This is a genomic window from Streptomyces sp. NBC_00236 (assembly GCF_036195045.1).
In the GTDB taxonomy this organism is placed as follows: Bacteria; Actinomycetota; Actinomycetes; order Streptomycetales; family Streptomycetaceae; genus Streptomyces.
Genome location: NZ_CP108100.1, coordinates 2,058,425 through 2,116,095, shown reverse-complemented (window position 1 = coordinate 2,116,095; position 57,671 = coordinate 2,058,425). Strand labels below are relative to the sequence as shown.

Annotated in this window: 48 protein-coding genes (2 of these 48 running past the window's edge); 25 read left to right on the top strand and 23 right to left on the bottom strand. The window is 71.0% G+C overall.

The genetic code is table 11. The annotated features are described in order from the left end of the window. Positions 1-6 carry the beginning of a DUF3105 domain-containing protein gene (locus tag OG446_RS09330; protein ID WP_328893574.1) on the bottom strand. The gene continues 672 nt to the left of window position 1, outside the view, so only the first 6 of its 678 coding nucleotides appear in the window; the start codon lies at positions 4-6; its stop codon lies off the left edge, out of view. A 243-nt stretch (positions 7-249) separates the two neighbouring features. On the opposite strand from OG446_RS09330, the gene glnA reads away from it, so the two are divergent. Beyond that, positions 250-1,611: a type I glutamate--ammonia ligase gene (gene glnA, locus OG446_RS09325; protein WP_136324925.1), complete on the top strand. Its 1,362-nt coding sequence runs from the start codon at positions 250-252 to the stop codon at positions 1,609-1,611. Positions 1,612-1,893: 282 nt separating this feature from the next. Here glnA and OG446_RS09320 read toward each other — a convergent pair whose 3' ends face one another. Beyond that, complete coding sequence (locus OG446_RS09320; protein ID WP_328893573.1) at positions 1,894-2,478, bottom strand: SpoIIE family protein phosphatase; 585 nt, start codon at positions 2,476-2,478, stop codon at positions 1,894-1,896. Between the two features lie 287 nt (positions 2,479-2,765). Here OG446_RS09320 and OG446_RS09315 point away from each other — a divergent pair, with 287 nt between their 5' ends. The 3 genes from OG446_RS09315 to OG446_RS09305 all read left to right on the top strand — a co-directional run bounded on the left by OG446_RS09315 (position 2,766) and on the right by OG446_RS09305 (position 5,872). Continuing rightward, positions 2,766-3,488: a flavodoxin family protein gene (locus OG446_RS09315; protein WP_328898249.1), complete on the top strand. Its 723-nt coding sequence runs from the start codon at positions 2,766-2,768 to the stop codon at positions 3,486-3,488. 38 nt (positions 3,489-3,526) lie between these two features. Further along, positions 3,527-4,471: a DUF5996 family protein gene (locus OG446_RS09310; RefSeq protein WP_328893572.1), complete on the top strand. Its 945-nt coding sequence runs from the start codon at positions 3,527-3,529 to the stop codon at positions 4,469-4,471. Between the two features lie 198 nt (positions 4,472-4,669). Next, on the top strand, positions 4,670-5,872 hold the full coding sequence (locus OG446_RS09305; RefSeq protein WP_328893571.1) for an NADH:flavin oxidoreductase: 1,203 nt from the start codon (positions 4,670-4,672) through the stop codon (positions 5,870-5,872). A 15-nt stretch (positions 5,873-5,887) separates the two neighbouring features. Here the strand turns inward: OG446_RS09305 and OG446_RS09300 are convergent, their stop codons facing one another. Beyond that, positions 5,888-6,466: a TetR family transcriptional regulator gene (locus tag OG446_RS09300; protein ID WP_328893570.1), complete on the bottom strand. Its 579-nt coding sequence runs from the start codon at positions 6,464-6,466 to the stop codon at positions 5,888-5,890. Between the two features lie 215 nt (positions 6,467-6,681). Here OG446_RS09300 and OG446_RS09295 point away from each other — a divergent pair, with 215 nt between their 5' ends. Together OG446_RS09295 and OG446_RS09290 are read left to right on the top strand one after the other, a co-directional pair. Further along, the gene (locus OG446_RS09295; protein WP_328893569.1) at positions 6,682-7,476 is read left to right on the top strand and encodes a putative protein N(5)-glutamine methyltransferase; all 795 of its coding nucleotides are present in this window, start codon (positions 6,682-6,684) and stop codon (positions 7,474-7,476) included. Positions 7,477-8,019: 543 nt separating this feature from the next. After that, positions 8,020-11,013 carry a bifunctional [glutamine synthetase] adenylyltransferase/[glutamine synthetase]-adenylyl-L-tyrosine phosphorylase gene (locus OG446_RS09290; protein WP_328893568.1) on the top strand — a complete coding sequence of 998 codons (2,994 nt, stop codon included), beginning with the start codon at positions 8,020-8,022 and terminating at the stop codon, positions 11,011-11,013. 64 nt (positions 11,014-11,077) lie between these two features. Here the strand turns inward: OG446_RS09290 and OG446_RS09285 are convergent, their stop codons facing one another. Continuing rightward, entirely contained in the window at positions 11,078-11,989 is a 912-nt protein-coding gene (locus tag OG446_RS09285; RefSeq protein ID WP_443050267.1) for a phosphatase PAP2 family protein, read from the bottom strand. 135 nt (positions 11,990-12,124) lie between these two features. Then, the gene (locus OG446_RS09280) at positions 12,125-13,192 is read right to left on the bottom strand and encodes a LacI family DNA-binding transcriptional regulator (protein ID WP_328893566.1); all 1,068 of its coding nucleotides are present in this window, start codon (positions 13,190-13,192) and stop codon (positions 12,125-12,127) included. A 382-nt stretch (positions 13,193-13,574) separates the two neighbouring features. Between OG446_RS09280 and OG446_RS09275 the strand changes: the two genes are divergently transcribed. From OG446_RS09275 to OG446_RS09255, 5 genes are all read left to right on the top strand, one after another. Then, positions 13,575-14,852 (top strand): extracellular solute-binding protein, encoded by a 1,278-nt coding sequence (locus OG446_RS09275; protein WP_328893565.1) that lies wholly within the window; start codon positions 13,575-13,577, stop codon positions 14,850-14,852. A gap of 21 nt (positions 14,853-14,873) precedes the next feature. Continuing rightward, on the top strand, positions 14,874-15,890 hold the full coding sequence (locus OG446_RS09270; RefSeq protein ID WP_328893564.1) for a carbohydrate ABC transporter permease: 1,017 nt from the start codon (positions 14,874-14,876) through the stop codon (positions 15,888-15,890). Beyond that, positions 15,884-16,768, top strand: coding sequence for a sugar ABC transporter permease (locus OG446_RS09265; protein ID WP_389261175.1), 885 nt, complete (start codon positions 15,884-15,886; stop codon positions 16,766-16,768). Before OG446_RS09270 ends, OG446_RS09265 begins: the two co-directional genes overlap by 7 nt. 101 nt (positions 16,769-16,869) lie before the next feature. After that, positions 16,870-18,546: a glycoside hydrolase family 13 protein gene (locus tag OG446_RS09260; protein WP_328893562.1), complete on the top strand. Its 1,677-nt coding sequence runs from the start codon at positions 16,870-16,872 to the stop codon at positions 18,544-18,546. Beyond that, positions 18,531-19,589, top strand: a complete 1,059-nt coding sequence (locus tag OG446_RS09255; RefSeq protein WP_328893561.1) for a LacI family DNA-binding transcriptional regulator — start codon at positions 18,531-18,533, stop codon at positions 19,587-19,589. The genes OG446_RS09260 and OG446_RS09255 overlap by 16 nt, the downstream gene beginning before the upstream one ends. Positions 19,590-19,659: 70 nt before the next feature. On the opposite strand, the gene OG446_RS09250 is transcribed toward OG446_RS09255, so the two are convergent. From OG446_RS09250 to OG446_RS09240, 3 genes are all read right to left on the bottom strand, one after another. Further along, the gene (locus tag OG446_RS09250; RefSeq protein WP_328893560.1) at positions 19,660-19,839 is read right to left on the bottom strand and encodes a hypothetical protein; all 180 of its coding nucleotides are present in this window, start codon (positions 19,837-19,839) and stop codon (positions 19,660-19,662) included. A gap of 73 nt (positions 19,840-19,912) precedes the next feature. After that, complete coding sequence (locus OG446_RS09245) at positions 19,913-20,734, bottom strand: hypothetical protein (RefSeq protein ID WP_328898248.1); 822 nt, start codon at positions 20,732-20,734, stop codon at positions 19,913-19,915. Positions 20,735-20,923: 189 nt separating this feature from the next. Further along, entirely contained in the window at positions 20,924-21,520 is a 597-nt protein-coding gene (locus tag OG446_RS09240) for an NAD(P)H-dependent oxidoreductase (protein ID WP_328893559.1), read from the bottom strand. A gap of 530 nt (positions 21,521-22,050) precedes the next feature. Here OG446_RS09240 and OG446_RS09235 point away from each other — a divergent pair. The 4 genes from OG446_RS09235 (at position 22,051) to OG446_RS09220 (ending at position 30,351) form a co-directional block, all read left to right on the top strand. After that, positions 22,051-23,772 carry a carbohydrate-binding module family 20 domain-containing protein gene (locus tag OG446_RS09235; RefSeq protein WP_328893558.1) on the top strand — a complete coding sequence of 574 codons (1,722 nt, stop codon included), beginning with the start codon at positions 22,051-22,053 and terminating at the stop codon, positions 23,770-23,772. An 87-nt stretch (positions 23,773-23,859) separates the two neighbouring features. After that, positions 23,860-29,172: a pullulanase-type alpha-1,6-glucosidase gene (pulA, locus tag OG446_RS09230; protein WP_328893557.1), complete on the top strand. Its 5,313-nt coding sequence runs from the start codon at positions 23,860-23,862 to the stop codon at positions 29,170-29,172. Between the two features lie 191 nt (positions 29,173-29,363). Continuing rightward, entirely contained in the window at positions 29,364-29,909 is a 546-nt protein-coding gene (locus OG446_RS09225) for a hypothetical protein (protein ID WP_328893556.1), read from the top strand. Between the two features lie 91 nt (positions 29,910-30,000). Further along, on the top strand, positions 30,001-30,351 hold the full coding sequence (locus OG446_RS09220; protein ID WP_328893555.1) for a 5-carboxymethyl-2-hydroxymuconate Delta-isomerase: 351 nt from the start codon (positions 30,001-30,003) through the stop codon (positions 30,349-30,351). Between the two features lie 4 nt (positions 30,352-30,355). On the opposite strand, the gene OG446_RS09215 is transcribed toward OG446_RS09220, so the two are convergent. The 4 genes from OG446_RS09215 to OG446_RS09200 all read right to left on the bottom strand — a co-directional run bounded on the left by OG446_RS09215 (position 30,356) and on the right by OG446_RS09200 (position 35,164). Continuing rightward, positions 30,356-31,078: a TetR/AcrR family transcriptional regulator gene (locus OG446_RS09215; protein WP_328893554.1), complete on the bottom strand. Its 723-nt coding sequence runs from the start codon at positions 31,076-31,078 to the stop codon at positions 30,356-30,358. 59 nt (positions 31,079-31,137) lie between these two features. Then, on the bottom strand, positions 31,138-32,214 hold the full coding sequence (locus OG446_RS09210; RefSeq protein WP_328898247.1) for a PDR/VanB family oxidoreductase: 1,077 nt from the start codon (positions 32,212-32,214) through the stop codon (positions 31,138-31,140). A gap of 9 nt (positions 32,215-32,223) precedes the next feature. Then, a complete protein-coding gene (locus tag OG446_RS09205; protein WP_328893553.1) occupies positions 32,224-33,129 on the bottom strand; it encodes a metal-dependent hydrolase in 906 nt (301 codons plus the stop codon). Between the two features lie 85 nt (positions 33,130-33,214). Then, positions 33,215-35,164, bottom strand: a complete 1,950-nt coding sequence (locus OG446_RS09200) for a hypothetical protein (RefSeq protein ID WP_328893552.1) — start codon at positions 35,162-35,164, stop codon at positions 33,215-33,217. A gap of 130 nt (positions 35,165-35,294) precedes the next feature. On the opposite strand from OG446_RS09200, the gene OG446_RS09195 reads away from it, so the two are divergent. Further along, positions 35,295-35,768 (top strand): hypothetical protein, encoded by a 474-nt coding sequence (locus OG446_RS09195; protein ID WP_328893551.1) that lies wholly within the window; start codon positions 35,295-35,297, stop codon positions 35,766-35,768. A 27-nt stretch (positions 35,769-35,795) separates the two neighbouring features. Here the strand turns inward: OG446_RS09195 and OG446_RS09190 are convergent, their stop codons facing one another. Both OG446_RS09190 and OG446_RS09185 read right to left on the bottom strand, forming a co-directional pair. Continuing rightward, the gene (locus tag OG446_RS09190) at positions 35,796-37,334 is read right to left on the bottom strand and encodes a DUF1996 domain-containing protein (RefSeq protein ID WP_328893550.1); all 1,539 of its coding nucleotides are present in this window, start codon (positions 37,332-37,334) and stop codon (positions 35,796-35,798) included. Positions 37,335-37,450: 116 nt separating this feature from the next. Then, positions 37,451-37,996, bottom strand: a complete 546-nt coding sequence (locus tag OG446_RS09185; RefSeq protein WP_328893549.1) for a carboxymuconolactone decarboxylase family protein — start codon at positions 37,994-37,996, stop codon at positions 37,451-37,453. A gap of 69 nt (positions 37,997-38,065) precedes the next feature. Here OG446_RS09185 and OG446_RS09180 point away from each other — a divergent pair, with 69 nt between their 5' ends. Both OG446_RS09180 and OG446_RS09175 read left to right on the top strand, forming a co-directional pair. Beyond that, entirely contained in the window at positions 38,066-38,557 is a 492-nt protein-coding gene (locus tag OG446_RS09180; protein WP_328893548.1) for a MarR family winged helix-turn-helix transcriptional regulator, read from the top strand. Between the two features lie 145 nt (positions 38,558-38,702). Beyond that, the gene (locus OG446_RS09175) at positions 38,703-40,376 is read left to right on the top strand and encodes an alpha-L-fucosidase (protein ID WP_328893547.1); all 1,674 of its coding nucleotides are present in this window, start codon (positions 38,703-38,705) and stop codon (positions 40,374-40,376) included. An 82-nt stretch (positions 40,377-40,458) separates the two neighbouring features. Here OG446_RS09175 and OG446_RS09170 read toward each other — a convergent pair whose 3' ends face one another. Next, positions 40,459-41,106: a response regulator transcription factor gene (locus tag OG446_RS09170; protein ID WP_328893546.1), complete on the bottom strand. Its 648-nt coding sequence runs from the start codon at positions 41,104-41,106 to the stop codon at positions 40,459-40,461. Continuing rightward, a complete protein-coding gene (locus tag OG446_RS09165) occupies positions 41,091-42,359 on the bottom strand; it encodes a sensor histidine kinase (protein ID WP_328893545.1) in 1,269 nt (422 codons plus the stop codon). Before OG446_RS09165 ends, OG446_RS09170 begins: the two co-directional genes overlap by 16 nt. A 280-nt stretch (positions 42,360-42,639) precedes the next feature. Here OG446_RS09165 and OG446_RS09160 point away from each other — a divergent pair, with 280 nt between their 5' ends. Next, positions 42,640-44,769 (top strand): MMPL family transporter, encoded by a 2,130-nt coding sequence (locus OG446_RS09160; RefSeq protein WP_328893544.1) that lies wholly within the window; start codon positions 42,640-42,642, stop codon positions 44,767-44,769. Positions 44,770-44,833: 64 nt separating this feature from the next. On the opposite strand, the gene OG446_RS09155 is transcribed toward OG446_RS09160, so the two are convergent. The 5 genes from OG446_RS09155 to OG446_RS09135 form a co-directional block, all read right to left on the bottom strand. Further along, entirely contained in the window at positions 44,834-45,442 is a 609-nt protein-coding gene (locus OG446_RS09155) for a winged helix-turn-helix domain-containing protein (protein WP_328893543.1), read from the bottom strand. A 325-nt stretch (positions 45,443-45,767) separates the two neighbouring features. Continuing rightward, positions 45,768-46,679 carry a DUF6891 domain-containing protein gene (locus tag OG446_RS09150; RefSeq protein WP_328893542.1) on the bottom strand — a complete coding sequence of 304 codons (912 nt, stop codon included), beginning with the start codon at positions 46,677-46,679 and terminating at the stop codon, positions 45,768-45,770. Positions 46,680-46,784: 105 nt separating this feature from the next. Continuing rightward, positions 46,785-47,819, bottom strand: a complete 1,035-nt coding sequence (glnII, locus tag OG446_RS09145) for a glutamine synthetase (protein WP_328893541.1) — start codon at positions 47,817-47,819, stop codon at positions 46,785-46,787. Between the two features lie 135 nt (positions 47,820-47,954). After that, positions 47,955-49,100, bottom strand: coding sequence for an ARPP-2 domain-containing protein (locus OG446_RS09140; RefSeq protein ID WP_328893540.1), 1,146 nt, complete (start codon positions 49,098-49,100; stop codon positions 47,955-47,957). Then, entirely contained in the window at positions 49,097-50,584 is a 1,488-nt protein-coding gene (locus OG446_RS09135) for a hypothetical protein (RefSeq protein WP_328893539.1), read from the bottom strand. Before OG446_RS09135 ends, OG446_RS09140 begins: the two co-directional genes overlap by 4 nt. 316 nt (positions 50,585-50,900) lie before the next feature. Between OG446_RS09135 and OG446_RS09130 the strand changes: the two genes are divergently transcribed. Beyond that, positions 50,901-52,061, top strand: coding sequence for an RNA-guided endonuclease InsQ/TnpB family protein (locus tag OG446_RS09130; RefSeq protein WP_328893538.1), 1,161 nt, complete (start codon positions 50,901-50,903; stop codon positions 52,059-52,061). A 242-nt stretch (positions 52,062-52,303) separates the two neighbouring features. Further along, entirely contained in the window at positions 52,304-53,212 is a 909-nt protein-coding gene (locus tag OG446_RS09125) for a Gfo/Idh/MocA family protein (protein WP_328893537.1), read from the top strand. A 25-nt stretch (positions 53,213-53,237) separates the two neighbouring features. Here the strand turns inward: OG446_RS09125 and OG446_RS09120 are convergent, their stop codons facing one another. After that, a complete protein-coding gene (locus tag OG446_RS09120) occupies positions 53,238-53,597 on the bottom strand; it encodes an arsenate reductase family protein (RefSeq protein WP_328893536.1) in 360 nt (119 codons plus the stop codon). 119 nt (positions 53,598-53,716) lie between these two features. Here OG446_RS09120 and OG446_RS09115 point away from each other — a divergent pair, with 119 nt between their 5' ends. Then, positions 53,717-53,986 carry a hypothetical protein gene (locus OG446_RS09115; protein ID WP_328893535.1) on the top strand — a complete coding sequence of 90 codons (270 nt, stop codon included), beginning with the start codon at positions 53,717-53,719 and terminating at the stop codon, positions 53,984-53,986. Positions 53,987-54,044: 58 nt separating this feature from the next. Here OG446_RS09115 and OG446_RS09110 read toward each other — a convergent pair whose 3' ends face one another. Next, positions 54,045-54,485, bottom strand: coding sequence for a hypothetical protein (locus OG446_RS09110; protein WP_328893534.1), 441 nt, complete (start codon positions 54,483-54,485; stop codon positions 54,045-54,047). A 135-nt stretch (positions 54,486-54,620) separates the two neighbouring features. On the opposite strand from OG446_RS09110, the gene OG446_RS09105 reads away from it, so the two are divergent. The 3 genes from OG446_RS09105 to OG446_RS09095 all read left to right on the top strand — a co-directional run. After that, positions 54,621-55,118, top strand: a complete 498-nt coding sequence (locus OG446_RS09105) for a hypothetical protein (protein ID WP_328893533.1) — start codon at positions 54,621-54,623, stop codon at positions 55,116-55,118. Positions 55,119-55,182: 64 nt separating this feature from the next. After that, on the top strand, positions 55,183-56,382 hold the full coding sequence (locus OG446_RS09100) for an AAA family ATPase (RefSeq protein WP_328893532.1): 1,200 nt from the start codon (positions 55,183-55,185) through the stop codon (positions 56,380-56,382). A gap of 20 nt (positions 56,383-56,402) precedes the next feature. Further along, on the top strand, positions 56,403-57,671 hold the 5' portion of the coding sequence (locus OG446_RS09095; RefSeq protein ID WP_328893531.1) for a VWA domain-containing protein. The gene runs 354 nt beyond the window's last position; the window shows 1,269 of its 1,623 coding nt (coding positions 1-1,269); it begins with the start codon at positions 56,403-56,405; the stop codon falls past the right edge of the window.

Below are 57,671 nucleotides of genomic sequence, written 5' to 3'. Positions count from 1 at the left end.
GCTCATGTCGTGGGTCCTTCTGCGAAGGGGCGATGAGATGACGGAACGGGTCGGGAAACCGGTGCGCGCGGGGCGGTTGCGAGGCCGCCGCACCCCTTGCGCACCATGGCCGACGATCGTAGTGGGTGGCCGAGTGCTCCATCTCACGTCGGGTGCGTAATCTGGGTGAAATCCGGGGTCGTGATACTGGACTTTCCCCCTTACCCCGGGCGGTGGTGCACGGACCGTCTGAACTGCAAGGATGTGGCTATGGACAAGCAGCAGGAATTCGTCCTCAGGACGCTTGAGGAGCGCGACATCCGGTTCGTACGGCTGTGGTTCACCGACGTGCTCGGTTACCTCAAGTCCGTGGCCGTGGCCCCCGCCGAGCTGGAACAGGCGTTTGACGAGGGAATCGGCTTCGACGGCTCCGCCATCGAGGGCTTCGCCCGGGTGTACGAGTCGGACATGATCGCCAAGCCGGACCCGGGCACGTTCCAGATCCTGCCCTGGCGCGCGGAGGCACCCGGCACGGCCCGGATGTTCTGCGACATCCTGATGCCCGACGGCTCGCCGTCCTTCGCCGACCCGCGCTACGTGCTCAAGCGCATCCTGGCCAAGACCTCCGACCTGGGATTCACCTTCTACACCCACCCGGAGATCGAGTTCTTCCTGCTGAAGAACAAGCCGGTCGACGGCACCCGCCCCACCCCCGCGGACAGCTCCGGCTACTTCGACCACACCCCGCAGAACGTCGGCATGGACTTCCGCCGCCAGGCGATCACCATGCTCGAATCCATGGGTATCTCGGTCGAGTTCAGCCACCACGAGGGCGCCCCCGGCCAGCAGGAGATCGACCTGCGGTACGCGGACGCGCTCTCCACCGCCGACAACATCATGACCTTCCGCCTGGTCATGAAGCAGGTCGCGCTGGAGCAGGGCGTGCAGGCCACCTTCATGCCGAAGCCGTTCTCGGAGTACCCCGGCTCGGGCATGCACACCCACCTCTCCCTCTTCGAGGGCGACCGCAACGCGTTCTACGAGTCCGGCGCCGAGTACCAGCTCTCCAAGGTCGGCCGCTCCTTCATCGCGGGCCTGCTCAAGCACGCCGCGGAGATCTCCGCCGTCACCAACCAGTGGGTCAACTCCTACAAGCGCATCTGGGGCGGCTCCTCCCGCGCCGCGGGCGCCGGCGGCGAGGCCCCCTCGTACATCTGCTGGGGCCACAACAACCGCTCCGCGCTGATCCGCGTCCCGATGTACAAGCCCGGCAAGACCGGCTCGGCCCGCGTAGAGGTCCGCTCCATCGACTCCGGCGCCAACCCCTACCTGACGTACGCGGTGCTCCTGGCCGCGGGCCTCAAGGGCATCGAGGAGGGCTACGAGCTCCCGGCCGGCGCCGACGACGACGTCTGGGCCCTGTCCGACGCGGAGCGCCGCGCGATGGGCATCGAGCCGCTGCCGCAGAACCTGGGCGAGGCGATCGCGCTGATGGAGAAGAGCGAACTGGTCGCCGAGACGCTCGGCGAGCACGTCTTCGACTTCTTCCTGCGCAACAAGAAGCAGGAGTGGGAGGAGTACCGCAGCGAGGTCACCGCCTTCGAGCTGAAGGCGCTGCTGCCGGTGCTGTAGGGCGCAGGTCAGGCGCGCCGGGAAAACACTGCGGCGGGCTGCCCGGTTCAACCGAGGCGACCTCGTGCGGACATGACCCTGCCCACAGCCGTCGTTGTGCGGCTGTGGGCAGGGAGTTCATTTGGCCGGGTACGACCGCGGGCTCGTCCGGGGGATGGTGCACGCCAACCCGGTGAACCAGGATGGTGACGCCCGGCCCGGTTGCTCCGGGGATCGTGTCACGACCGGGGACTGCCCTCTACCTGCCAACGCCGGTGGGTGGGGCGGGTTCCGGGCCCGGGGTCAGTGGTGGGTGCGGCGGACGGCGAGGATGGCGGTGTCGTCCGTGAGGCCGCGCGCTGTGTGTCGTGAGGCCGCGTTTCTGATGTCGTGGACGAGATGGCGCGGCTCGGCGAGCTCGGGGTCGGTCCGCAGTGCTGTGTCGAGGTGTTCGAGAAGCGGGAAGAAGGCGCCGCTGCTGTCGCGGGCTTCGGTGACGCCGTCGGAGGCGGCTTCGCGGAAGCTTCCGGCCAGGACGGAAGCGGTGGATACGGCGCCGAGACCCTTGCCCTGTACGTCACCCAGGACGAGGCGTGTCCCGTGAGGGGAAGGCTGGATGTCGTAGAAGTCGCCGCCGACACGGGCGGCGACGTCCGCTGCGGTGTACGAGGCCGCCTGGTCCAGTCCCGCCCAGTGGGAGGGCAGAGGCCGAAGCACGGTGTGTCGAGTGGTACGGGCGACGCGCCGGATATGAGCGGCGCGCTGCTGCGCCCGAACGCGCCCGGCACAGACGACGACGGCGCCGATCCCGCTGACGGCGACGAGGATCAGTCCGGGCCAACCGGTGCTGTAACCGTTGTCGTAGGGCGCCTCGTCGGCGAGGTACACCGCCAGGGTCAGCAGAGCGTAGGCGGTGGTGACGCGGAGAGTGCACAGGAGCGCCGCCAGGCCGGGGACGAGAACGATCCACAGGATGGTGTGGAAGCAGGGTGCGGTCGTCCAGTCCAGGCTGAGGATGGTGAGGGATCGCCGGGTTGCCGGAGCTCAGGCCCTGGGTGACCCTGCTGGAGGTGGCGTCGACGCCACCCGAGCAGACCGGCGAGCCCTCGGGAGGGCTGGTGAAGGCAGAACGGACAACCGGTACGCCTGCACTCTCAGGGGAGCAGCCCGCAGCATTGCCGCCTGAAGGGCCGACGCCGCAGTTCGACGGCCTGCGTGCGGTGTACATCAATACCACGCTCAAGCGCTCGCCAGAGATCAGCAATACCGACGGCCTCATCGATCTGAGCTCTGGCATCATGCGGCGGCACGGTGTGCAGGTGGAGACAGTGCGTGCGGCCGATCATGACATTGCCACAGGAGTGTGGCCCGACATGACCGAGCACGGCTGGCAGACCGACGCCTGGCCCGCTCTCTTCGAGAGAATCATGGACGCGCACATCCTGGTTCTCTGCGGTCCGATCTGGCTGGGCGACAACAGCTCCGTCATGAAACGCGTCATCGAGCGCCTCTACGGCTGCTCGAGTCTCCTCAACGATGCTGGGCAGTACGCTTTCTACGGCCGTGCCGGCGGCTGCCTGATCACCGGCAACGAGGACGGCGTCAAACACTGCGCCATGAATGTCCTCTACAGCCTCCAGCATCTCGGATACGCCATTCCGCCGCAGGCTGACGCAGGGTGGATCGGTGAGGCGGGACCCGGACCCTCTTACCTGGACGCCGGTTCGGGTGGCCCGGAGAACGACTTCACCAACCGAAACACAGCGTTCATGACGTACAACCTCATGCACCTCGCGACGATGCTCAGGCGAGCCGGCGGCATGCCCACGTACGGGAACCAGCGCAGCAGGTGGGACGCCGGGTGTCGCCCGGACTTCCCGAACCCCGAGCACCGCTGAGCGGCCCCGCTCGGATCCGGACCACAAGGAGTCACGCCGTGAACCAGCAGAAACCGCACGCCGGGAACGCGTGGCCGACGCTCCGGGTGGCCGACTGGACCGACACGCGTGACACGCTGCACATGTGGATGCAGATCATCGGCAAGGTGCGGCTCGCTCACGCACCATTGGTCAACCACTGGTGGCAGGTCACCCTCTACGTCACCCCACGGGGTCTGAGCACGTCCGCTGTCCCGTACGGAACCGGCATCTTCGACATCGAATTCGACTTCTTCGAACACCGCCTGAACATCCGCACGAGTGACGGAGGGACACGGTGCGTAGACCTTGAGGCCAAGCCCGTGTCACGCTTCTACGAGGAAACGATGCGGGCACTTCATTCCCTCGGTGTCCCGGCGCGGATCCAGGCTCGCCCCAACGAGGTGGAGCCCGCGATCCCCTTCGCGGAGGACGACCACCACGCCGCCTACGACCCCCGAGCGGCCCACCTGTTCTGGCGCCAGCTCGTGCAGGCCGAACGTGTCATGACAGATTTCCGCTCCCACTTCGTCGGCAAGGTCAGCCCCGTCCACTTCTTCTGGGGCGCCATGGACCTCGCCTGCACCCGCTTCTCCGGCCGCTCTGCTCCTCCGCACCCCGGTGGTGCGCCCAATTGTGGTGACTGGGTCATGGTCGAGGGTTACTCCCGTGAGCTGAGCAGCTGCGGCTTCTGGCCGGGAGGGGGAGAGGAGGGAGCGTTCTATGCCTACGCGTATCCGGAGCCGGACGGCTTCGCCGACCACCCCGTCACTCCGGACGAAGCGTTCTACAGCACCGAGAACGGGCAGTACCTTCTGCCCTACGAGGCGGTACGCACCGCCGCCGACCCCGATCAGATGCTGAACGGATTCCTGCAGACCACCTATGAGGCGGCGGCCATCCACGGGGACTGGGACCGTGCCGCACTCGAGGACAACCCCCGGCGGTGGGACGGGCAGCGGTAGCGCGGGTGCGGCGCGCTCCTGCCGCGCACTTGGCCGGACCGGTCCTGGCGCGCCGGGCGCCGACCGGGCGCCTGACAAGGGCTCGTCCCCACGCACGGGCTGCGGCGTCGGAGACCTGCCCCGCCCTGCGCGGAGCCCTTGGCGCCGACGCGTGCACGCCTACTGACTATGCGTCAGATCTCTGTCATGCTGCGCGCCATGACGACCGGACCGGGCTCAGCAGGCGGGCAAGAACGCATCGTCCCGGACGTACTGGCGCCCGCACGGCTCGGGCCGCTCCGGCTGCGCAACCGGGTCATCAAGGCCGCCACCTTCGAGGGCGCCACGCCCGACGCGCTGGTCACCCAGGAGCTCATCGACTACCACCTGCGCCCCGCCGAGGGCGGGGTCGCCATGACCACCGTGGCCTACTGTGCCGTCGCGCCGGAGGGGCGAACCGAGCGGCGGCAGTTGTGGATGCGGCCCGAGGCGCTGCCGGGGCTGCGCAGGCTGACCGAGGCGGTGCACGGTACCGGCGCGGCCGTCTCCGCCCAGCTGGGCCACGCCGGGCCGGTGGCCGACGGGCGGTCCAACGGGGTGGCCTCCCTCGCCCCGACGGCGGGGTTCAACGCGCTGAGCATGCGCCGTAACAGGGCGGCCACCGCCGAGGACATCGACCGGGTCATCAAGGCCCATGCGGAGGCGGCCCTCCTCGCGGCCGAGGCCGGATTCGACGCCGTGGAGATCCATCTCGGCCACAACTACCTGGCCAGCGCCTTCCTCAGCCCCCGGCTGAACCGCCGCACCGATGCCTTCGGCGGCTCCCTGCGCGCCCGCGCCTCCGTCGCGCTGGGCATCACCCGGGCGGTGCGCGACGCGCTGGGCGACCGGCTCGCCATCACCGCCAAGCTGAACATGAAGGACGGGGCGCCCGGCGGACTCACCGTGGACGACAGCCTCCAGGTCGCCCGCTGGCTGGAGGAGGACGGCAGCGTCGACGCCCTCGAACTGACCGCGGGCAGCTCCCTGTTGAACCCGATGTACCTGTTCCGCGGCGGCGCCCCCGTCGCCGAGTTCGCGGCCAACTTCCCGCTTCCGCAGCGACTCGCGATCCGGGCGGTGGGGCGCGGTGTGTTCCGTACCTATCCCTACCGGCCCCTGTACCTGCTCGAATCCGCGCAGCGGTTCCGCGCCGCGCTCGGGCTGCCGCTCATCCTGCTCGGTGGGGTCACCGACCGGGAGGGCATGGACCGTGCCATGGCGGAGGGCTTCGAGTTCGTCGCGATGGCCCGCGCCCTGCTGCGCGAGCCCGACCTGCTGCACCGCATCGGGCGCGACGCCGCCACCCGCTCGCAGTGCATCCACTGCAACCGCTGCATGCCCACCATCTACACCCGGACCCACTGCCCCTTGATCGAGTAGCGCCGCCCACGCGGGTCAGACGAAACTCCGTCCCATCTCGTCCAGTACCTCGTCGATCACCTCGATCGGCTCCCGGGCCAGGTCCTCCTCGATCCACATCCGCATCGCGATCCGCAGCGCCGAGAGGAACGCCGCAGCGAGGACCATCGGACGGACCGGGGGCCGGCGGGCAGCCACGGCCTCGGCCAAGTCGTGTTCCAGCGCGGCGTGGTTGGCGAGATGACGGGCCAGCAGGGACGGGTGGTTCATGGCCAGACGGGTGCGCACGGCCCATTCGCGTTCCGGCGGTGCGACGCGCTCGGCGAACTGCGTCACGGCCGCCCGCAGCGCCGGCCAGGCATCCTCCTCGGCGGGGCGCCCGCGCACGGCTCCGACGAGCTCCCTGATCTGCTGCTCGTCGCCGTGCAGGAGGGCGTCCTCCTTGCCGGCGAAGTAGTTGGAGAACGTTCTGCGGGAGATCCCGGCCGCGTCCGCCACGGCCTCCACCGTGAGCTGGTCGAAGCCGTGTTCGACGGTCAGTCGCAAGGCCGCTTCGTGCACGGCCTGGCGGGTGGCTTCCTTCTTGCGTTCCCGAAGTCCCACAGCGCGCTCCATGACCGCCATTATCCGTGGCCGGAGCAGGCGGGCGGGACCGGGCCGGGGCCGGGCTGAGGTAGTGTTTCGCATCCCCGCACGGGGACGTACCGAAGGAGGTGGGACCCATTACCGCTGTATCAGGCTGGGTGCTCGCCCCACATGATCGCGTGGCCGACCGGACGTAACCGGCCGCGGAGCACCCATCGGCGTTTTCCCGAAAGGCTCTCCGCTCCATGCCGGTCCCGCTGTCACCGCTCGCCCTCTCCTCCCTCGTCACCACCCTCCGCTCCGCCGGCTGCGTCTTCGCCGAGGACGAGGCCGAACTGATCGCCGCCACCGCGGCCCGTCCCGCCGAACTCACCGCCATGGTGGAGCGGCGCGTCGCCGGACACCCCCTGGAACACGTCCTCGGCTGGGCCGAGTTCAGCGGGCTGCGCATCGCCGTGGACCCCGGTGTCTTCGTCCCGCGCCGCCGCACCGAGTTCCTGATCCGCCAGGCCGCGGAACTGGCCCCGAGCCCGGCGGTCGTGGTCGACCTCTGCTGCGGATCGGGCGCACTCGGCGCAGCCCTCGCCGCCGCGCTGGACGAGGTCGAGCTGCACGCCGCCGACGTCGAGCCCGCCGCCGTCCGCTGTGCCCGGCGCAACGTCGGCAGCCTCGGCCGGGTCTACGAGGGCGACCTCTTCACCCCCCTGCCCGGCTCCCTGCGCGGGCGCGTCGACGTACTCCTGGCCAACGTGCCGTACGTACCGACGGGGGATGTTGCCCTGCTGCCCGTCGAGGCGCGCGTCCACGAGCCGCTCGTCGCCCTCGACGGAGGCGGCGACGGCCTCGACGTGATGAGACGCGTGGCCGCCGAGGCGCCGCAGTGGCTCGCCCCGGGCGGCAGCCTGCTCGTCGAGACCAGCGAACGACAGGCGGCACGGGCCGAGGAGGCCGTCGCCGACAGCGGGCTCGTCCCGCGCGTGGTCACCTCCGACGAGCTGTACGCCACCGTGGTCATCGGGACGCGGCCGCTCCCTGGCTGAGGGTTCCGTCCTCAAGCGCCGGACAGGCTTGTGTGCGGCCCCGCCGCGGGGTGCGCCTCTGTGCGGTGGGTGGGGTGGGGTCCCTCCGGGGAGACTCCTCAAAAATGGCGTGTGCACCCCGGTACGTAAACGACCCGGGTCGTACGCCATTTTCTGCGGGGACTCCCCTGCACGCCCCCACCCGGCATCGCCTGCGTCTGCACGCCGGTGGGACTGCTGCCGCAGACGCAAGGCGGCCGGTCCGGGGCCGTGCAGGGGAGTCCCCGCAGGACGACGAACGGATACCGGGGTCCGCTGCGTGGGACTGGAAACGTTCGTCGTTTGAGGAGACGCCCCGGAGGGGCACCGGACCCCACGTGCCGGGTAGCGGCGCACCGGGGCGGGGGACCCGCACAAATCAAGCCCGTCCGGCGATTGAGGACGGAACCCCCCGCCCCGGACGCGGGGCCATGAAACGGGCCGGGCACTCCACGGGAACATGAGGGTCCGGCTAGGCTCGGAAGGCTGGAAGGTGTGATCGGGCGGCGAGCAGGAGAGCGCGGAATGACGACGTTGCCGGGGCGCAGGAGCAGCACGTTCACCCGACTGCTGCGGCACGGTTTCACCGATCCGTCCGCCGCGGAGCGTCTGCTGGACCTGCCGGAACTCTCCTCCGTACGCTCCGACCCGGTCCTTCTCGACGCCCTCGGGGCCACCGCCGACCCCGATCTGGCGCTGCGCGGGGTCGTCCGGCTCGTCGAGGCCGAGCAGGCCGACGAGCGGCAGATCCTGCTGGACACGCTGGTCACCGCCAAGCCCCTGCGGGACCGGCTCCTCGGGGTGCTCGGGGCGTCCGAGGCCCTCGGCGACCACCTGGCCCGGCATCCGCGCGACTGGCAGGCCCTCGTCACGTACGAGGCGGCCGATCTGCACCCCGGGGTGCCCGAATTCGAGGGTGAGTTGGCCGGGGCGGTCGACCCGGACTCGCTGCGCGTCGCCTACCGCCGGTGCCTGCTGTCGATAGCGGCACGCGATGTGTGCGGTACGACGGACGTCGCCGAGGCCGCCGCCGAGCTGGCCGACCTGGCCACCGCGACGCTGCGGGCCGCGCTGGCCATCGCCCGTACGGCCACACCCGCCGACGCCGCGCAGTGCAGGCTCGCCGTCATCGCGATGGGCAAGTGCGGCGGCCACGAGCTGAACTACGTCTCCGACGTCGACGTCATCTTCGTGGCGGAGCCCGCCGACGGAGCCGAGGAGAGCGCGGCGATGCAGGCCGCCACCCGGCTGGCCGCGCACATGATGCGGATCTGCTCCGACCAGACCGTCGAGGGCACCATCTGGCCCGTCGACGCCAACCTCCGGCCCGAAGGCCGCAACGGGCCCCTGGTGCGCACGCTCAGCTCGCACCTCGCCTACTACCAGCGCTGGGCCAAGACGTGGGAGTTCCAGGCGCTCCTCAAGGCCCGTCCGGTGGCCGGCGACCCCGAGCTGGGTGCCGAGTACGTCGAGGCCGTCTCGCCGCTCGTCTGGCAGGCCGCGGACCGGGAGAACTTCGTCCCCGACGTACAGAAGATGCGCCGCAGGGTCATCGACACCATCCCCGCCGACCGGGTCGACCGCGAGATCAAGCTCGGTCCCGGCGGGCTGCGGGACGTCGAGTTCGCCGTCCAGCTGCTCCAGCTCGTCCACGGCCGCAACGACCCCGCCCTGCGCAGCGGATCCACCCTGGAGGCCCTGGGCGCACTCGCCCGGGGCGGATACGTGGGGCGGGTGGACGCCGCCCAACTGGACGACGCCTACCGGTTCCTGCGCACCATGGAGCACCGCATCCAGCTCTACCGGCTGCGACGTACCCATCTCGTCCCGGTCGACGAGCCGGACCTGCGGCGGCTCGGGCGTTCCCTCGGCATGCGCACCGACCCCATCGCCGAGCTGAACCAGGCCTGGAGACGGCACGCCTCCGTGGTGCGACGGCTGCACGAGAAGCTGTTCTACCGGCCGCTGCTCGACGCCGTCGCCCAGCTCGCCCCCGGCGAGTCCCGGCTCAGCGCGAAGGCCGCCGCGCACCGACTGGAGGCCCTCGGGTACGAGGACCCGGCGGCCGCCCTGCGGCACCTGGAGGCGCTGTCCTCCGGGGTGTCGCGCAAGGCCGCCATCCAGCGCACGCTGTTGCCGGTGCTGCTCGGCTGGTTCGCCGACTCCGCCGACCCGGACGCCGGACTCCTGGGCTTTCGCAAGGTGTCCGACGCGCTCGGCAAGACCCCGTGGTACCTGCGCCTCCTGCGGGACGAGGGCGCGGCAGCCGAGAACCTCGCCCGGGTCCTGTCCGCCGGCCGGCTCGCCCCCGACCTGCTGCTGCGTGCCCCCGAGGCGGTGGCGATCCTCGGCGACCCGCAGGGGCTGAAGCCGCGCAGCCGGGAGCACCTGGAGCAGGAGGTGCTGGCCGCGGTGGGACGCTCGGAGGACGCGGAGTCCGCGGTGGCGGTCGTGCGCGGGGTGCGCCGGCGCGAACTGTTCCGTACGACGTCCGCGGACCTCATCGGCTCCTACGGCACCGAGGAGAGTCCGGCCGAACCCGACCCCGGGGCCCTCGTGGACCGGGTCGGCAGCGCCGTCACCGATCTGAACGCGGTCACGATCGCCGGGGCGCTCCGTGCCGCGGTCCGCGCGGAGTGGGGCGACACCCTGCCCACCCGGTTCGCGGTGATCGGTATGGGCCGCTTCGGCGGCCACGAGCTCTCGTACGGCTCCGACGCGGACGTGCTGTTCGTCCACGCGCCCCGCGAGGGCGTCGACGAGCAGGAGGCGAGCCGGGCCGCGAACCGGGTGGTCGCCGAGATGCGCCGGCTGCTCCAGCTGCCCACCGCCGACCCGCCGCTGCTCATCGACGCGGATCTGCGCCCCGAGGGCAAGAGCGGGCCGATGGTGCGCACCCTGAAGTCGTACGAGGCGTACTACCGGCGCTGGTCGCTGGTCTGGGAGAGCCAGGCGCTGCTGCGCGCCCAGCCGATGGCGGGCGACGCGGATCTGGGCCGCGACTTCATCGAGCTCATCGATCCGCTGCGGTATCCGATGGAAGGGCTGGGGGAGGACGCGGTCCGGGAGATCAGGCGGCTGAAGGCCCGGATGGAGTCCGAGCGGATGCCGCGCGGCGCGGACGCGACCCTCCACACGAAGCTGGGCAGGGGCGGGCTGAGCGACGTGGAGTGGACGGTCCAGCTGATGCAGATGCAGCACGGCTGGGCGGAGCCGGGGCTGCGGACCACCCGGACGAGGGAGGCGCTGGCCGCGGCGTGCGCGGCAGAACTGATCTCCGGTGAGGACGCGCAGACGCTGGACGAGGCGTGGGTCCTGGCGACGCGGGTCCGCAACGCGGTGATGCTGGTGCGGGGGAGGCCTGCGGACACGTTCCCGTCCGGGCCGCGGGAGCTGACCGCGGTGGGGCGGTATCTGGGGTACGAGCCCGGGCATGTCGGGGACATGTTGGACGACTACCGGCGCATCACGCGCAGGGCCCGGGCGGTGGTGGAGGAGCGGTTCTACGGGGCGGCGTGAGGGGGCCCCTGGCGGGGCCGGGGTGTGCGTGCGGGCGGGTGCCGGTGCGCAGGGGCCCCCGCTCTCAGTCGCCGGAGGAACTCGGGACGGCTGTCTTGGGGGCCCGTGGGCGCCGTGTCACCGCGGCCAGGCGGGGGCGGTGCGTGGGCTTCGGGGGGATCAGCTTCGGGAGGTGGTGCGGCAGCGCCCCGTACCAGGCGTACGACACCGCGTAACCGAAGGCCAGGCATGCCATGCCGCCCACCGCGTCCAGCCAGAAGTGGTTCGCGGTCGACACGATGACGATCAGGGTGACCGTCGGGTAGAGGAGGCCCAGGATGCGCGCCCACGGGGCGGAGGCCAGGGCGAAGACGGTCAGGCCGCACCACAGCGACCAGCCGATGTGCATCGACGGCATCGCCGCGTACTGGTTCGACATCTGCTTGAAGTTGCCCGAAGCCATCGAACCCCAGGTCTGGTGGACCATGACGGTGTCGATGAAGTGGCCGCCGTTCATCAGCCGGGGCGGGGCCAACGGGTACAGGTAGTAACCGAGCAGCGCCACGGCCGTGGTCGCGAACAGGGCCAGGCGGGCCGGCGCGTAGCGGCCCGGATGACGGCGGAACAGCCAGACGAGCACACCGATGGTGACGACGAAGTGCAGGGTCGCGTAGTAGTAGTTCATCGACACGATCAGCCATGTCACCGAGTTGACCGCGTGGTTGACGGACTGCTCCACGGCGATGCCCAGGAACCGTTCGACCGACCAGAGCCAGTCGGCGTTGGACAGGGCCGCGGCCTTCTGTTCGGGGACGGCGTTGCGCACCAGCGAGTACAGCCAGTAACTGACCGCGATCAGCAGGATTTCGAACCAGATGCGTGGCCGCCGGGGCGACCGTGGGGAGCGGAGACCTGCCAGACCGCGGTCGAGCAGTCTGCCGATCCGGCTCGCGTCGCCGTTCTGCTTCGCATTCGCCTCGGGAGCCGCCTCGTTCACGATGGGTGACGGGGTGGCCTCCGTGCGGCCTTCCTGTGGTTTCACGCTCAATTCACCCATAGGCACAGAGTCTGCCAGATTTGCCCCCTCCGCTTGATGATCCTCCGGTCGGGAGCGGGTTGCACGTCCTGCGGGCTACGGACGCGCGTGGGATCCTGGAACAGCCGGAGCGGCCGAGGCCGCGTCGGGTCCGGGGCCTGCGGCTGTCGACCCGCGCACGACCAGTTCCGGCATGAAGACGAACTCGCTGTGCGGGGCGGGTGTGCCGCCGATCTCCTCCAGGAGCGTGCGCACCGCGGCTTGGCCCATCGCCGTCACCGGCTGCCGGATCGTGGTCAGCGGCGGATCGGTGAACGCTATGAGCGGGGAGTCGTCGTAGCCGACCACCGAGAGGTCGCGCGGGACGTCCCGGGAGAGCCGGCGCGCGGCGCGGATCGCACCGAGCGCCATCATGTCGCTCGCGCACACGACCGCCGTGCAGCCGCGCTCCATGAGCGCCGAGGCGGCGGCCTGACCGCCCTCCAGTGTGTACAGGGAGTGCTGGATCAGCGCCTCGACCTGGTCCGCCGTGAGGTTCAACTGCTCCTGCATCGTGGCGTGGAAGCCCTCGATCTTGCGGAGCACGGGAACGAAGCGCTTAGGGCCGACCGCCAGGCCGATCCGGGTGTGGCCGAGCGACACCAGGTGCGTCACCGCGAGGCGCATGGCGGCGCGGTCGTCCGGTGAGATGAACGGGGCCTGCACCTTGGGGGAGAAGCCGTTGACCAGGACGAACGGGACACCCTGGGCGCGGAGTTGTTCGTAGCGCTGCATATCGGCCGAGGTGTCGGCGTGCAGTCCGGAGACGAAGATGATGCCGGAGACGCCCCGGTCGACCAGCATCTCCGTGAGCTCGTCCTCGGTGGAGCCGCCGGGCGTCTGGGTCGCCAGCACCGGGGTGTAGCCCTGCCGCGTCAGCGCCTGGCCGATGACCTGGGCGAGCGCCGGGAAGATGGGGTTCTCCAGCTCGGGCGTGATCAGGCCGACCAGGCCCGCGCTGCGCCGGCGCAGCCGGACGGGGCGTTCGTAGCCGAGGACGTCGAGCGCCGCGAGGACGGATTCACGGGTGGTCGCGGCAACACCGGGCTTGCCGTTCAGTACGCGGCTGACCGTCGCTTCGCTGACCCCCGCCTGAGTTGCGATATCGGCAAGCCGTGCGGTCATGTGACTGGACTGTACCGGGCGTGGGTCGGATTGCCCACCATGCACGGGAATCGGACGACAGGGCCTGCGCGGACCGTTGCGCGTCCGGCCGGAAGTGAGTGGCCCTCCCTGTCGGCAGCAACGTCTTGCAAGGTCTTGCGGGACGGGATTGCTGGGTGCGAACAGATCGTCGCACTGAGGAATCAGGCGCGATCACCCGCTACTGCCAGGGGGAGGGCGCTTCCGTCAAGAGGCTTGACGGCAACCGTGAGGACACGCGAATGTAACGATCGCCGGAGCTTGCAGAAATATTCCGCAAACTCTTTCGGCCGTCTTTCATCCTTGTTACGTTCACGTCGACCCGGCGCCGCGACGGAGCGGTACGGCAGTTGAAGGAGTTCAGATGCGACGTGGCATAACGGCCACCGCCCTGGTCGCGGCCCTGGCGCTCGCGGCGACCGCCTGCGGCAGTGACGACGACAGTTCCGACGGCACCTCCAAGAGCTCGGGTGAGCTCTCCGGCACCGTGACGTGGTGGGACACCTCCACCGCGGGCAGCGAGGACAAGGTCTTCAAGAAGATCGCCGAGGGCTTCGAGAAGGAGCACCCGAAGGTCGACGTCAAGTACGTCAACGTCCCCTTCGGCGATGCGCAGAACAAGTTCAAGAACGCTGCGCAGTCCGGCTCCGGCGCGCCCGACGTGATCCGCTCCGAGGTCGCCTGGACCCCCGAGTTCGCCGACCTCGGCTACCTCGCCCCGCTGGACGGCACCGCCGCCCTGGTGAAGCAGGACGACTTCCTGAAGCAGGCCGCCGCGTCCACCAAGTACGACGGCAAGACGTACGCGGTGCCGCAGGTCATCGACTCCATGGGCATCTTCTACAACAAGAAGATCTTCAAGGAGGCCGGCGTCGAGGTTCCCGAGTCGATCGCGGACCTGAAGACCGTCTCCAAGAAGATCAAGGAGAAGACCGGCAAGACCGGCCTCTACCTGCGCGGCGACGACGCGTACTGGTTCCTCTCCTTCCTGTACGGCGAGGGCGGCGACATGGTCGACGCCGCCAACAAGTCCGTCACCATCGACAACGCCGCCGGCGTCAAGGCCATGACGGTGGTCAAGGACCTGGTCGACTCCGGTGCCGCGAAGACCGACGCGACGGACGGCTGGGAGAACATGCAGTCGTCCTTCAAGGACGGCGACGTCGCGATGATGATCAACGGCCCGTGGGCCGTCGCCGACACGTACGCCGGCAAGGAGTTCAAGGACAAGGCGAACCTGGGCGTCGCCCCGGTCCCGGCCGGCTCCGCCGCGCAGGGTGCCCCGCAGGGTGGTCACAACCTGGCCGTCTACGCCGGATCCAAGAACCTCGACGCCTCCTACGCCTTCGTCGACTACATGACCTCCGTCAAGACGCAGGCCCAGGTCACCAAGGAGCTCAACCTCCTGCCGACCCGCACCTCGGCCTACGCCGAAGAGGCCGTCGTCGACAACGAGATCGTCGGCTTCTTCAAGCCGGTCGTCGAGAGCGCCGTCGAGCGCCCCTGGATCCCGGAGACCGGCAGCCTCTTCGCGCCGCTCGTCACCGAGTACACCAAGGTCCTCACCGGCCAGACCTCCCCGGAGAAGGCCGTCAAGACGACCGGCGACTCCTACCGCAAGCTCCTCAAGGGCTGGAAGTAACTCAGGAAGGCAGGCCGACTGATGGCTGTCCACACCAGCCAGTCGGTGGCGAAGGCCGCGGGCGACGACGTCGCCCGCGGCCGGAGCCGCGGTACTGGTAACCCTCCGCCGCCGAGCAGGCTCCGGCGGGCTCTGTCGACGCACTGGTACGCCTGGACGATGGTGGCCCCGGTCGTCGTCGTGATCGGCGTGATCATCGGGTATCCCCTGGTCCGCGGCATCTACCTGTCGCTGACCGACGCCAACGAGCGCAACGTCGCGCGGTCCATCGGTGTCAACCACATGCCCGCCACGTACGAGTTCGTGGGCCTGGACAACTACGCCGACGCGCTCACCGGTGACCAGTTCCTCGGCACGCTCGGGTGGACCCTGGTGTGGACGGTCTCCTGCGTGGCCATCACCTTCGCCCTCGGCATGGGGCTCGCCAACATCCTCAACCGCAGGATCGCCGGCCGCTCCGCCTACCGGATGGCACTCATCCTGCCCTGGGCCATCCCCGGCTTCGTCTCCGTCTTCGCCTGGCGCTTCCTCTACAACGAGGACCGCGGCCTGCTCAACAAGATCCTCTCCGGCGGCGGCTTCGACGGCATCGCCTGGCTCGACGACCCCACCTGGGCGAAGGTCTCCGTCATCGCCGTCAACGTGTGGCTCGGCGTGCCGTTCATGATGGTCGCCCTCCTCGGCGGACTGCAGTCCATCCCCAGCGAGCACTACGAGGCCGCCGAGATGGACGGCGCCTCCGCCTGGCAGCGCTTCCGCCACATCACGCTGCCCGGACTGCGGCCGGTCTCCACGACCGTGATCCTGCTGTCCACCATCTGGACCTTCAACATGTTCCCGGTGATCTTCCTGCTGACCCGGGGCGGACCCGGTGACGCCACCCAGATCCTGGTGACGCAGGCGTACAAGTTCTCCTTCGAGATCAGCCCGCGCGACTTCGCGCAGTCCTCCACGTGGGGCGTGCTGATCCTCGTACTCCTGCTGCTCTTCGCCGCCGTGTACCGGCGAGTCCTCCGCACCCAGGGAGACGACTGGTGACCACCACCGCACCCACCACCGCCGCGCGGCACTCCGCGCCCAAGGTCCGGCTGCGCGGGGAACGTTCACCGCTGGCGTCCACCGCACTGCACCTGACGCTGATCGTCGCCTCCGTGATCGCCGTCTTCCCGGTGCTCTGGGTCCTGCTCACCTCGCTGAAGCCGGCCGCGTTCGCGACGACCACGGACTTCTTCAAAGAGACGACGTTCGAGAACTACACGAACCTGCTCCAGAACACGAAGTTCCTGACCTGGTTCGGCAACTCGGTGGTCGTCGCGGGACTCACCACGCTCCTCGGCGTCATCGTCTCCGCCTCCACCGGCTACGCCGTCAGCCGCTTCCGCTTCCCCGGCAAGCGCGGACTGATGTGGACGCTGCTGATCACCCAGATGTTCCCGGTCGCCGTCCTCATCGTGCCGATCTACAACATCATGGCCGGCATGGGGCTGCTCAATCAGCCGGCCGGTCTGGTCATCACCTACCTCACCATCTCGGTGCCGTTCTGCGCCTGGATGATGAAGGGTTTCTTCGACACCATCCCGCGCGAGATCGACGAGTCGGGCCAGGTCGACGGCCTCACCCCGTTCGGCACGTTCTGGCGGCTCATCCTGCCGCTGGCCAAGCCGGGCCTCGCCGTCACCGCGTTCTACTCCTTCATCACCGCCTGGGGCGAGGTGGCGTACGCCTCCGCGTTCATGGTCGGCGAGGAGAACCTCACGCTGGCGGGCGGACTGCAGCTGTTCGTGAACCAGTACGGGGCCCAGTGGGGTCCGATGACCGCCGCGTCCGTGCTCATCGCGATACCCGCGGCCCTGGTCTTCCTGTTCGCGCAGAAGCACCTCGTCACCGGCATGTCCGCCGGGGCCGTCAAGGGCTGAGCGACAGCACGGCCGTACGACTCGCACGCACCAGTCACGGTGGCGCCGGCATCCCGACCCGGTCCCGGCGCCACCCCCCACCCAGACACCCCAGGGACGACATGACCCAGCACCTCGCTGCCCCCTCCACCGGCACGTCCGACGACGCCCCGGGCCACCGCACCGGCTGGTGGCAGGACGCGGTGATCTACCAGGTCTATCCGCGCAGCTTCGCCGACGGCAACGGCGACGGCATGGGCGATCTCGCAGGCGTCACCGCGCGGCTCCCGTACCTCAGGGACCTCGGTGTCGACGCGGTGTGGCTCAGCCCCTTCTACGCCTCCCCGCAGGCCGACGCGGGCTACGACGTCGCCGACTACCGGGCCATCGACCCCATGTTCGGTACCCTGCTGGACGCCGACGCCCTGATCCGGGACGCCCACGACCTGGGCCTGCGGATCATCGTCGACCTGGTGCCCAACCACTCCTCCGACCAGCACGAGTGGTTCAAGCGCGCGCTCGCCGAGGGCCCCGGCTCCGCACTGCGCGAGCGCTACCACTTCCGCCCCGGAAAGGGCGCGAACGGCGAACTCCCGCCCAACGACTGGGAGTCCATCTTCGGCGGCCCGGCCTGGACCCGGACGACCGACGCGGACGGCACGCCCGGCGAGTGGTACCTCCACCTCTTCGCGCCCGAGCAGCCCGACTTCAACTGGGAACACCCGGCCGTCGCCGACGAGTTCCGCTCGATCCTGCGCTTCTGGCTCGACATGGGCGTCGACGGCTTCCGGGTCGACGTCGCGCACGGCCTCGTCAAGGCCGAGGGCCTGCCCGACCTGGGCACGCACGACCAGCTGAAGCTGCTCGGAAACGATGTCATGCCGTTCTTCGACCAGGACGGTGTGCACGAGATCTACCGCACCTGGCGCACCGTCCTCGACGAGTACTCCGGCGACCGCGTCCTCGTCGCCGAGGCCTGGACCCCCACCGTCGAGCGCACCGCCAACTACGTGCGCCCCGACGAGATGCACCAGGCCTTCAACTTCCAGTACCTGGCGACCGCCTGGGACGCCGCCGAACTGCGCGCCGTCATCGACACCTCGCTGAACGCCATGCGTCCGGTCGGTGCCCCCACCACCTGGGTGCTCTCCAACCACGACGTCACCCGGCACGCCACCCGGTTCGCCAACCCGGCCGGCCTCGGCACCCAGATCCGTACCCCCGGCGACCGCGAGCTGGGCCTGCGCCGGGCGCGTGCGGCCAGCCTGCTGATGCTGGCGCTGCCCGGCTCCGCGTACGTCTACCAGGGCGAGGAGCTCGGCCTGCCCGACGTCACCGACCTGCCCGACGAGGCCCGCCAGGACCCGTCGTTCTTCCGGGCCGAGGGCCAGGACGGCTTCCGCGACGGCTGCCGCGTCCCGATCCCGTGGACGCGTGAGGGCAGCTCGTACGGCTTCGGTGACGGCGGCAGCTGGCTGCCGCAGCCGGCCGGCTGGGGCGAGCTGAGCATCGAGGCCCAGACCGGCGCGACGGGCTCCACGCTGGAGCTCTACCGGGCCGCGATCGCCGCCCGCCGGGTGCACCCGGGGCTCGGCGCCGGGACCGCGGTGGAGTGGCTGGACGGCCCCGAGGGCGTGCTGGTCTTCGCCCGTCCCGGCTTCGTCTGCACCGTCAACACCACGGGCGCCCCGGTCCGCATCCCCGTACGCGGCACCGTCCTGCTCTCCAGCACCCCGGTCGCCGCCGACGGCGCCGAGATCGAGCTGCCGGCGGACACCACGGTGTGGTGGACGGTGTGACCGTCCCCCCGCCCAGGGCCGGCAGCGCGCTGAGGCTCTCGGACATCGCCGGCCAGGCGTCCGTCAGCGAGGCGACCGTCAGCCGGGTGCTCAACGGCAAGCCGGGCGTCGCGGACACCACGCGTCAGCGGGTGCTCGCGGCGCTCGACATCCTGGGCTACGAGCGCCCCGTGAGGCTGCGGCAGCGCAGCGCCGGGCTGATCGGACTGGTGACGCCCGAGCTCACCAACCCGATCTTCCCGGCGTTCGCGCAGTCCGTGGAACAGGTCCTGGCGGGCCACGGCTACACCCCGGTGCTCTGCACCCAGCTGCCCGGCGGCGCCACCGAGGACGAGCTCGTCGAGCAGCTCGTCGAACGTGGCGTGGGCGGCATCGTGTTCCTCTCCGGACTGCACGCCGACACCTCGGCCGACCCGGCGCGCTACGCCGCGCTGACCGACCGCGGCGTGCCGTTCGTGCTGATCAACGGCTACAACGAGCGGATCAGTGCCCCGTTCGTCTCGCCCGATGACAACGCTGCCGTGCGGATGGCCGTGGGGCACCTCGCCGAACTCGGCCACCGCCGGGTCGGCCTGGCGATCGGACCGCAGCGCTACGTTCCCTCCCGCCGCAAGCGGGACGGCTTCGTGGACGCCGCCGTCTCGCTGCTCGGCCTGGACCGCGCCGACGCCGAAAACCTGGTCTGCTCCACGCTGTTCAGCGTCGAGGGCGGTCAGGTGGCGGCCGGCGCGCTGCTGGACCAGGGCTGCACGGGCATCGTCTGCGGCAGTGACCTGATGGCGCTGGGCGTGGTGCGCGCCGCCCGCGACCGCGGCCTCGACGTGCCGCGCGACGTGTCGGTGGTGGGCTTCGACGACTCGCAGCTCATCGCGTTCACCGACCCGCCGCTCACCACGGTGCGCCAGCCGGTGCAGGCGATGGCGGCGGCCGCGGTGGGCGCGCTGCTGGAGGAGATCGGCGGAAGTCCCGTACAGCGCACGGAGTACGTGTTCCAGCCGGAGCTGGTCGTACGGGGGTCGACGGCGGCGCTCCGCAGCGCCTGACGGTGTGTGTGATCGGGGCCGGGTCCGGAGGGGGGACCCGGCCCCGACGCATGTATCCGGAACCCCGGGCTCAGAGCGGCGCGGCGGTGGCCCGGTGGCGCAGCATCAGGGCCGGGCCGGTCGCGACCGCCAGGCCCGCGAGGGCGAGAGCGGCGGCCCTGACGACCGGTGTGCGCCGGCCGTAGCCGGTGGTGCAGGCGGTCTCGGGGTCCTCGCGAGCCGCACGCCGTCGATCGCGTCCAGGGCCCATGGGACGGGGACCCTGGCCGGACGACGGACGGCGCGGCCCGGGGATGCGGCGGTGATGTCCCGCAACGGCCCCCTCAGCCCTGCCCGTCGCCCGCCTTGAAGAGCCGCACGGTGCTGAGGATCTGACGGATGGTGGCGTCGGACACCTCGTCGGGCACCCCGTGCGCACCGATGTAGGTCCACGACACGAACTTGCCCTCCGCGTTCTTGAAGGCGAACGTCACCGCCTTGCCGTCGGTGTCGCACTTGCCCTTCTTCGGGGTCCCGGACGAGGTGACGGTCACGAGGCTGCCCTCGACGCCCGACTTCGTACGGTACGACTCGGGTTCACCGATGGTGAGACGGGTGGTGTCGGGCTGGGTGTAGGCGCCGAAGACCCAGGTCCTGGCGGTGTCCTCGGCGGCCTCGGCGGCGCTCCGCGCGCCCTTTTCCCCGGTGGTGCCGGTCGAGGCGAGCGCGGTGTTCTCCTCGGAGCCGTTCTTGTTGTCGTCGGACGTGCACCACTTCTCCTTGAGGACGGCCGGGGCCATCATCGCGACCAGTGGTTTCTCTTCGGGGTCGTCGTCCTTCGCGACGTAACTGACCCAGCTCGGGGACTGCCGTGCCCACGAGGCGGGCACGTCGAAGGTGATGCCGCGTTTGGCGTTGACCACCGTGTTCCAGCCGGCGACGAGCGGGCCGGAGCCGCCCTTCGCCGCGGACCGGTCCGTGCCGTCGGGGCTGGCCGAGCCCGTCGCCGTGGGCTTCGCGTCAGCCTTGTCGGTCCCGTTGCCCCCGTCGTCGCGGAGGACCAGGAAGCCGGTCACCCCGCATGCCACGACGACTGCCGCGGAGGCGGCCACGACGGCGACCACGGTCCGGTTCCAGGAGCGGCGGGGCGGCTCGGGGGCGCCCATGCCGACGGTGGGCGCGGCGTGCCAGTCGGGGTTGGGCCGGCCGGGCTGCTGCCCGGCCCCCGAACCGGCGTACTCGGCCCGGGGGTCCGGCTGATCGGGGGGCGACTGCTGTCCTGGCCACATGGGAGCCGAGTCTAGGTGTTGCCCCGCACAGGAGGAGTCCCGAGTGCGCGACGCCCGCCGCGCACGTCAGACCAGCAGCGCGCGGGCGTGCTCACGCGCTTCGTGCAGCCAGGACGCACGGGTCTCGTCGGAGGAGTCGGTGACCGTGCGGAAGACGACCCGGCGCACGTCGGTGACTCCCACATAGGGCAGGACGCATGACGACCAGACCCTGTCCAGGGGATCCCCGAACTCGCTCGTCTCACGCTCGGCGGGAGTGTCGGAGGTGTTCAGGACGAGGGCCCGGCCGGCCTTCAGCAGCCCCTGCGGCTCCCCGTCCGAGGTGCCCAGCTTGTAGGCGACTCCGGGCACCATCACGCGCTGCACCCACCCCGTGAGGACGGCGGGCGGCATGCCCCACCAGTTGGGGTGGATGAACACCATCGCGTCGAGGGTGGCCACCTCGGCCCGGTGCGACGCCAGTTGCGCGTCCGGGGTGTCCGCGGCCGACCGGACCGTCTCCGTCTCGTCGGCGGTCAGCCCGGGTGCGAATCCCTCCGCGCAGAGGTCGTGCGCCAGCACGTCGCAACCCCGGTCGCGGAGCTCCTGCACCACGGCGTCGAACACCGCGTGGTTGAAGCTTCCGGGCCGTGGATGTGCGAGGTAGACCCCGGTACGTGACATGCGATTTCCCCCCAGGACGTCATGTGCGGTCGTCGGCCGTGGGGTTGTGGAGCTGCCCCCGCCCGGCGCCCATCATGACCGGTGAGGCACCGCTGGGAGAAGTCGGCGACCCACCCCGTCACACGCACACGAGGGGCACCGGGAGTCGACCCGGACGGGTCGGCGGGGAGTGTGACCCCCGGGTGCCCCTCTTGTACGTGACCGGTCCGGCCGGCCGGGCGCGTGGGGCCCGGGGTAACGGGACCCCCGGCCGGCCGGACCGGAGTCGGGAGAAACGTAACAGCGTTGCAATGTCTTGCGTAAGGCCTTGCAGGAAGAAATCTGCAGTGTTTCGCGGATGTGAGCAGCTCATGTCCAAAGGGTTGACCGGAACCTGGTCGGCTCGTACGGTCTCCCCGCAGCAAGGTTTGCATTCTTGCAGCAAGAACATTCAGGGGCCTTGAGGGCAGGGCGCGTTGCCGCATGAGGCTCAGAGGTATCCGCACGCCTCCGAACCATCACCCGTGTTTCCCCCACCGCAGGAGGAAAATATGGCCAGCAGACCGCTGTCTGCCGCGCTCGCACTGATAGCGGCCGCCGCCGCCCTCGTGGTCCCCGCCACGAGCGCGCAGGCCTCCGCCCCGGGCACCAAGGACGTCACGGCCGTCCTCTTCGAGTGGAAGTTCGACTCCGTCGCCAAGGCCTGCACGGACTCCCTCGGCCCGGCCGGCTACGGCTTCGTACAGGTCTCGCCGCCCCAGGAGCACATCCAGGGCGGGCAGTGGTGGACCTCGTACCAGCCGGTCAGCTACAGGATCGCCGGACGGCTCGGCGACCGCGCCTCTTTCGCCAACATGGTCAGCACCTGCCACGGCGCGGGCGTCAAGGTCATCGCCGACTCGGTCATCAACCACATGTCCGCGGGTTCCGGCACGGGCACGGGAGGGTCCTCCTACAGCAAGTACGACTACCCCGGCCTGTACTCGGTCAACGACATGAACGACTGCCAGTCGCAGATCAACAACTACGGCGACCGCGGCAACGTCCAGAACTGCGAACTCGTGGGCCTCGCCGACCTGGACACCGGCGAGGACTACGTCCGCGGCAAGATCGCCGGGTACCTCAACGACCTGCTGTCGCTCGGCGTCGACGGCTTCCGCATCGACGCGGCCAAGCACATGCCCGCCGGCGACCTCGCCAACATCAAGTCGCGGCTGAGCAACCCCGGCGTCTACTGGAAGCACGAGGCCATCTACGGCGCCGGCGAGGCCGTCTCTCCCGACGAGTACGCAGGCTCCGGCGACGTCCAGGAGTTCCGCTACGCCCGCAGCCTCAAGCAGGTCTTCAACAACGAGAACCTCGCGAACCTGAAGAACTTCGGCGAGGGCTGGGGCTTCATGTCCTCCTCGAAGGCCGCGGTCTTCGTCGACAACCACGACACCGAGCGCAACGGCGAGACGCTGAACTACAAGAGCGGCGCCAACTACACGCTCGCCAACGTGTTCATGCTGGCCTGGCCCTACGGCTCGCCCGATGTGCACTCCGGCTACGAGTGGTCCGACAAGGACGCCGGTCCGCCCAGCGGCGGCACCGTGAACGCCTGCTACAGCGACGGCTGGAAGTGCCAGCACGCCTGGCGCGAGATCTCCTCCATGGTCGGCTTCCGCAACACCGCCCGCGGTGAGGCCGTCACCAACTGGTGGGACAACGGCGGCGACCAGATCGCCTTCGGCCGCGGTTCCAAGGCGTACGTCGCGATCAACCACGAGGGCTCCTCGCTGACCCGTACGTTCCAGACCTCGCTGCCCGCCGGCGACTACTGCGACATCCAGTCCGGCAACGGCGTCACGGTCAACGGGTCCGGCCAGTTCACCGCCACGCTCGGCGCCCACACGGCCCTCGCCCTCCAGACGGGCGCCCGCACCTGCACCGGCGGCGGCACCGGCCCGACGGACCCGACCGACCCCGGCACGGGCACGTCCGGCGCCTCCTTCGGCGTCAACGCCACCACCCAGCTCGGCCAGAACATCTACGTCACCGGCAACCAGGCCGCCCTCGGCAACTGGAACCCGGCCTCCGCGCCGAAGCTGGACCCGGCCACGTACCCCGTCTGGAAGCTCGACGTGAGCCTGCCCGCGGGTACGTCGTTCGAGTACAAGTACGTCCGCAAGGACGCATCCGGCAACGTCACCTGGGAGAGCGGTGCCAACCGCACGGCCACGGTGCCGGCCTCCGGCAAGGTCGCCCTGACGGCCGACGTCTGGCGCAGCTGACTCACCCCTCCTGTCCGGGTGCCGCGCCGGGGTCTCCCGGCGCGGCACCCGGCGCACCCTCGTCCCTCATACAAGGAGACCCCGCCCGTGTCCCGTTCCACCCTGAGACGGGGAGCCGTCGCCGCGTTGTGCACGGCGCTGCTCCCGCTCGTTCCGGCGGCCTCCGCGTCCGCCGCACCCCGGCCTCCGAGGCCGCCCTCGGACGCCAAACTGGCGGCTCAGCCCGACCGCCACGACCTGACCCGTGAGCAGTTCTACTTCGTCATGCCCGACCGCTTCGCCAACGGCGACACCGGCAACGACAAGGGCGGGCTGACCGGCTCGCGGCTGGAGACCGGGTACGACCCCACCGACAAGGGGTTCTACCAGGGCGGCGACCTCAAGGGGATGACCAGCCGCCTCGACTACATCAAGGGGCTCGGCACCACCGCCATCTGGCTCGCCCCGATCTTCAAGAACCGGCCCGTCCAGGGCACCGGCAAGGACGCCTCGGCCGGCTACCACGGCTACTGGATCACCGATTTCACCCAGGTCGACCCGCACTTCGGCACCAACGCCGACCTGACGAAGCTGATCGAACAGGCCCACCGCAAGGGCATGAAGGTCTTCTTCGACGTCATCACCAACCACACCGCCGACACCGTCGACTACGCCGAGAAGACCTACGGCTACAGGCCCAAGGGCGCCTACCCGTACCTCGACCGCAACGGCCGGCCCTTCGACGACGCCTCCGGCATGGCGAGGACGGACGCGGACTCGTTCCCGTACAAGCCGGTCACCACCGGCGGCAAGACGCCGTCCTGGCTCAACGACCCGACGATGTACCACAACCGCGGTGACTCGACCTACGCCGGCGAGTCCACCACGTACGGCGACTTCTCCGGGCTCGACGACCTGTGGACCGAGCGGCCCGAGGTCGTCTCCGGCATGGAGAAGATCTACCAGAAGTGGGTCCGCGACTTCCGTATAGACGGCTTCAGGATCGACACCGTCAAGCACGTCGACATGGACTTCTGGACCCAGTGGGCGACCGCGCTCGACACGTACGCGGCCAAGCACGGCCGCAAGGACTTCTTCATGTTCGGCGAGGTCTACTCCGCCGACACCGCGATCACCTCGCCCTACGTCACGCAGGGCCGGCTGGACGCGACGCTCGACTTCCCCTTCCAGGAAGCGGCCCGCCAGTACGCCTCGCAGGGCGCCCCGGCCTCGAAGCTCGCCGCCGTCTTCGGCGACGACTACCGGTACACCACCGACAAGGCCAACGCCTACGAGCAGGTGAAGTTCCTCGGCAACCACGACATGGGCCGCATCGGGACCTTCCTGAAGCAGGACAACCCGAAGGCCGATGACGCGGAGCTGGTCGAGCGGGCCCGCCTCGCCAACGAGCTGATGTTCCTCAGCCGCGGCAACCCCGTCGTCTACTACGGCGACGAGCAGGGCTTCACGGGCGCCGGCGGCGACAAGGACGCCCGGCAGACGATGTTCGCCTCGCAGACCGCGGACTACCTCGACGACGACGAGCTGGGCACGGACCGCACGCACGCCTCCGACGCGTACGACACGAGCCACCCGATCTACCGGTCCATCGCCGCGCTCTCCGAGCTGACCGCGAAGAACCCGGCGCTGCGCGACGGCGCCCAGACCGAGCGCTACGCCGAGGGCTCCGTCTACGCCTTCTCCCGTACGGACCCCGAGCGCGGCAACGAGTACGTCGTCGCCACGAACAACGGCACCGCGGCGAAGACCGTGGAGCTGTCCACCGAGTCCGCCGGCATGGACTTCCGCACGCTGTACGGCGGTTCCGGCACCGTCCGCAGCGGAGCCGACAAGAAGATCACCGTCACCGTCCCGGCGCTGTCCAGCATCGTGCTCCGCGCCGCGAAGACGCTGACCGCCCACGCGGCCGAGCCCTCCATCACGCTGAAGGCACCGGCCGCCGGTGCCACCGGCACCGTCGAGCTCACCGCCGACGTCGAGGGCGGCTCCCTCAACCGGGTCGTCTTCGCCGCCCAGACCGGCAACGGCAAGTGGACCACCCTCGGCACCGCCGACCACGCCCCGTACAAGGTCACCCAGACCATCAGCGGCAAGACCGCCGCCGGAACACCGCTGCGCTACAAGGCCGTCGTCGTCGACCGGACCGGACGCACCGCGAGCGCGCTCGCCGCGTCCACCGCCGGCCAGGCACCCGCCCCGGCGAAGCCCGTCGCCGTCGAACGCGACTACGCCGTCGTCCACTACAGGCGCGCGGACGGCGACTACGACGGGTGGCAGGCCAGGTCCGGCGAGACCACCGCCGCCTTCACCGGGCGGGACGCCTACGGCGCCTTCGCCTGGATCAAGGTGCCGGAGGGCGCCTCCGCGGTCCCGTACACCGTCGAGAAGTCCGGTACCGCCGACGGGCCCGAGCGCACCGTCGACCTCGCGAAGACCGGACAGGTCTGGATCGAGCAGGGCAAGGACGGCCAGGCCGACACCGCCCCCGACGGCGCCCACCCCCCGCAGGACACCACCAAGGCCGTCCTGCACTACTACCGGGCCGACGGCGACTACGACGGCTGGGGCCTGCACACCTGGACGGGCGCCAAGGAGCCGACCGACTGGTCCAAGCCGCTCCAGCCGGTGAAGAAGGACGCCTCGGGTCTCACCTTCGAGGTCCCGCTCGCCGACGGGGCCACCTCGCTCAGCTACATCCTGCACCGCGGCGACGAGAAGGACCTGCCCAGCGACCAGTCGCTCGACATCGCGAGCTACGGCCACGAGGTCTGGATGCTCGGCGGTACGGCCGGCTATCTGCTTCCGCAGACCGGTGGCGTACCCGCCCCCGACCTCACCAAGGCCGAGGCGCAGTGGATCGACTCCGACACCGTCGTCTGGAAGGTGAAGGCCACCGAGGCCACCAGCCAGCAGCTCGTCTACGCATCGAGCGGCGGCATCTCCGTCGTCGACGGCGCGCTCTCCGACGAGGGCCAGTGGCTGCGACTCAGCCCGTCCGCGCTGACCGACGCACAGAAGGCGAAGTACCCGCACCTCAAGGACTACCCGGCCTTCACCGTCGACACCCGTGACCGGGACAGGGTCCGGGAGGCCCTGCGCGGCCAGCTCATCGCCACCCAGCGCGCCGCCAACGGCGCCCTGCTCGCCGCCACCGGCGTCCAGAGCGCCGGCGTGCTCGACGACCTCTACGGGACGAAGGCGAGCAGCGCCTCACTCGGCCCGGTCTTCCGCAACGGCACGCCCACCCTGTCCGTCTGGGCGCCCACCGCCCGTACCGTCTCGCTCGAACTCGACGGGAAGACCGTCCCGATGCGCCGCGACGACCGCACCGGCGTCTGGTCCGTCACCGGGAACAGGAGCTGGAACGGCAAGCCCTACCGGTACGCCGTGAACGTCTGGGCGCCCACCGTCCAGAAGCTCGTCACCAACAAGGTCACCGACCCCTACTCCACCGCCCTGACCACCGACTCCGCGCGGAGCCTCGTGGTCGACCTCGACGACCGCAAGCTCGCACCGAAGGGCTGGAGCGCGCTGGCCAAGCCCGCCGCCGTACCGCTGCGCGACGCGCAGATCCAGGAGCTCCACATCCGCGACTTCTCGATCGCGGACCCCACGTCCGAGCACCCCGGTGAGTACCTTGCCTTCACCGACACCCGCTCGGACGGGATGAAGCACCTCAAGGAGCTCGCCGGCTCCGGCACCAACTACGTCCACCTGCTGCCCGCCTTCGACATCGGCACCATCCCGGAGAAGAAGAAGGACCAGCAGAAGCCGGCCTGCGACCTGTCCGTCTACGCCCCCGACTCCGAGGAGCAGCAGGCCTGCGTGGCGAAGGCCGCCGCGAAGGACGCCTTCAACTGGGGCTACGACCCGCTGCACTACACCGTCCCCGAGGGCTCCTACGCCTCCGACCCCGACGGCACCAAGCGCACGGTCGAGTTCCGGCAGATGGTGCAGGGCCTCAACGGCGCCGGTCTGCGGACCGTCATGGACGTCGTCTACAACCACACCGTCGCCTCGGGCCAGGACGACAAGTCCGTCCTCGACAGGATCGTGCCCGGCTACTACCAGCGCCTCCTGGAGGACGGCACCGTCGCCACCTCCACCTGCTGCGCCAACACCGCGCCCGAGAACACCATGATGGGCAAGCTCGTCGTGGACTCCGTCGTCACCTGGGCCAAGGAGTACAAGGTCGACGGCTTCCGCTTCGACCTCATGGGCCACCACCCCAAGGCCAACATCCTGGCTGTCCGCAAGGCGCTCGACGCCCTGACGGTCGCCGAGGACGGCGTCGACGGGAAGAAGATCATCCTGTACGGGGAGGGCTGGAACTTCGGCGAGATCGCCGACGACGCCCGCTTCGTCCAGGCCACCCAGAAGAACATGGCCGGCACCGGCATCGCCACCTTCTCCGACCGGGCCCGCGACGCCGTGCGCGGCGGCTCCCCGTTCGACGAGGACCCCGGTGTGCAGGGCTTCGCCTCCGGCCTCTACACCGACCCCAACACCTCCACCCACAACGGCACCGAGGCCGAGCAGAAGGCCCGGCTGCTCCACTACCAGGACCTGATCAAGGTCGGACTCACCGGCAACCTCGCCGACTACACGTTCACCGACACCAACGGCAACACGGTCAAGGGCTCGGGCGTCGACTACAACGGAGCCCCGGCCGGATACGCCGCCGCTCCCGGTGACGCCCTCGCCTACGCCGACGCCCACGACAACGAGACGCTGTACGACGCCCTCGCCTTCAAGCTCCCGGCGGGCACCTCGGCAGCCGACCGGGCCCGCATGCAGGTCCTGGCCATGGCGACGGCCACCCTCTCCCAGGGCCCCTCGCTCTCCCAGGCCGGCACCGACCTGCTGCGCTCCAAGTCGCTGGATCGCAACTCCTACGACAGCGGCGACTGGTTCAACGCCCTGCACTGGGACTGCCGCGCGGGCAACGGCTTCGGCCGCGGACTGCCGCCCGCCGCGGACAACCAGGCCAAGTGGTCCTACGCGAAGCCGCTGTTGGCCAACCCGGCCGTCAACCCCGGCTGCGCCCGGATCGACGGCGCCTCGGCCGCGTACCAGGACCTGCTCACCATCCGCTCCACGGAGAAGGACTTCGACCTCTCCACCGCCGGACAGGTGCAGTCCACGCTCTCCTTCCCGCTCTCCGGCAAGGACGAGACGCCCGGCGTGATCACCATGCGGCTCGGCAAGCTGGTCGTCGTCCTCAACGCGGCACCCGGCGCCACCACCCAGAAGGTCGACTCCCTGGCCGGAAAGAACTACGCCCTGCACCCCGTCCAGGCGGCGGGCGCGGATCTTACCGTCAAGAGGGCCACGTACGAGAGGAGTTCGGGAAGCTTCACCGTTCCGGGACGCACGGTGGCGGTGTTCTCGCTGAGCTGACCCACATCGGGTCTACCGTGTGGGCAGCCGCCGGGCAGAGCCGCAGCATCCCAGTCCCGGTGCACCCTCCCACTCCACCCGGCCGGTCCCGGTCCCCTCTCCCGTACGGCACCCCCGTCGATCGTCCGACGGTGCCGCACGGGGGCGCAGGGGCCGGGACCGGCCGCTCCACCCGGTCAGCGACGGTGACGATGGCGAGCAACATTCCCGAGGGGACCACGAGCCCCGCCGGACTCGAGAGGGAACTCGACCGGATCGGACACGCCCTCGTCACGGGCCGGCTGACCACCCTCACCGGCACCTGCGGAGCCGGCCGGACCCGGCTGGCGATCCGTGCGGCCGGGCGCGTGCGGTCCCTGTACCGCGACGGCGTCCGATGGGCCGACCTCGCCCCCGTCCACGACGCCGACATGCTCCTCGCCACCGTCTCCGAGGCGGTGGGGCTGCGCGGCCACACACGGCGGACGCCCGTCGAGGAGCTGGTGCGGATGCCCGTCGAGTCGCTGGTCGAGATGGTGTGCGAACGGCTCGCCGGCATGCACCTCCTGCTGGTCCTGGACTCCTGCGAGCACGTGGGCCCCGCCTGCGCGCACCTCCTCGGCGAGATCCTCACGACCTCTCCCGGACTGACCGTCCTCGCCACGAGCGAGCAGCCCCTGGGTGTCAGGGGTGAGCAGTGTGTCGGCGTCCTCGAAGCCGGCGCGGACCTCGGATCAGCGCCTCGCCCTCCACGGTGAACCGCCCACATAGTGATTCCGGCTTGTGCGCCCTCCCGGCGAGCGGAAGGGTGGGGGCGACCACCGTCCCACGCCCGCTCAGGAGGCCGTCATGCCCCAGATCACCGTCGACTACTCCGCCGAACTCGACGGCTCCTTCGACCGTTCAGGCTTCGCGGGCGCGCTGCACCCGCTGATCGCCGAGACGGTCACCACGAAGATCGCCGCCTGCAAGACCCGCTTCCGCCGGGTCGAGGAGACGGTGGTCGCGGACGCACCCGACGGCGACGCGCTCGTGCACGTCGACATCGCGCTGCTGCCCGGCCGCACCCCGGAGATCAGGGCGCAGCTCACCGAGTCCGTGCTGGAGCTGCTGGCCGCCCACATCCGGCCGGCCGGGGAACTGACCCTCCACCTCTCGGCCGAGACGCGCGACCTCGACCCGTCCTACCGCAAGCGCTGAGGGTCTACCGCAGCCGCTGCGGAGGCACGGCCGGCACGGCGGGCGCCAGCGAGGAGAGCCGCACCAGCAGATCTCCGAACGGTCCGTCCGCCGGCTCCTGCGCGAGGACCCGCAGCACGACGCCGGCCATCTCCTCGTTGTACGCGGCGCTCACGGCGGCCAGCGCTGCGAAGTCGTGGACCAGCTGCAACTCCAGCTCGGCACGCGGGATGCGCCGCCCGTCCAGCCACATCAGGGCCGTCGATTCGGCGAGCGAGACCCAGGACCTGACGACCAGCTCCAGCCGGGCCGGGGGTTCCTCGACGCCCAAATGGGCCAGGATCTGCTCGCAGGCCGCCTGGCGCACCCCGTCGACCATCGCGTCAGCCGTCGAGGAACCCACCGCGGGACCGCCCCGCATGAGGGCCGCGAACCCCGGCCCGTGGTCGTCGACGAAGTCGAAGAACCGCCCCATGACCCGCAACAGCCTGGCCCCGAGAGGTCCTTCGCGCGGCTCCAGGAACCGGGCCGCCAACTCGTCCGCCGCCCGCCGCAGCGCCGCCTCGTAGAGGCTCTGCTTGCCCGGGAAGTAGTGGTAGACCAGCGGCCGGGAGATCCCGGCGGCAGCGGCGATCTCGTCGATCGACACCTCGTCCGGGGACCGGTGACTGAACAACTCCAGCGCGACGCCGATCAACTGCTGCCTGCGCTCCTCGACGCCCATCCTGCGCCGTACCCCGGTCGTCATGAGGAACAGGGTACCGACCGGCTCCGCCGGCTCTGTGCAGTGCGGTGGAAGCCGCCACGTCAGAGGTCCAGCACCAGCCGCCCGCCCCGGCACCGCGACACGCAGATCAGCATCGAATCGCCCCGCTCCGCGTCCGTCAGCAGGTCGTCCCGGTGCTCGATCTCGCCCTCCAGGACCCGCTGTTGGCACGTCCCGCAGAAGCCCTGCTCGCAGGAGTACGCGACGTGCGGCAGCTCGGCACGTACGGCGGCGAGCACCGACTGGCCGGCCGGGACCGGTACGGTGCGGCCCGAGCGGCGCAGTTCCACCTCGAAGGGGGCCGATCCCGCGGCGTCCCTCCCCGGCGCGGAGAACCGTTCCAGGTGCAGGGTGCGGCCGGGCGGCAGCGCGGCCGCGACCGCGTCCATCAGGGGTTCGGGGCCGCAGCAGTGGACTGCCGTGCCCTCGGCCGTGTCCGCGAGGACCGCCGCGATGTCCGGGTGGCCGGCCTCGTCCTGCGGGACGACCGTGACCCGGTCACCGTCGGCGCCCAGTTTCTCGATCTCCGCCAGGAAAGGCATCGTGGTCCGGCTGCGTCCCCCGTACAACAGCCGCCAGTCGGCCCCCGAGGCGGCCAGCGCGCGCACCATCGGCAGGACCGGTGTGATGCCGATGCCGCCGGCGACGAAGAGGTAGGAGGGGGCGTTGGCCAGCGGGAAGCGGTTGCGCGGGCCCCGGACCTCGACCTCCCGGCCCTCGTGGAGCAGGGCGTGCACCTCGCGCGAGCCACCCCGGCCGTCCTCGGCCAGCCGGGTCGCCACGGTGTACGCGGTGCGGTCGGCCGGGTCGCCGCACAGGGAGTACTGGCGGACCAGCCCGGACGGCAGCACCAGGTCCAGATGGGCGCCGGGCTGCCAGGGCGGCAGGTCCGGGCCCTCCAGCCGGAGCTGCACGACCCCGTCCGCCGGAGTGGTCCGCCCGGTGACCAGCAGCCGCCGCCCGGTGGTGGAACGGCGCTCGGCCCGGCCCGATACGGGTTCGTCCAGTGCGGGCAGCGGCCACAGCGGGGACGTCTCGATGCGGCGGCGCATCGCCCGTTTGGCGAGCAGCGCGGCGCCGGCCAGCACGGCGACGGTACGCAGACGGGGCAGGGGCAGGGGCATGGATCAGCCGGCTTCCGTCGTACGGGCCTCGGCCGCGACCGCGGCGGGCGAATGGGCGAGGTAGTCGACGGCCTGCGCCGTGCTGCCCTCCTGGGAGGGGTGGTACGTACGGCTCAGATAGCGCGGGATGGACCGCAGCATCGCGGGGGTGCTCGGCAGGGTGCCGTGCCGGCCGCTGCGGTAGAACCGGCCGAAGGACGCCTTGCCGTCCAGCAGGCTCGGGTCGTTCTCCATGAAGAACCGGGTGCCGCGCTGCCAGAGGAAGAGCAGCGCGGAGAAGGCAGTCGCCCAGGTCCGCACCCGCCGCCGGTAGCCGCCGTCGACATGCATGAACACATCGAAGGCGACCGAGCGGTGCTCGACCTCCTCGGCGCCGTGCCAACGCAGCAGATCCAGCATCGTGGGATCGGCGCCGCGCCGGTCCAGCGCGTCGGCGTTCAGGATCCAGTCGCCGAGGAACGCGGTGTAGTGCTCGATCGCCGCGATCGTCGCGACCCGCTCCATCAGCCACCACCTGCGCGCCCGGCCCGGCGGCAGCGTCCGGTCGCCGAGCAGCTTCTCGAAGAGCCAGTCGACCTGCGCGGTGTACGGGGTCGGGTCGAGGCCGAGGCCCTTCAGATGCGGGAGCACGTCGTCGTGGGCCTGGGAGTGCATCGCCTCCTGGCCGATGAACCCGATGACGTCCTGGCGCAGCCGCTCGTCGTGGATGTACGGGAGCACCTGGCGGTAGACGTGGATGAACCAGCGTTCCCCGGCGGGGAGCAGCAGATGGAGCACGTTGATGGTGTGCGTGGTGAACGGATCGCCCGGCACCCAGTGCAGGGGCGTCCTGTCCCAGGCGAAGGAGACCCGACGGGCCTTGAGCGCGGTTCGCTCCGACGCGACCGCCGCTGGCTGCGTGTTAGACATGCTGTCAATGTACTGATGGGTAGGGGCGGGCGACAGGGGCGTGCACGCGATAGTTCCCGGCCGCCAGGCCTTCGCGCGGTGGTGCTCAGCGCAGCGCCCCCGCCCGGCTGCCGTCCGCCAGCCGCCCGTTCAGCTGTGCCCGGTCGCCCGCCCCGGCCCGCACCGCGAGCAGCCGCCCCCGCACCCGGGCCGTCACCCCGCCGGACGTGGTCAGCGACGCGAACTGCTCACTGCCCGCCGCGAGTACGTACCACCGGCCGCCGTGCGACTTCCACAGCACGCCCGCCAGCACCTGGGGAGCGCGCGCCCCGCACTCCGGCGTGTTCTCGGCGCGCGCCGCGACCACCCCCGGCGGCCCGCTCGACGAGGGCCGCCCGGACGGGGCCTGGAACTGGGCGAGGGTCCTGCTCCCGGTGCCCCGCCAGGTCTCCGCCCGGGTGCACAGCCACTGGGCGGTGCCGTTTCCCTCGGGCAGCGGCTGCTTCGCGTACAGCCATGAGTTCACCTCGCGCACCCCGTGCGCGCGTACGGCAGGCAGCAGGCAGGCGGTCCGTGCCAAGCTCGCGTACTCCGTGCGCCCCGAGACGTCGTGCGGACGCTCCGGCGGGCCCGAGGTCAGCCGGGCCGGCGCGAGTTCACCGAGATCCGTCACCAGTCGCACGGCCCCGGCGTCGGCCAGCTCGACCGCGTACCAGGACCGGCAGCCGGGTGCGGCCGCCGGGCCGGGCAGCGGGCCGGTCACCCCGTCGGGGGAGCGGTGCAGCGCCCGCGGCTCCCGGCCGGGGGCGAGCAGATCCCGTACCCGCACCTGCCGCACCCAGGGCGCCGTCAGATAGCGGACCGAGCCCCCCGCCCGCTCCACGACCAGGGCGCCCGCCGACGCCACGTCCGCCCCGTCGACCCGGGCGAAGTCAAGTGCCGCGCCCTCGGACGGATCGGCGTCACGGGGCTCCGCGTACCGCACGACACGCAGCCCGTCGTGGAACAGCACCACCGCGGACGGGCCCACCTCGCCCGCGTACAAGAGCTGCGGCGCCCCCATCGGCGGACCCACCGGCGTCCCCGGCGTCGCCGACGTCCGCACTCCGTCGCCGGGCCGCGCCCACACCCGTAGCGCCCGCCGCAGCAGCCGGGTGTCCTCGGTACGGTCGCCCCGGGTGGGCCAGGCGGTGAAGTCGGTACGCGGCGAGCGCTGCCAGAACGTCGCCGGAACCCTTCGTAACGCCCCCGGATCCAGGGCCTCTTCGGCGGCCGGGTTGCGTGCGTACAAGGGCGCGGACAGGGAGCCCCGGCTCCAGCCCTCACCCGGCAGGCCCAGCAGCGCCCCGCACACGAGCAGGGCGGCGAAGCCGGCCAGCGCCGCCCGGAGGTATCTGCGGCGGCGCGCCAGATCAGGCGGACGGGCCTGGAGCGAGCAGGGGTCGAACTCGGGCGATGCCAGCAGCGCATAGGCGGCGGGCACCCCGTCCGCCTCCATCAACGCCGCGTGCGGGTCGGCCACTCCGGCATCGGACAGCACCCGCCGGACCTCGCCGTCCGCCAGCCCCTCCAGACCGCGCAGGACGAACGCGGCCCGGGCCGCCCCGCTCACCGCCGACAGCCGTTGGTCCAGGGCGAGTTCTTCGGCGCCCCCGGAGTGCGGGAACAGCCGGATCCCCCAGGTCAGCGGGAGGAGCGGCGGGAACCGGTCGCGGCGCGGCAGGTACCGCGGACGCACCGGCCGCCCCGCCGTCAGCGCGCTCCGCAGCACCTGCCGCCGGACGTAGGCGTAACCCGGGTCGGCCGCCTCCGCGCGGCCCGGACGGCGGGGCAGCGGCACGGCGCCGCCGTCCACGGGCCCGGCTCGGTGCGCCGCCTGGAGGGACCGCTGGGCCAGCGCGTGAGCCGTGAGGACGCGCCGGTCGCGGCTCAGCGAGTGCGGCAGGACGAGATAGCCGAGCCGGGCCAGCCGGGGGTAGTGCTCGACGAGCGCGGCCTCGGGCTGCCCCGCATCGGCCCGGGCGGCGGCTGGCGGTACCTCTGACAGTGGACGCACGTTCAGCAGAACGAGCGAATCGTGCGATGGTCACTCCGGGGGTTGCGCGGGCCCGTCACCGGCCCCCCAGGTGTATCGCCCTTCTGGCGTTCGGCTGCCAGGACCCGGCCCGGAACGGCACGATGGCCGGATGACGAAGCGGAACGGTACGCGAAGGGCGGCGCGGCACGCGTGGTGCGCGGCCGTCGTCGTGGGCCCGGTCCTGCTCGCGGGATGCGCCGGCGGCGGTGACGGGGACGGGAACGACATCCCGCCGACCGCCACCGGCACACTGGAGGAACTCGCCGCACAGGCGCACTGCGAGCCGAAGCTGCAGACCGACGCGCAGGAGCTGCGGCAGGCCAACTGCACCACGGACGACGGGCGTTATGTGCTGGCCACGTTCGCGACCGACCGCGGCCAGCGGGAGTGGATCAACGAGGCCAACGACTACGGCGGCTCGTACCTGGTCGGCCGCAGGTGGGTCGCCGTCTCGGATGCCGCGGTGATCGCGGCACTGCGCGGCCGGCTCGGGGGGACGGTGGAGACCGCCTCGCCGCACCACTCGGGAAGCGGTGGCGTCGGGGGGAGCGAGGCAGGGGACTCCGGTCACCACGGGAGCTGACCGCGCAGGGTGTGCGGGGGTCGGCCGTCAGCGGCACGTGCGCCCGCCGTTGACGCAGCTCACCACCTTCCGCATCAGCCTGTCGTCGAAGACGTTGATGAAGTCGCCGTGGTCGGTGACGGGTTTGTGCAGCTGCTCCGGGAAGGAGTCGACGGCGAACCCGGGCCCCGGAGGCACGTCGTAGACGATGCGCTGGACCAGCTGCGGAATGGCCCGGAAGCCGTCCGGGCACCTCCCGTCGTCCTGCGCGAACGCCACATGGGTGCGGTGGTTCGCGCTGTCGGTGTTCTGCCCGTCCCAGCAGCTCTGGAAGGCGAAGGAACGGACGACCTGGCTGTCCTCGGGACAGATCGGGTACTTGTCCTTGAGCTGCCGGTCCTCGAACCCGGTGCAGCTCCAGGAGGCGTTGGCGTTCGCGTCGCCGTTGGTGAACGCCTTGGCGTCGCCGGTGATGATGCGCAGGAAGCGCGGCATGGCCGTGACCTTCCCGGTGGGGTTCCCGACGAACTTCAGCGTCACCTGGGACGGCGTCCGGATCTCCCCGACGTTCTGGTCCTTGCCCCCGCCGTCGGCTTCGGCGTCGTTCTCCGCCGCCCCGTTCTGCAGGCGGAGCACGGGCCAGTAGTACGTGGACCGGTCGCCCTGGTTGCGGCAGGTGGTGTCACCGGCCGCCAGGTCGTCGTCGCCGGAGAAGGCGTCCGTGGCCTGGTTGCCGACGTAGTCGTGCATGTGGTGGGCGCCGTTGGCGACTCCGGGGGCGGCGATGACGTTGTCCGGATTGAACTTCCCGTTCTGGTTGCGTCCGCACTCGGTGGTGAAGGTGCCGCGTGAGGCGCCCCGGAGCCGGGCCGGCCTGTCGACGTTCGGCTGGACGGACCGGATGTCGACGAAGTCGGATTCCTCGGGACCGTTGCCGCCCTGACCGGCGTCCTGGCCCTCGTCGTCGCCTCCGCCTCCGTCGTTTCCGCCGTCTTCGCCGCCGCCTCCGCCGTTTCCACCGTCTTCGCCGCCGCCTCCGTCGTTACCTCCGTCGTCGCCGGAACCGTCTTCGCCGGAACCGTCGTCCGTGGGCCGGTCCGTCGGCTCGGCCGCCTCGTCGTCCGCGCGCAGACTGCACGGGGCCAGCGAGCCGAGTCCCTCCGGACGCTCCGCTCTGCGGCCGATCGCGGTCGCGATGCGGTCGATGCTGGCGGTGCGCCTGGCCTTCAGCGGGTCCAGCACGGCGTTCTGCGCGAGCTGCGGGTCGCGGGCCATCCGGTCCCGTCGGTCGGCGAACTCCCGGTAGGCATCGGTGATCTGGGTGTCCATGGCGGCCAGTTCGCGGTCGACCTCCGCCCGGGCCTCGCCGGGAACCTCGGGGATCTCGTTGACCACTTCGGGGCAGTCGATGGTGGAGGCCTGGCGGACCGGCTGCCAGCTCCGTTGGGAGGAGCCGGGCGAGCCCTCGCCCGCAGAGGCGTAGACGTTGACCGCGGCCAGCCCACCCCCGCCCAGGATCAGTGCGGCCGAGGCGATGATCGCCCGGTTGGCCAGGGTGGAGCGTTTCTTGCGCGATGTGCGTCCCATGGAACTCCTCGGACTCCTCAGGCTTCGCGGGGGAGAAGCGTGACGTTCCATACGGCGCCGGCGCGCGGGCCGTTCAACGAGAGGCGGAATCCCTGATCGGGGACGGCTGTCAAGTGTCAGGCGAACGGCGCCAGTTGGGGATCGATCGGCGAGTCCGTCAGGCGGTTGGCCAGGGTCGACATGGTGTAGGTGCCGATGCCCAGGACCACCTCCAGTGCGTTGCGGTGGGTGTACCCGTGTGCCAGGAACGACTGCAGCGTGGGCTCGTCGACGGCCCCGCTCGCCGCCAGGACGGCCAGGGTGAACTGCCGTACCGCTTCCAGCCGTTCGTCCGGCAGCGGGGTCCCGTCGCGCAGGGCGGCGATGATGTCCGCGCCGGCGTCGAGGGCGGTGAGCCGCGCGGTGTGCATGGCCACGCAGAGGTGACAGCCGTTGCGGCCGGCCACCGTCATGATCAGGGTCTCCCGGGAGAGCGGGTCCAGGGTCGTCGACTCGAAGAGCGCGCTCATCTTCAGGAAGCCGCTGAGCAGCTCCGGGGAGGAGGCGAGGCGGCTGACGGCGACAGGCAGGTAGCCCTGCTTCTGTGCCACGGCCGCCATGGTGGAGCGGGCGGCGGCGGGGGCGGACTCAAGGGTGTGGTCGGGGAAAGCGGTGGCGGACATGGAAGGCCTCTCGCGATAAACTCGACAACGTGGTTGACGAAAAGGTAAACCGAGTTGTCGAGTTTCGCAATGGCTGAGCGCCCGGACGGCGCCCCTGTCGAGGCGGGAGCGGGCTTCGAGCTGCCCGTTCTGCTCTTCGGCGGCTTCCGTTCGATCATCGACGCCCTGCATCACGAACTGGCCGAGCAGGGCCACCCCGACATGAGTCCCGCATACGGGTACGCGCTCCAGGCGGTGGGCCGGGGCGGGTCGACCGCCAGTGAGATCGGCCGGCGGCTGGGGGTGTCCAAGCAGGCCGCCGGGAAGACCGTCGAGAAGCTCGAAGGCCTCGGGTACGTGGAGCGCGTCGACGATCCGCAGGACGGCCGCCGCAAGCTGGTCCGGCTGTCCCCGCGCGGGATCGACATGCTGGTGCGGTCGGCCGAGGGCTTCGACCGGCTGCGCGCCGAGTGGGTGCGGGTGCTCGGCGCCGAGCGGGTCCGCGCCATGGAGGCCGATCTGCGCACCATGGCTGCCGCGGACGCGTTCCGGCTGGATATGGCCGCCTGGTTCAACGGCTGAACGAGCGGATGAGGGCTTGGACTTTGCGAACGAGAGATAGGACGTATCGAGTGCGCACCCTTCCTGTGGGCCGCGCCATGCGGCAACATGCACGCGTCGGCACCCGAAAGACCCGACCACTTGTGGTCGTGAATGGGAGGGAACCATGGCACGACGCACCCATGTGCGCAGCGCGCTCGCACTGGCGGCGGCCGCCGCGCTCATCCCCGTACAGGCCACGGCGCAGCAGTCCGCACCCCAGCGGTCCGCATCGTCCGCCGCCCCGTGCGACGCGCCCGTGAGACCCGCGTCGCAGATGACGGTCGAGTCCTGCGACAGCCCCGACCGGATCATCGAGAAGGCCGCGAACATCGTTCCCACACCGGGCCAACTGGCCTGGCAGCAGCGCGAGGTCACCGCCTTCACGCACTTCGGGATGAACACCTTCACCGACCGTGAGTGGGGTTCCGGCACGGAGGACGAGAAGCTCTTCGCACCGAAGACCATCGACGCCGACCAGTGGATGCGCGCGTACAAGGCGGCCGGCGTCGAACAGGTCATGCTGACCGTCAAGCACCACGACGGCTTCGTCCTCTATCCGAGCCGCTACACCGACCACTCGGTCGCCCTCAGCCCCGGCAGCCCCGATGTCGTCGCCGCCTATGTGAAGGCCGCCCGCAAGGCGGGCCTGAAGGTCGGCCTCTACCTCTCGCCCTCCGACGGCGCCGAACTCCCGCACGCCTGGCACGCCGAGTGGGTCGAGAAGATCCGGGCCAAGCAGGCCGAGGGCAAGCCGCTGAGCCTGCCCGAGCGGATGGCACTGGAGGACGGTGACCGCGCCCCCGCCGGTCAGGGCCGGTTCGGCAACGGCAGCGCCGTCACCGAGCGCACCATCCCCACCCTCGTCCCCGGCGACGACCGGGCCGCCCGGGTGAGGAGCGGCGAGCTGCCCACCTTCAAGGTGCGGGCCGACGACTACGACGCGTACTACCTCAACCAGTTGTACGAGATCTTCACCCAGTACGGCCCCGTCGAGGAGCTCTGGCTCGACGGCGCCAACCCGTGGTCGGGCTCCGGCATCACTCAGAAGTACGACGTCAAGCAGTGGTTCGACATGGTCAAGGCGCTCTCGCCGAACACCGTCGTCTTCCAGGGCCCCCAGGGCGTCCGCTGGGTCGGCAACGAGTCGGGCGTCGCCCGGGAGACCGAGTGGAGCGTCACCCCGCACACCACCGACCCATGGACGGGGCTCGGCGGCCTCCCCAACGACTCGACCGACGCCGACATCGGCTCGCGCGCCAAGCTCCTCGGCCCGGACGTCAACTACCTCCAGTGGTACCCGGCCGAAGCCGACGTCTCCAACCGGCCCGGCTGGTTCTACCACGAGGATGAACAGCCCAAGACCGCGGCGCAGTTGCTGAACCTGTACGAGAAGAGCGTCGGCCGTAACGCCTCGCTCCTCCTCAACGTCCCGCCGGCGCCCGACGGCCGGATCGCCGAAGCGGACATCGCGTCACTCACCGCGTTCGGCAACGACGTGCGCCGGATCTACGGCAGTGACGTACGGACCCAGGGCCCGGCCCCGTACACCTTCGACCGGGTGGCGGTCCGCGAGGACATCAGGCACGGCCAGCGGGTCGAGCGGTTCGCCGTGGAGGCCCGGATCGACGGGGCCTGGCAGCGGATCGCCGAAGGCACCACCATCGGCCACGAGCGCATCCTGCCGCTCCCGGCGGCCGTCACGGCCACCTCGGTCCGCGTCAAGGTGCTGGAGTCCAGGGCGAAGCCGTACCTGGGCACCACGACGCTGCACCTCACCACCGCGCCGGCCGGTTCCTGACCGGCCAGGAGCCCGCGCATCCGGGCCGGACCCTGACCCGGCCCGGATGCGCGACCCGTGTCACGCCCGCTCCCTGGTCCGGCTATCCCTGGTCCAGGTACGCGAGCACCGCGAGAACGCGGCGGTTGTCGTCGTCGGAGGGCGGCAGGTCCAGCTTCCCGAAGATGTTCGACGTGTGCTTGGCCACGGCCCGCTCCGTGATCACCATGTGTGAGGCGATCGCCGCGTTCGAACGGCCCTGGGCCATCAGCTCCATGACCTCCCGCTCCCGCGGCGTCAGCCCGCCCATCGGCTTGTCCTGCGCGCGCCGCGACAGCAACTGCGAGATCACCTGCGGGTCCATCGCCGTGCCGCCCGCCGCGACCCGGCGTACCGCGTCGATGAACTGGTCGGCGTCGAAGACCCGGTCCTTGAGCAGGTAGCCGATCGCCCCGTTTCCGTCCGCCAGCAACTCGCGCGCGTACAACTGCTCGACGTGCTGGGAGAGCACGAGCACCGGCAGCCCCGGCCTGGCCCGGCGGGCCGCGAGGGCGCACTGCAAGCCCTCGTCCGTGTGCGACGGCGGAAGCCGGACGTCGACCACGGCGACGTCCGGCTTCAACTCGGCAAGAGCCCGGGCGAGTTCGGGCCCCGTCTCGACGGCGGCCGCGATCTCGAAGTCGTACGCCTCCAGCATGCGCACCAGGCCGTCGCGCAACAGGAAGAGATCTTCGGCTAGGACAACTCGCAAGGGATCTCCATGGTCACCATGGTGGGACCGCCCGCGGGGCTGCTGACGGCCATGATGCCGTCGAATGTACCGAGTCGGCGTTCGATGCCGCTCAGGCCCGATCCCTTCCCGGTCGCCGCACCGCCCTTCCCGTTGTCCGTGACCGAGATCCTCAGCATGCCGTCGACGTGGTTCAGGTCCACCCAGATCCGGTCCGCGCCCGAGTGCTTCGCCGCGTTCGTCAGAGCCTCGCTGACCGCGAAGTACGCAGCCGACTCGACCGGGGCCTCGGCCCGGCCGTCCAGCTCCACGTCCACCTCGGACGTGATCGGTATCCGCAGCGCCAGCGCCCTGACCGCATCCCCGAGACCTCGCTCGGCGAGAACCGGCGGGTGGATGCCCTGGACGAGGTCGCGCAGCTCGGTCAGTGCCTCGGCCGACGACGCACGGGCCATCGCCAGGAGCTTCTTGGCCTGGGCCGGGTCCTTCTCGATCAGCGCCTCGATCGTGCCGAGGTTCATGCCCATGGCGACCAGCCGGGCCTGCGCCCCGTCGTGCAGATCCCGCTCGATGCGCCGCAGTTCGGACGCGGCGGTGTCGACCGCCTCGTGCCGGGTCGCGGTCAGCCGGTCGATGCGCAGGGCGAGTTCCTGCTCATGGGCGGGGGCCAGCACCGAGCGGGCGAGCACGAAGTGCGCCCGCAGCAGCCGCTCGCTGAGCAGTACACCGGCTGCGAAGAGCGCCACGCCGAGCGCGGCGGCGACCAGCCCCGACGCCTGGCTGTCGACGGGCACGAACGCGTACCAGTACCGGTCGTCCGTGTAGACCCGCCACAGCCCCGCCGCCAGGACGAAGCCCTCCGCCGGGTAGATCATCAGCGCCGCCGCCAGGGTCGCCACCACGTAGCCGGCCGTCATGTCGACCATCAGCCACTGGATGTCCCGCCACGTCGCCGGGTCCTTCAGCATCAGCGTGGTGCGCTCCACCTGGCCGGTGAACCCGCTGCGCACGTCCTTCGGCAGGGGCCGGTACGGAACGGGGATGCGGACGTCCGACCACGTGATGGCCAGCAGCCTGCGCTGGTTGGCGTGCTTGCGGACCGCCGTCAGCACCCAGGGGGTGGTGACCAGGCCGATGCCCAGCAGGATGAAGGCGAGGGAGAGCACCGTCAGTACGAACAGGGTGAGCGATCCCGCCAGCGACGCGACCGACAGCACCAACCCGCGTCCAGCGGCCAGCAGCGCCGCCCTCACCCGTCCCCGTGTCGTGTTCATCCTGATCCCTCTTCCCTCTCCGGGCCGGTCCTGTCCGGCCTGTTCCGCCGGACGTGCCCTGGCCGGGCCGCCGTGCCGGCCCCGGTCCGTACACAGTCTGACGCGGCGGGCCCCGCGGGCGTCAGCCGTTTCGCCACCCGGCGGGGGTGTACCTACCACCACCCCCCGACCGGCGCCCTACGTCGCGCCGAGTGGGGGCTTCGACGGCTGGGGCGGCGGACCCGGAATTCCTAGATTCGTTGTGTCCGGTCCGACGCCTACACAGGGGGCGAACAACACCATGAGGCCCAACCTCGCGGCACGTATCGGTGTGTGGAGCACACACCATCGCAAGACAGCCATTCTCGGCTGGCTGCTCTTCGTCGTACTCGCCGCGGGCATCGGCGGGGCGTCGGGGATGGTCGAGATGACCAACGCCGAGAACGGCGCCGGCGACTCGGCGCGCGCCGAGCAGATCCTCTCCGACGCCGGCCTCGGAGACCGCGCGGGTGAGCTGGTCATGGTGTCGTCGACGAAGCCCGACGGCTGGCGGACGGCGGCCGGCGAGCTCACCGCGGCCATCGGCCGGACCGGCGAGGTGACGGACCTTGCGGCCCCGGTCCCGTCCAAGGACGGCAAGGACGCGCTGATCACCTTCGAGATGAAGGGGGACGCGGCCACCTCCAGCGACCGGGTGCAGCCCGTCCTGGACGCCGTGGCCGGGGTGCAGGAGGCCCGACCGGACGTCACGGTCCACCAGTTCGGCGAGGCCAGCGCCGGGAAGTGGCTCGGCGACCTGCTCTCCGACGACATGAAGAAGGCCGAGTTCACCGCCGTACCCCTGGCGCTCGGCATTCTGCTGGTCGCCTTCGGAGCCGTCGTCGCCGCCCTGCTGCCCGTCGGGCTCGCGCTGACCGCCTGCATGGCCGCGTTCGGACTGCTCTCGCTCGCCAGCCACCAGCTGCACCTCTTCCAGACCACGTACTCCGTGATGTTCCTGATGGGCTTCGCCGTCGGCGTCGACTACTGCCTCTTCTACCTGCGCCGCGAACGCGACGAGCGGGCCGCGGGACGCGACGCCGAGACGGCTCTGCGCATCGCGGCGGCGACCAGCGGCCGGTCCGTGCTCGTCTCCGGGCTGACGGTGATGGTCGCGATGGCCGGCATGTTCCTGTCGGGCCTGATGCTGTTCAAGGGCTTCGCCCTCGCCACGATCATCGTGGTCTTCATCGCCATGATGGGGTCCGTGACGGTCCTGCCCGCCCTGCTCTCCTGGCTGGGCGACCGGATCGACGCCGGACGGGTGCCACTGCTGAACCGGCGCGACAAGCGCGGCAAGAAGGAGAGCGGCAGGATCGCCGGCAAGCTGCTGCGGCCGGTCCTGGCCAAGCCGAGGTTCTTCGCCGCCGCCTCGGTCGTCGTCCTGCTGGTACTCGCCGCACCGGCCCTCGGCATGAAGACCGAGTCGCTCGGCCTGGAGAAGCAGTTCGGGTCGGACTCCGCACTGTCCGTCGCCTACCGGCACATCAACGAGACCTTCCCCGGCGGTCCCGCCCCGGCCCAGGTGGTCGTCGAGGCCGACGACATCGAGGCCCCCGCCGTACGCAAGGCGCTGGCCGGATTCGACCAGGTGACCGTCCACCGGGCGCAGGACGTCGCGGAGATCGAGGTACCGCTGCCCGACGGCGAGGCCGCCCTGACCGAACTGAGGGAGGACCGGCTGCCGGCCGCGTTCGAGGGCACCGGCGCCCGGGCCTATGTCACCGGTGAGGTGGCCGGGTCCGTGGACTTCAACGACCAGCTGAAGCGCGGCATCGTGCCCGTCTTCCTCTTCATCACCGCGGTGACCTTCCTGCTGATGCTGTTCTGCTTCCGCAGCTACGTCATCGCCGTGACCTCGATCCTGCTCAACCTGCTCTCCGTGGCCGCCGCCTACGGCGTGATGACGGCCGTGTTCCAGCACGGCTGGGGTGCCTCGCTGATCGGCTCGGAAGGCGTCGGCGCGATCGAGGCCTGGATGCCGCTGTTCGTCCTCGTCGTCCTGTTCGGGCTCTCGATGGACTACCACGTCTTCGTGGTCTCCCGGATCCGCGAGGCCCACAGCCGCGGCCTCTCCACCCCGGCCGCGATCGACGAGGGCATCCGGCGCACGGCCGGCGCGGTGACCGGCGCGGCCGTGATCATGGTGGCGGTGTTCTCGGTCTTCGGGACGCTGTCGATGCAGGACATGCAGCAGATGGGCGTCGGCCTGGCCGTCGCGGTCCTGCTGGACGCCACGATCGTACGGATGGTCCTGCTGCCCTCCGCGATGGCGCTGCTGGGCGAACGGAACTGGCGCACCCCGCGCGGCCTGCGCCGCCTGCCGGAGCCGGACCACGGCGAGCCGCAGCCGGAGCCGGACCACGCGGCGGCCCCGGCGATGCACGGCTGACCCCGGAGCTACGCAAGGGCCCCGGCTGCGGTACGTACCGCAGCCGGGGCCCTTGCGGGTGAGATCAGGGCGTGTACTTGTAACCGACGCGCCGCACCGTCTGGATCGACCGGCGGTGCTCCGCACCGAGCTTGCGGCGCAGCCGGGCGATGTGGACATCGACGGTGCGCCCGTCGCCCACATGTCCGTAACCCCAGACCGTGGTCACCAACTGGTCGCGGGTGTGCACCCGGTGGGGGTGGGCGACCAGATGGGCCAGCAGCTCGAACTCCAGGTAGGTGAGGTCGAGCGTGTTCCCGTTCACCGCGGCCGTGCGCTGGACGGAGTCGATCCGCACCGGCCCCGTGCCCGCGTCCTCCAGCACCTCCGGCACCACGTACTGGGCGGCGGCGGCCGCGATGGCCGGCTGCTGATCGGCGGGGACGAGCACCAGGTATCCGACCATCGGCGGCCGGCCCGGCAGCGCCGGCAGGGTGTGCTGGGGCGCGGGCAGCCAGGTGGCGCCCGGCGTCAGGAACGCGGAGACATCGGCCGTCCGGACGACCTCGTCCGGAGCGACGGCGCGCAGCCGGTGACGGTTGGGGGAGGGAGGACGGGAAGGGGCGGTCGCAGCGGTCGCCGACGGCGCTGCGGTGGCAGCGGCTGCGGCGGAGAAGATACGGGTGTTCGCCATGAGGGTCAGCTCTTTCGCGCGAGGGAGTCGTCTGTGGACGGACCTGCTTCGTGCGCGCGGACCGAAGACCGGGGTGAGCGGTGTTAGAGGGCCCGCGCGTTCAACGCGCGGCAACACACCCGGTCGAAGTCGTGATGCTGACGGGAGGGCCAGAACGGCTCGAGGTCGCTGCGACCTGACGAGGTGTGCTGGATGCTGGCCATGTCCCCATTGAACCAGAGAACCGTGCGCGGGAGCAGACCTCTCTCACCCGTCGATACGGACCCTTTGCCATGGACCCGGACCGCTCCCTGATCCGGCCTGACCAGACGGGAGACCCCGGGGCTCAGCCCACCAGCCGCTTCCGCCAGTCCAGGCCCGTCAGTTCGATCGCCCGGTCCGCCGAACCGTCCCACTCCACGGTCAGGCCGGCTTCGCCCAGCACGGCCGCCACCTCCCGGCCGACGGCCGCGGCCGTCTCCGCGGACTCGTCGAACCCGCCGTAGTACAGGGTCAGTCCGTGCCCCGCCGCGGCGCTCTCCGTGCCCTGCATGTGGAAGAAGACGAAGCCCCTGGCGTCGTCCCGCCCCTCCGCGCGGATCTCTCCGACTCCGCACGACCTGCAGCACGTGAAGTGCTCCCGGGCGGTGATTCCCCGCCCGTCCAGCACGGCGAAGGCCTGCTCCAGCCGGTCCGGATCGGTCACGTCCGCCCACCGCTGCTGCTCCTCGACACGCTCCAGCCACAGCCGCTCCACCAGCTGTCGCGCCTGCGCGCGGGTCACCGGACGCACGCCGTCCTTCACCAGGTACTCCTCGGCCGACTCGGCGAGATCCGCCACACCGCCGTACCCGCCGCGGAGCAACGCCCGTACGTGCTCCTCCAACTGTCCGCGGATGTCCGCCGCGATCTCCGGTACGGCCTCCGGTTCCGGCAGGCCGGCGCTCTGCCAGCCGATACCCGTGTCCCACCCGCGTTCCTGGCGGGCCCAGCGCGTCATCAACGCGGCGACCTGCCCGGGCGTCTCGACGAGGGCGCGGACATGGGTGGCGGCTCCGCCGGTGCGGTGCTCCACGTCGTACCCCCCGCCGACCTCGTGCCACACCTGGATGAACGTGCCCGGGATGTCCGGGACCCGCTCCACGACCAGGAAGCGGTCACCGGTCATGCCGATCCGGTGCACGAGGGCACCGAGCTCCCGGTCCGAAGGGCGGGTGTGGGTCTGGTGGTTCTCGGTCGCGATTCTGATCTCAAGCACGTGAGCAGCCTGGCACACCGCACTGACAGTGCTCCGTGCACAACGAGGGGCGCCCACCGGACCAACGGCGGGCGCCCCTCGTACGGACGGATGGTGCGGGCGGGATCAGACCTGGTCGGCCTTCTCCAGCGCGGTGCAGCAGGTGTCGACGATCAGCCGGGTGACGACGTACGGGTCGACGTTGGCGTTCGGACGACGGTCCTCGATGTAGCCCTTCTGGTCCTGCTCGACCTGCCACGGGATGCGGACGGAGGCGCCGCGGTTGGAGACGCCGTAGCTGTACTCGTTCCACGGGGCGGTCTCGTGCAGACCGGTCAGCCGGTCGTCGATGCCCGCGCCGTAGTTCTTGACGTGGTCCATCGGCTTCGAGCCCTCACCGAGCGACTCGCACGCGGTGATGATCGCGTCGTACCCCTCGCGCATCGCCTTGGTGGAGAAGTTGGTGTGCGCGCCCGCGCCGTTCCAGTCGCCCTTGACCGGCTTCGGGTCGAGGGTCGCGGAGACGTTGAAGTCCTCGGCGGTGCGGTAGAGCAGCCAGCGGGCGATCCACAGGTGGTCGGAGACCTCCAGCGGGGAGACCGGACCGACCTGGAACTCCCACTGGCCGGGCATGACCTCGGCGTTGATGCCGGAGATGGCCAGGCCCGCCTTCAGACAGTTGTCGAGGTGCTTCTCGACGATCTCGCGGCCGAAGATCTCGTCCGCGCCGACGCCGCAGTAGTAACCGCCCTGCGCGGCTGGGAAGCCGCCCTCGGGGAAGCCGAGCGGCCGGTGGCCGTCGAAGAAGGTGTACTCCTGCTCGATGCCGAAGATCGGCTCCTGGCCGGCGAACTGCTCGGCGACCGGACGCAGCTCGGCCCGCGTGTTGGTCTCGTGCGGGGTCATGTCGATGTGGAAGACCTCGCACAGGACCAGGATGTCGTCACCGCCACGGATCGGGTCCGGGCACGTGAAGACCGGCTTCAGCACCCGGTCGGAGGCGTGGCCCTCGGCCTGGTTGGTGCTCGAACCGTCGAAGCCCCAGATGGGCAGCTCGGCCACGTCGGAGGACGGGGAACCGGGCATGATCTTGGTCTTGGAGCGGAGCTTGGCGGTCGGCTCGGTGCCGTCGATCCAGATGTACTCAGCCTTGAACGTCACGGAAGCCCATCCTTTGCGGGTGCTGCGGTCTATGCAGCGCAGCTTCGCAAGACGCGATTTCCCGACCGTTGCCCTCGTGTGAACCCCGTGTTACCGAGGTTTCCTGCGTAAGACGGACCGGCGGTGGGGTGACGCCTACCGGCTGCCGCGGTCCCGGAGCAGCGACTCGAATCCGGCGGCCCGGATCCGCCGGACCAGTTCCTCCCGGCTGGTGCCCAGTGCCTCCGCCGCCCGCGGGAGCAGCCAGTCCGCGTCGGCGAGCCGTTGCAGCAGATGCCCGCGCCGGACCTGTGCCTCGGACAGCCGGAACGTCTTCAGGTAGGCGACCTGCCCCTTGTGGTCGGTGATCGTCTCGCCGATGTGCTGCCCGCCCCGGTTGCGGAGGAACGGCGGCAGGAACCGCCACAGCGTGAACGACCCCATCCGGTACACCCGGTCGAAGCCGTACGAGCTGTCCAGCAGCTCCCGTGCGAAGAGCGTGTCGTGCGCCTCGCCCCACTCCCGCTCCTGCTCCCGCGCGGCGGCCCGCAGATCGGCGAGCGTCCGCATGCGGGGGCCGTCCGGGAGACGGGCACCGAAGCCGGCCACCGGGGCGCCGTACATCGCGTATTGATGGACCAGCTCCCCGTACAGGTCCTGGACGAGCGTCGGATGCAGCAGGCGGTAGTCGTCGGGATGCGGGACCACGAAGGCGGCGGCGAGCGCGTCGGCCGCGTACACCATGACCCCGCACTGGCCGGGATGGATCTCGAACGCCCGCAGCGCGTCGCCCAGCCCGCGCACCGACCATCCCAGACAGGCGTCCTCCGCCCGCGGCGAGAGCCCGTCGCGCAGCGCCTGGCGCGACCACTCCTCCCAGGCGGTCGTGGGCCCGCCGAAGTGCAGCGCGAGATAGCCCTCCATCGCGAGGTGCAGCGGCAGGAATCGCAGCCGGTTCCCCGCCTGCCGCTTGGCCAGGCGGTGGTGCCGGTGGCGCGGCAGCGTGAGCGTCCTGGGCGGGGCGTGCGGCGGTCCGCTCCCGCCCTGAGCGCCGAGCTGTGTCCCGTACGCGGCGGTGTTCGTCCCCTCACCCGCCCAGTCCGCGACGAAACCGTGCGGGATGTACGAGGTGTAGTGGGTGCGCGGACCCACCTCCACCGTGCCGGTCCCGTACCCCGTGTACACCTCCCGGTGCAGCCGGAGCCCCTCGACGGGCCTCTCGCGCACCAGCGGTACGAGCCGGATGCCGCCCCACACCTGCGCGGGGCGGGCGGTGAGTCCGGTCAGTTCGAGCCTGTTCACGGCGTTCCTCCCGACGGACCGGTGTGCACGAACCGGGCGACCTGCCGGTCCAGGTACGCGTAGAGCTCGGCGGGCCCGGTGCGCCCCTCGGAGAACTGCGCGATCTCCACCAGCGCGGGCAGGTCCTCCGCGTCCCGGATCCCGGCCGTCGGCACGCTCGGGGACAGCCGCCTGACGTCGAAACCGTCCGCGTCGTATACAGGGTTCACATGGACCACCGCGGTGCGCCGGTCCGGATCGAGCCGGGTCCGCCACACCCGCAGCACCTCACCGGCCAGCCCCGGCGGGGCGTTGTCCCAGCCGTCCGAGACGATGACCAGCCGGTCCGGGCCGTGCTCCAGGGCGTCCAGGACACGGAGGCCGAGCGGCGTCGGCCCCCACGGCCTGACCAGCAGCGGATCCGTCGCGCCGCTCGTCCACAGCGGGGTGTACGCGCCGGGCGCGGCAAGCGCCTCCAGCAGGAAGTGGCAGGCCAGCGCCACGGCGAGCGGACGGCGCCGCTTCTCGCCCGAACCCGACGAGGAGTAGCTGTCGTCGAGCACGGCGGCGACCCGCCCCCAGCTCGCGGCATGCGGGCCCGCCGCCCGGCGGGCAGCGGCGCGCAGGGCGGCGGTCAGCTCCGTGCGGTGCCGCACGCGCAGCTCGGTATCGAACGTCAGGACGTACAACGCGAGCCGGGTCAGCGGCATCACGGTCAGATCGACATCCGCAGGCAGCGCCGCCGGGGCGGCCTTGCTGCGCTGCTCCTGGGTGCGCAGCCGCTCCAGCCGCGTCATCCGGGGCGTCATCCGCTCCAGGAACGCCTCGCGCTTCATGCCGTGCCGGGCGGCGAATCCCTCCGCGACGGTGAACGGCAGCTCGCCCACGGCACCCTGCTCGTAGTGGGCGCGGCGCCAGGCGTCGAGCAGCTGATGCCGGTAGCGGGGGAGCTTCCCCGGCCGGAAGAGAAAGGCGCCCAACTCGCCGTCCGGCGCCGCCCCCGGCTGCACCGTGCCGTCGTCGAGCCGGAGATGGGCGTGGCGGACCGCGGTCTTCAGCCCCGCGCGGTACTTCACCGCGTCGTGCGCCGGGTCCGGCCGCGTGGCCAGCCAGTCGCGCATGATCGCGCGGGTGCGCCGGTTGTTGACCTTGGACGCGCGCAGCCCCCGGAACAGCCGGTACACCCGCTGCGGCGGCAGCTTCGCCAGCCGGGCCGCGATCAGCCGTCCCTCGGTCCGCTTCTCCTCGGCCGAGGCGTCGGCGGCGTACTCCAGCAGACCCCGCACGATGCGCACGGCGTTGTGGTCGTTGATGTCCAGGGCGAGCGAGGCCGCGTACACCCGGCGGTAGTTGACCCGTACGTACGCGTGCAGGAAGTCCAGCGAGAGCTGCTGGTGGTACGCCCCCGAGTGGAACTCGCGCTGGCCGGTCGCGGTGATCGCCGCGTTGACGAACAGGAGCACGTCCTCGGCGGCGACAAGATCGGCAAAGGTCTCGGTCGTCATGGTGATTCCCCCGTGGTGTTCCGCACGGCGGTACGCCCATGTGGAAGCCGGCCGGGGAATGAGGGGGCGAACAGCGATGTGTGTGCTTCAGCGTGATCTTGCGAGGAACCCCGGGCGTTCACGTCCGGGAGGAATCGCATCGTGTGGTTGCGACGCGGAGCGTCGCGGTGTCTTCCGGGCGCGGAGCGCCCGGAAGGGGGTGTCCGGCGGAGCCGGAGAACGCCGGGGTCGAACAGGTGGTCGCTGGTTCGCTGGAAGGTGGGACTGGTTTACGGAAGTCGCCCACATGTCCGGTGAGGTTTGTACGGTCATCGGTATGAAGCTCGTGGTGCAGGTCAAGCTCGTGCCGGATGCCGTGCAGGCGTCGGCTGTCGAGTCGACCCTGCGCGCGGCGAACGAGGCGGCCTGTTGGATGTCGGAGGTCTCCTACCGGCATTTCGGGTTGAAGGGATCGGTCCGTGAGCTGCGGGGGCTGTGCTACGGCGAGTTGAAGGGCCGGGGGTTCGGTGCCCAGGCTGCGCAGCATGTGATCAAGCGGGTCGCGGACGCCTACCAGGCGCTGCGGGCCGGCATCAAGGCCGGAAACCTCGGCGCTGCGGGCTCGAAGCGGCGCGTGAAGGCGCAGTCCAAGCCGATCGTGTTCCGACCGGATGCGGCGCACACGTACGACGACCGGTGTCTGTCGTGGAACTACGACGCGCGGACGGTGTCGATCTGGACGCTCGCGGGCCGGATCAAGAACATCCGCTTCGCCTGTTCGGCCGGGGCGCTCAAGCAGCTCGCCGAGCACCGCCAGGGTGAGTCCGACCTGGTCCAGCGGGACGGAAAGCTGTTCCTGGTCGCCACCATCGACATCCCCGAGCCGGAGGTGTTCGAGCCCAAGGGCTGGATCGGAGTGGACCGCGGTATCGTCAACCTCGCCACCACCAGCGACGGCGACAACCACTCCGGGCGCCGCCTTGGCCGATACCGCAGGTGGCAGGCACGCAAGAAGGCCGAGATCCAGGCCAAAGGGACACGGTCCTCCAAGCAGCTGCTGAAGAAGCGGGCGCGCCGGGAGGCCCGGCACGCCACGCACATCAACCACAAGATCGCCAAGACAGTCGTTGCTGTCGCCCTACGCACCGAACGCGGCATTGCTCTGGAAGAACTGAGGGGCATCCGCGAGCGGGTCACGGTCCGACGCGACCAACGAGCACGACTGTCCTCCTGGCCCTTCCACCAACTCGGCACCTTCATCGCATACAAGGCGCGCCGCGCCGGGGTGCCCTACCTGGAGGTGGATCCGGCCTACACCTCGCAGCGCTGCCCGCGCTGCGGGAACACCGAACGGGCCAACCGGCCCACCCGGGACCACTTCTCCTGCCGGCGGTGCGGCCTCGCTGGGCCCGCCGACCACGTCGCCGGGGTCAACGTGCGCGACCGCGCACGCTCGGCGTGGGTATTCGTCAACATGCCCGACCCGGCCCCCGCATAACGCGGCGACCGGTGAATGTGCCCCGTGACCGCCCTGCCGTAGGGGGCAGTCGGGAGCATAAGCAACGCCCTGACAGGTACTCAGCCTCCAAGCTCGGTCCCCTCAGGGCCGAGTTAGTTGACAGGCAAGTCCCGGAAGTCGCACCGGAGTCCCGCGGCCGGCCCCGCCAACGTAACCGCACGCCCGCACGCCCCGCCACCCGATTCGAACGCCCACACCGGCACACCGGGCACACTGGTCCCATGACGACACCCACGACACCCCTGCGTATCGGCCTGGTCGGGACGGGCCCCTGGGCCCGCATCACCCAGGCCCCCGCCCTCGCCGCCCACCCAGGCGTCGTGCTGAGCGGGGTGTGGGGACGCCGTGCCGAGGCCGCCGGGGAACTGGCCGCCGCACACGGCACCACGGCGTACACCAGTGACGCGGGTCTCGACGAGCTCTTCGCCGCGAGTGACGCCGTCGCGTTCGCCCTGCCGCCCGATGTCCAGGCTCCCCTGGCAGCCCGGGCCGCGGCGGCCGGCTGTCATCTGCTGATGGACAAGCCGGTGGCCACGACCGTCGAGGGCGCCCGGGAGGTGGTCGAGGCCGTCGAGCGGGCCCGGGTCGCCTCGATCGTCTTCTGCACGCTGCGATTCGCCCCGGAGACCGCGGAGTGGATCGCCGAACAGGGCGCGGCGGGCGGCTGGTTCACCGCTCATGCCGAGTGGATCGGCGCCCTGTGGGCGCCGGGCGCGGACAGCGAGTTCGCCGCGTCCCCGTGGCGCCGGGAGAGGGGCGGCCTGTGGGACGTCGGTCCGCACGCGCTCTCAGTCCTCATCCCGGTGCTCGGCGACGTCACCGCCCTGACCGCGGCTCGCGGCCCTGTCGGCACCCACCACCTCGTCCTGCGCCACACCACCGGCGCTTCCAGCACGGTGACGCTCACGCTGGCGGCGCCGGTGGCGGCGGCCGGGGTCGGGATCGAACTCAGGGGCGAGCACGGTGTCGTCGGCCTGCCCCGGTGGGACGGCGCGGTCGGGGCGTTCGGCGCCGCGGTCGACGCGCTGATCGAATCGGTGCGTACGGGGGAGGCGCACCCCTGCGACGTACGGTTCGGGCTCCGGCTGACGGAACTGCTCGCGGAGGCCGAGGCGCAGGCGGGCAACTGAGCCGCAGCCGCCGAGCGGGCCGTCCTCAACGCCCCAGCGCGTCCCGGACCGCCTCGTCCGTGCGCGCGACCACCGCCGTGCCGTCCTCGGCCGTGATGATCGGCCGCTGGATGAGCTTCGGATGCTCGGCGAGGGCCGTGATCCAGCGCTCCCGCGCATCCGCGTCACGCGGCCACTCCTTGAGCCCCAGCTCCTTCGCTTCCGCCTCCTGCGTCCGCGTGATGTCCCACGGCTCCAGGCCCAGCCTGCCGAGCACGGCCCGGATCTCGTCCGGCGACGGCACGTCCTCCAGGTAGCGGCGGACGGTGTAGTCGGCACCCTCCGCGTCGAGCAGCGTCAGTGCACTGCGGCACTTGGAACAGGCGGGATTGATCCAGATCTCCATGGGTCCAAAGGTACGCGATGGACCAGCCAAAACCCCTCTGGCCAGGGGCGATTGTCAGTGGGGGGCAGTAAAATGGGGGTAGTTCGTGAGGGTTCCACCACCGCGCCAGGAGGTTGCCAATGGCCGTAGCCGCAGTCACGACCAAGCCGCTCGACACACCCCTGAAGAAGAAGCCGCTTCCCGCCGGCCGTCCCCGTGAGTGGTACGTCTCCCACAATCGCCGGCTGAAGGCGATGCGCCTGGCGATCGCCCTGCTCGACACGGGCGTGTACCACCCGTCGAGCGCGAGCAACGCCCGGATACGCACGACCGCCGAGCGTCTCCACATCCACCCGCCGTCCGACACCACCTGCCGCATGGTCCGCGCACTCATCCGCTACGGCCGCTGACCGACAGCCCTCCCGCCGAGGACCGCGCCCCCGGAGTGACCGGGGGCGCGGTCGCGTCTCAGAACCCGCTGCACGTGGCGGTGGCGAAGGCGCCCGAGGCCCTGGCCGTGCGGTGGATGCCGTCATCCACCGTCACCGAACAGGCCACGTCACCGCCCGACTTCCCGAGGCTGACCTCGAACGAACCGCCGCTCATGAAGCCCTTGGTGTCCACTTCCCCGGTCCAGGGCAGGCTCCGCAGGGTCAGCCGTCCGGTCGACAGCTCCTCGCCCTTCCACGTGCTGTAGGTGACCGTCACGTCGTCGGCGGCGCCGGTGACCTCGTACCGGATGTGTACGGTGCGCGCACTCTCCGCCGAGACCTCACGGGCCAGCACGGCGGAGACCGCACCCGCCCCGAGTGCGAGCAGCACGGCGATCAGCAGCAGCACCCACGGCCACAGCCGCCGCCTCCTGGGAGGCGGCGGGGCCGGTGCGCCGGGGGTGGCCTGCTCGCTCATCCCCCCAGCCTCGGTGGTCCGTGCCCCGCCCGCGACCCCACGTCCGCCACCCCCTCACCCGGTCGGCCTACAGCACATGCGTCCTCCTCCGCCGCCGCATTGACTTGGGCCGACGGACGAGTGCTGGGAGGCACGATGACGAGGCGAGGCGTACGGGGCGCGAGCGCGGTTGTGGTGGCGATGACCGTGGCGTTCACGGCATCGGCCTGCTCGGACGACGGGGACGGCGCGTCGAGCACGGTGTCGAAGGCGGCGTCGGCCGCCTCGTCGGTGGCTTCGTCCGTCGCCTCCAAGGGGTCCGACGTGATCGCCTCGGCGACGGCCGCCGCCGAGGACAAGCTGAACAGCTTCAAGGACGGCGTGAACGCGAGCGGTGACGTCGAGGCGGGTGCCCCGGCCGCCGACAAGGACGGCCGGGTGACCTCGAAGGTCACCGTGTCGAACGGCGCCGACTCGACGCAGTCCTACGCCGTGCAGATCAACTTCAAGGACGCGGACGGCAAGCTGCAGGACACGGTCGTGGTGACGGTCGACGACGTGGCCTCCAAGAAGACCAAGGACGCCACGGCCCGCAGCAACCGGAAGCTCGACGGCGACATCAAGGCCGAGGTGGGCAAGGCGCTGCGGCACTGACCGCGAGAGGGCCGGTCACGGATCTCGTTGATCGGAGCCGCTCCGGCCGCGTACCGTGCGCGGCATGAGCGACACCCACGCACCGGACACCGCGAGACGGCTGCGGGCGATCACCGGTGAGCTGTCGGCGCTGTTCTACGAGCGGGACGAGGTCGTACGGACGCTGACGGTGGCGATGCTGGCCGGTCAGCACGCGCTCGTACTCGGGCCTCCCGGCACCGCGAAGTCGGAGCTGGCGCGTGAGCTGACGGGCCGGATCAAACACGCGAACTACTGGGAGATCCTGCTCAGCAAGTTCACCGCGCCGACCCGGATGTTCGGCCCGATCGACGTGGGTGCCCTGAGCCGGGGTGAGTACCGGCAGATCTTCGACGGCCGGGCGACAACGGCGCACATCGCCTTCATCGACGAGATCTTCAAGTGCTCCACGGCGGCGCTGAACGAGACCCTCGGGCTGCTCAACGAGCGCATCTACCACCCGGAGAACGGCGGTGAGCCGATCCGCTGCCCCCTGATCAGCGCCATCACCGCATCCAACGAACTGCCCACCGGCGACGAGAGCGCCGCGATCTACGACCGCCTGCTCGTCCGGCTCGAAGTCGGGTACCTCGCCGACCCCTCCAACTTCGCCGGGCTCGTGCGCTCCGCCGTCACCGCCCCGGCCGTTCGCACCAGGACCACGGTGGAACTGGCCGATTTGCAGTACGCCGTGACCGAAGCCGTGCCGGCCGTGGGCGTCCCGGACGGAGTCGTGGACGCCGTGTGCACCCTGCGGGCCGCCCTGCGCCGCAAGGAACTCATCGCCTCCGACCGCCGATGGCGGCAGTCGGTCCGGCTGCTCCAGGCGAGCGCGTTCCTCGACGGCCGCGACCAGGTGGCCGAGAGCGACCTGTCGATCCTCACCCACGTGCTGTGGGACTCGCCCGCCGAACGCCCCACCGTCGAGCGCGAGGTGCTGCACCTCGTCAATCCCGACGCCAAGGAAGCACTCGACCTCGCCGACGCCATCGAGGAGCTGGAGGCCCAGCTCGACGCGAAGGCCGGCCAGTCCCGCGAGGCGCTGGGCGACTGGGCGATCAGGGAGGCCATCACCAAGCTCAACAAGGCCGGCAGGATGCTGGAGAAGATCCACGAGGATGCCCGGACCGCCGGACGCTCCGCGACCGCCGTCGAGCACGTGATCACCCGCCGGCGCGCCGTCCACGCCCGTGTGCTGACCGAGGCGCTCGGGGTGGACGCGAGCATCGTGCAGGACCGGCTCTGAGCGGCGGGGGGGACCCGGCCATGGCCGAGTCCGTGAACACCGTCGAGGATCTGGCCGGCCGCGCGGGGCGGTGGCTCGGCCCGGCCGCGACGGCCGGGCAGCCGAGGCCGACCACCGTGGTGGTCGCCGACCGGTTCGACACGATGACCTGGCGCGAGGTCTACGACCAGGTCACCGGCCTCCGGGACCTCGCGCACAGCCTGAACGCGCGCCACGACCACACCGAGGACCTGTTGGCGGACGTGTTCCTCGCCGCCTGCAAAGTCAGCCCCCAACTGCGCGAACAGACCGCGATGGACCCCTCCCGGCTGGTCGGCCACCTGGTCGTCACGGCACTGACGGACAGCCCGGAGTTCGCGGAGCTGCACCGGGAGACCTCCGGCGACCCCTACGCCGCCGCCATGGCCGTACTGGCCCTGTCCGACACCCTGCGCCGGATGCTGGAGCGGGCCGGGGACGCGGCGGAACGGGCCCGGCGGGCCGCGAGCGCCCGGGAAGAGGCCGAACGGGCAGGCGCGGCCGTCGCCGATGTGTGCCGGCAGGCTGCCGAGGAGGCGGACGAGGACGGCACGGTGCCGGACGGGGCAGCCGCCGCCCTGACCCGGGCGGTCAAGGCGGCCGAGGCCGCCGAAGCCGCCGCGCAGCAGGCGTCCCAGGAGGCCGGGCGGGCGGTGGCCGCCGCGGCTCCCGGGGTACGCGCGGGCGTACGGAGCGCCACGGCCGGGGCCGCCGGGCAGGCCCGCGAGGAGTCCGAGCTGATGCGCGCGTGGGGCATGGGCCCGGGCGAGCTGCAACGGATGCCCTACGGCGAACGGGCCCGGCTCGCCGAACGGCTGCGCGCGGGCCGGCTGGGACGGTTCGCGGACCTCATCGGCCGGTTCCGTCAGATGGCCGCCGGCGAGCGCGCCCGCAAGGTCGAGCAGGCCCGGGGCGAATACGTCGGGATCACGCTGGGCGACGACCTCTCCCGGCTCATCCCCTCCGAGCTGGCCAACCTGGGCATCCCGGCGATGAGGAGCGTGTTCGCGGCGAGGTTCGCCGAGTCGCGGCTGATGCTCTACGACAGCCGTGGAGAGGAGACGACGGGAAAGGGCGCCATCATCGCGTGCGTCGACTGCTCGTACTCCATGGAGGAATCCGGCCCCGGCGGCGTCACCAGGGAGGCATGGGCCAAGGCGTGCGCCCTGGCCCTGCTGGACCAGGCCCGCCAGGCGCGGCGCGATTTCGTCGGCATCCTCTTCTCCTCCGACGACTCCGTGAAGGTGTGCCGCTTCCCGGCCACCCGGCCG

Excerpts from the sequence above, each read along its gene's own strand:
- glnA (WP_136324925.1), top strand. The coding sequence starts at position 250 with ATGGACAAGCAGCAGGAATTCGTCCTCAGGACGCTTGAGGAGCGCGAC.
- OG446_RS09305 (WP_328893571.1), top strand. The coding sequence starts at position 4,670 with ATGACGACCGGACCGGGCTCAGCAGGCGGGCAAGAACGCATCGTCCCG.
- OG446_RS09300 (WP_328893570.1), bottom strand. The coding sequence starts at position 6,466 with ATGGAGCGCGCTGTGGGACTTCGGGAACGCAAGAAGGAAGCCACCCGC.
- OG446_RS09295 (WP_328893569.1), top strand. The coding sequence starts at position 6,682 with ATGCCGGTCCCGCTGTCACCGCTCGCCCTCTCCTCCCTCGTCACCACC.
- OG446_RS09290 (WP_328893568.1), top strand. The coding sequence starts at position 8,020 with ATGACGACGTTGCCGGGGCGCAGGAGCAGCACGTTCACCCGACTGCTG.
- OG446_RS09280 (WP_328893566.1), bottom strand. The coding sequence starts at position 13,192 with ATGACCGCACGGCTTGCCGATATCGCAACTCAGGCGGGGGTCAGCGAA.
- OG446_RS09275 (WP_328893565.1), top strand. The coding sequence starts at position 13,575 with ATGCGACGTGGCATAACGGCCACCGCCCTGGTCGCGGCCCTGGCGCTC.
- OG446_RS09270 (WP_328893564.1), top strand. The coding sequence starts at position 14,874 with ATGGCTGTCCACACCAGCCAGTCGGTGGCGAAGGCCGCGGGCGACGAC.
- OG446_RS09260 (WP_328893562.1), top strand. The coding sequence starts at position 16,870 with ATGACCCAGCACCTCGCTGCCCCCTCCACCGGCACGTCCGACGACGCC.
- OG446_RS09250 (WP_328893560.1), bottom strand. The coding sequence starts at position 19,839 with ATGGGCCCTGGACGCGATCGACGGCGTGCGGCTCGCGAGGACCCCGAG.
- OG446_RS09245 (WP_328898248.1), bottom strand. The coding sequence starts at position 20,734 with ATGGGCGCCCCCGAGCCGCCCCGCCGCTCCTGGAACCGGACCGTGGTC.
- OG446_RS09240 (WP_328893559.1), bottom strand. The coding sequence starts at position 21,520 with ATGTCACGTACCGGGGTCTACCTCGCACATCCACGGCCCGGAAGCTTC.
- OG446_RS09235 (WP_328893558.1), top strand. The coding sequence starts at position 22,051 with ATGGCCAGCAGACCGCTGTCTGCCGCGCTCGCACTGATAGCGGCCGCC.
- OG446_RS09225 (WP_328893556.1), top strand. The coding sequence starts at position 29,364 with ATGGCGAGCAACATTCCCGAGGGGACCACGAGCCCCGCCGGACTCGAG.
- OG446_RS09220 (WP_328893555.1), top strand. The coding sequence starts at position 30,001 with ATGCCCCAGATCACCGTCGACTACTCCGCCGAACTCGACGGCTCCTTC.
- OG446_RS09215 (WP_328893554.1), bottom strand. The coding sequence starts at position 31,078 with ATGACGACCGGGGTACGGCGCAGGATGGGCGTCGAGGAGCGCAGGCAG.
- OG446_RS09205 (WP_328893553.1), bottom strand. The coding sequence starts at position 33,129 with ATGTCTAACACGCAGCCAGCGGCGGTCGCGTCGGAGCGAACCGCGCTC.
- OG446_RS09195 (WP_328893551.1), top strand. The coding sequence starts at position 35,295 with ATGACGAAGCGGAACGGTACGCGAAGGGCGGCGCGGCACGCGTGGTGC.
- OG446_RS09190 (WP_328893550.1), bottom strand. The coding sequence starts at position 37,334 with ATGGGACGCACATCGCGCAAGAAACGCTCCACCCTGGCCAACCGGGCG.
- OG446_RS09185 (WP_328893549.1), bottom strand. The coding sequence starts at position 37,996 with ATGTCCGCCACCGCTTTCCCCGACCACACCCTTGAGTCCGCCCCCGCC.
- OG446_RS09180 (WP_328893548.1), top strand. The coding sequence starts at position 38,066 with ATGGCTGAGCGCCCGGACGGCGCCCCTGTCGAGGCGGGAGCGGGCTTC.
- OG446_RS09175 (WP_328893547.1), top strand. The coding sequence starts at position 38,703 with ATGGCACGACGCACCCATGTGCGCAGCGCGCTCGCACTGGCGGCGGCC.
- OG446_RS09165 (WP_328893545.1), bottom strand. The coding sequence starts at position 42,359 with ATGAACACGACACGGGGACGGGTGAGGGCGGCGCTGCTGGCCGCTGGA.
- OG446_RS09160 (WP_328893544.1), top strand. The coding sequence starts at position 42,640 with ATGAGGCCCAACCTCGCGGCACGTATCGGTGTGTGGAGCACACACCAT.
- OG446_RS09155 (WP_328893543.1), bottom strand. The coding sequence starts at position 45,442 with ATGGCGAACACCCGTATCTTCTCCGCCGCAGCCGCTGCCACCGCAGCG.
- OG446_RS09135 (WP_328893539.1), bottom strand. The coding sequence starts at position 50,584 with ATGACGACCGAGACCTTTGCCGATCTTGTCGCCGCCGAGGACGTGCTC.
- OG446_RS09130 (WP_328893538.1), top strand. The coding sequence starts at position 50,901 with ATGAAGCTCGTGGTGCAGGTCAAGCTCGTGCCGGATGCCGTGCAGGCG.
- OG446_RS09125 (WP_328893537.1), top strand. The coding sequence starts at position 52,304 with ATGACGACACCCACGACACCCCTGCGTATCGGCCTGGTCGGGACGGGC.
- OG446_RS09120 (WP_328893536.1), bottom strand. The coding sequence starts at position 53,597 with ATGGAGATCTGGATCAATCCCGCCTGTTCCAAGTGCCGCAGTGCACTG.
- OG446_RS09115 (WP_328893535.1), top strand. The coding sequence starts at position 53,717 with ATGGCCGTAGCCGCAGTCACGACCAAGCCGCTCGACACACCCCTGAAG.
- OG446_RS09110 (WP_328893534.1), bottom strand. The coding sequence starts at position 54,485 with ATGAGCGAGCAGGCCACCCCCGGCGCACCGGCCCCGCCGCCTCCCAGG.
- OG446_RS09105 (WP_328893533.1), top strand. The coding sequence starts at position 54,621 with ATGACGAGGCGAGGCGTACGGGGCGCGAGCGCGGTTGTGGTGGCGATG.
- OG446_RS09100 (WP_328893532.1), top strand. The coding sequence starts at position 55,183 with ATGAGCGACACCCACGCACCGGACACCGCGAGACGGCTGCGGGCGATC.